The 56,033-nt window shown below is 62.0% G+C and carries 54 protein-coding genes and 3 pseudogenes (2 of these 57 only partly in view); 28 read left to right on the top strand and 29 right to left on the bottom strand.

Annotated elements, in window-relative coordinates; all coding sequences use genetic code 11:
• The 4 genes and pseudogenes from NKH67_RS22385 to NKH67_RS22370 all read left to right on the top strand — a co-directional run.
• Positions 1-753, top strand: a pseudogene (locus NKH67_RS22385) (NAD(P)-dependent oxidoreductase) (its annotated part extends 123 nt beyond the left edge of the window); the annotation flags it as partial.
• A gap of 9 nt (positions 754-762) precedes the next feature.
• Positions 763-1,467: a DNA alkylation repair protein gene (locus NKH67_RS22380; RefSeq protein WP_352502420.1), complete on the top strand. Its 705-nt coding sequence runs from the start codon at positions 763-765 to the stop codon at positions 1,465-1,467.
• Complete coding sequence (locus tag NKH67_RS22375; RefSeq protein ID WP_352502419.1) at positions 1,427-2,008, top strand: GNAT family N-acetyltransferase; 582 nt, start codon at positions 1,427-1,429, stop codon at positions 2,006-2,008. Before NKH67_RS22380 ends, NKH67_RS22375 begins: the two co-directional genes overlap by 41 nt.
• A gap of 62 nt (positions 2,009-2,070) precedes the next feature.
• Positions 2,071-2,643, top strand: coding sequence for a DUF3299 domain-containing protein (locus NKH67_RS22370; RefSeq protein WP_352471902.1), 573 nt, complete (start codon positions 2,071-2,073; stop codon positions 2,641-2,643).
• Between the two features lie 11 nt (positions 2,644-2,654).
• On the opposite strand, the gene NKH67_RS22365 is transcribed toward NKH67_RS22370, so the two are convergent.
• The 4 genes and pseudogenes from NKH67_RS22365 to NKH67_RS22350 all read right to left on the bottom strand — a co-directional run bounded on the left by NKH67_RS22365 (position 2,655) and on the right by NKH67_RS22350 (position 5,255).
• Positions 2,655-3,146 carry an Lrp/AsnC family transcriptional regulator gene (locus tag NKH67_RS22365; protein WP_023675006.1) on the bottom strand — a complete coding sequence of 164 codons (492 nt, stop codon included), beginning with the start codon at positions 3,144-3,146 and terminating at the stop codon, positions 2,655-2,657.
• A gap of 201 nt (positions 3,147-3,347) precedes the next feature.
• A pseudogene (locus NKH67_RS22360) lies at positions 3,348-3,965 on the bottom strand (uracil-DNA glycosylase family protein); the annotation flags it as partial.
• A gap of 13 nt (positions 3,966-3,978) precedes the next feature.
• Complete coding sequence (locus tag NKH67_RS22355; protein ID WP_352471903.1) at positions 3,979-4,590, bottom strand: glutathione S-transferase; 612 nt, start codon at positions 4,588-4,590, stop codon at positions 3,979-3,981.
• 41 nt (positions 4,591-4,631) lie between these two features.
• Positions 4,632-5,255 carry a thermonuclease family protein gene (locus NKH67_RS22350; protein WP_352471904.1) on the bottom strand — a complete coding sequence of 208 codons (624 nt, stop codon included), beginning with the start codon at positions 5,253-5,255 and terminating at the stop codon, positions 4,632-4,634.
• Positions 5,256-5,330: 75 nt separating this feature from the next.
• On the opposite strand from NKH67_RS22350, the gene NKH67_RS22345 reads away from it, so the two are divergent.
• Positions 5,331-6,845: a sensor histidine kinase gene (locus NKH67_RS22345; RefSeq protein WP_352471905.1), complete on the top strand. Its 1,515-nt coding sequence runs from the start codon at positions 5,331-5,333 to the stop codon at positions 6,843-6,845.
• Positions 6,846-6,849: 4 nt separating this feature from the next.
• Here the strand turns inward: NKH67_RS22345 and NKH67_RS22340 are convergent, their stop codons facing one another.
• Positions 6,850-7,848 carry a nicotinate-nucleotide--dimethylbenzimidazole phosphoribosyltransferase gene (locus NKH67_RS22340; protein WP_352471937.1) on the bottom strand — a complete coding sequence of 333 codons (999 nt, stop codon included), beginning with the start codon at positions 7,846-7,848 and terminating at the stop codon, positions 6,850-6,852.
• A 197-nt stretch (positions 7,849-8,045) separates the two neighbouring features.
• On the opposite strand from NKH67_RS22340, the gene NKH67_RS22335 reads away from it, so the two are divergent.
• Positions 8,046-8,279, top strand: coding sequence for a DUF1289 domain-containing protein (locus NKH67_RS22335; RefSeq protein ID WP_352471906.1), 234 nt, complete (start codon positions 8,046-8,048; stop codon positions 8,277-8,279).
• 13 nt (positions 8,280-8,292) lie between these two features.
• Complete coding sequence (locus NKH67_RS22330; RefSeq protein ID WP_352471907.1) at positions 8,293-8,997, top strand: TIGR02281 family clan AA aspartic protease; 705 nt, start codon at positions 8,293-8,295, stop codon at positions 8,995-8,997.
• A gap of 8 nt (positions 8,998-9,005) precedes the next feature.
• On the opposite strand, the gene dusA is transcribed toward NKH67_RS22330, so the two are convergent.
• Together dusA and NKH67_RS22320 are read right to left on the bottom strand one after the other, a co-directional pair.
• Positions 9,006-9,998: a tRNA dihydrouridine(20/20a) synthase DusA gene (gene dusA, locus NKH67_RS22325; RefSeq protein WP_352471908.1), complete on the bottom strand. Its 993-nt coding sequence runs from the start codon at positions 9,996-9,998 to the stop codon at positions 9,006-9,008.
• 183 nt (positions 9,999-10,181) lie between these two features.
• Entirely contained in the window at positions 10,182-10,853 is a 672-nt protein-coding gene (locus tag NKH67_RS22320) for a GntR family transcriptional regulator (RefSeq protein WP_023674997.1), read from the bottom strand.
• A 140-nt stretch (positions 10,854-10,993) separates the two neighbouring features.
• On the opposite strand from NKH67_RS22320, the gene NKH67_RS22315 reads away from it, so the two are divergent.
• From NKH67_RS22315 to NKH67_RS22280, 8 genes are all read left to right on the top strand, one after another.
• Positions 10,994-11,581, top strand: a complete 588-nt coding sequence (locus tag NKH67_RS22315) for an amino acid synthesis family protein (RefSeq protein ID WP_352471909.1) — start codon at positions 10,994-10,996, stop codon at positions 11,579-11,581.
• Positions 11,574-13,373, top strand: coding sequence for an alpha/beta fold hydrolase (locus NKH67_RS22310; RefSeq protein ID WP_352471910.1), 1,800 nt, complete (start codon positions 11,574-11,576; stop codon positions 13,371-13,373). The genes NKH67_RS22315 and NKH67_RS22310 overlap by 8 nt, the downstream gene beginning before the upstream one ends.
• Before the next feature lie 5 nt (positions 13,374-13,378).
• On the top strand, positions 13,379-14,437 hold the full coding sequence (locus NKH67_RS22305) for an LLM class flavin-dependent oxidoreductase (RefSeq protein WP_352471911.1): 1,059 nt from the start codon (positions 13,379-13,381) through the stop codon (positions 14,435-14,437).
• Positions 14,434-15,909, top strand: coding sequence for an aldehyde dehydrogenase (locus NKH67_RS22300; RefSeq protein WP_352471912.1), 1,476 nt, complete (start codon positions 14,434-14,436; stop codon positions 15,907-15,909). The genes NKH67_RS22305 and NKH67_RS22300 overlap by 4 nt, the downstream gene beginning before the upstream one ends.
• Before the next feature lie 83 nt (positions 15,910-15,992).
• Entirely contained in the window at positions 15,993-17,012 is a 1,020-nt protein-coding gene (locus NKH67_RS22295) for an ABC transporter substrate-binding protein (RefSeq protein ID WP_352471913.1), read from the top strand.
• 66 nt (positions 17,013-17,078) lie between these two features.
• On the top strand, positions 17,079-17,939 hold the full coding sequence (locus NKH67_RS22290; protein ID WP_502893793.1) for an ABC transporter permease: 861 nt from the start codon (positions 17,079-17,081) through the stop codon (positions 17,937-17,939).
• Position 17,940: 1 nt separating this feature from the next.
• On the top strand, positions 17,941-18,741 hold the full coding sequence (locus NKH67_RS22285; protein WP_352471915.1) for an ABC transporter permease: 801 nt from the start codon (positions 17,941-17,943) through the stop codon (positions 18,739-18,741).
• On the top strand, positions 18,738-19,814 hold the full coding sequence (locus NKH67_RS22280; RefSeq protein WP_352471916.1) for an ABC transporter ATP-binding protein: 1,077 nt from the start codon (positions 18,738-18,740) through the stop codon (positions 19,812-19,814). Before NKH67_RS22285 ends, NKH67_RS22280 begins: the two co-directional genes overlap by 4 nt.
• Before the next feature lie 506 nt (positions 19,815-20,320).
• Here NKH67_RS22280 and NKH67_RS22275 read toward each other — a convergent pair.
• The 4 genes from NKH67_RS22275 to NKH67_RS22260 form a co-directional block, all read right to left on the bottom strand.
• Positions 20,321-21,358 (bottom strand): phosphatidylglycerol lysyltransferase domain-containing protein, encoded by a 1,038-nt coding sequence (locus NKH67_RS22275; protein WP_352471917.1) that lies wholly within the window; start codon positions 21,356-21,358, stop codon positions 20,321-20,323.
• A 267-nt stretch (positions 21,359-21,625) separates the two neighbouring features.
• Entirely contained in the window at positions 21,626-22,348 is a 723-nt protein-coding gene (locus tag NKH67_RS22270) for a glycosyltransferase (protein ID WP_352448862.1), read from the bottom strand.
• 108 nt (positions 22,349-22,456) lie between these two features.
• Entirely contained in the window at positions 22,457-23,230 is a 774-nt protein-coding gene (locus tag NKH67_RS22265; protein WP_352502417.1) for a glycosyltransferase family 2 protein, read from the bottom strand.
• A gap of 113 nt (positions 23,231-23,343) precedes the next feature.
• Positions 23,344-24,507, bottom strand: coding sequence for a glycosyltransferase family 4 protein (locus tag NKH67_RS22260; RefSeq protein ID WP_353031833.1), 1,164 nt, complete (start codon positions 24,505-24,507; stop codon positions 23,344-23,346).
• 221 nt (positions 24,508-24,728) lie between these two features.
• On the opposite strand from NKH67_RS22260, the gene NKH67_RS22255 reads away from it, so the two are divergent.
• Positions 24,729-25,709: a glycosyltransferase family 2 protein gene (locus tag NKH67_RS22255; RefSeq protein WP_352471921.1), complete on the top strand. Its 981-nt coding sequence runs from the start codon at positions 24,729-24,731 to the stop codon at positions 25,707-25,709.
• 30 nt (positions 25,710-25,739) lie between these two features.
• Here NKH67_RS22255 and NKH67_RS22250 read toward each other — a convergent pair whose 3' ends face one another.
• The 11 genes from NKH67_RS22250 to NKH67_RS22200 form a co-directional block, all read right to left on the bottom strand.
• Complete coding sequence (locus tag NKH67_RS22250) at positions 25,740-26,435, bottom strand: sulfotransferase family protein (RefSeq protein WP_352502415.1); 696 nt, start codon at positions 26,433-26,435, stop codon at positions 25,740-25,742.
• A 14-nt stretch (positions 26,436-26,449) separates the two neighbouring features.
• A complete protein-coding gene (locus tag NKH67_RS22245; protein ID WP_352471923.1) occupies positions 26,450-27,229 on the bottom strand; it encodes a sulfotransferase domain-containing protein in 780 nt (259 codons plus the stop codon).
• 301 nt (positions 27,230-27,530) lie between these two features.
• Complete coding sequence (locus NKH67_RS22240; protein WP_352502414.1) at positions 27,531-28,709, bottom strand: glycosyltransferase family 9 protein; 1,179 nt, start codon at positions 28,707-28,709, stop codon at positions 27,531-27,533.
• Positions 28,699-29,883, bottom strand: coding sequence for a glycosyltransferase family 9 protein (locus tag NKH67_RS22235; RefSeq protein ID WP_352502413.1), 1,185 nt, complete (start codon positions 29,881-29,883; stop codon positions 28,699-28,701). The genes NKH67_RS22240 and NKH67_RS22235 overlap by 11 nt, the downstream gene beginning before the upstream one ends.
• A gap of 9 nt (positions 29,884-29,892) precedes the next feature.
• Positions 29,893-31,074, bottom strand: coding sequence for a glycosyltransferase family 9 protein (locus NKH67_RS22230; protein WP_352502412.1), 1,182 nt, complete (start codon positions 31,072-31,074; stop codon positions 29,893-29,895).
• 6 nt (positions 31,075-31,080) lie between these two features.
• Complete coding sequence (locus tag NKH67_RS22225; protein ID WP_352471929.1) at positions 31,081-32,868, bottom strand: ABC transporter ATP-binding protein; 1,788 nt, start codon at positions 32,866-32,868, stop codon at positions 31,081-31,083.
• A 237-nt stretch (positions 32,869-33,105) separates the two neighbouring features.
• Complete coding sequence (locus tag NKH67_RS22220; protein ID WP_352502411.1) at positions 33,106-33,648, bottom strand: class I SAM-dependent methyltransferase; 543 nt, start codon at positions 33,646-33,648, stop codon at positions 33,106-33,108.
• Positions 33,649-34,045: 397 nt separating this feature from the next.
• On the bottom strand, positions 34,046-34,300 hold the full coding sequence (locus NKH67_RS34215) for a DUF6894 family protein (RefSeq protein ID WP_502893791.1): 255 nt from the start codon (positions 34,298-34,300) through the stop codon (positions 34,046-34,048).
• Between the two features lie 215 nt (positions 34,301-34,515).
• Positions 34,516-34,740, bottom strand: coding sequence for a hypothetical protein (locus tag NKH67_RS22210; protein WP_352502409.1), 225 nt, complete (start codon positions 34,738-34,740; stop codon positions 34,516-34,518).
• A 261-nt stretch (positions 34,741-35,001) separates the two neighbouring features.
• A complete protein-coding gene (locus NKH67_RS22205; protein WP_352502408.1) occupies positions 35,002-35,313 on the bottom strand; it encodes a hypothetical protein in 312 nt (103 codons plus the stop codon).
• Positions 35,314-35,552: 239 nt separating this feature from the next.
• A complete protein-coding gene (locus NKH67_RS22200) occupies positions 35,553-35,918 on the bottom strand; it encodes a hypothetical protein (protein ID WP_353031830.1) in 366 nt (121 codons plus the stop codon).
• Positions 35,919-35,937: 19 nt separating this feature from the next.
• Here NKH67_RS22200 and NKH67_RS22195 point away from each other — a divergent pair, with 19 nt between their 5' ends.
• Positions 35,938-37,263: a methyltransferase family protein gene (locus NKH67_RS22195; protein WP_353031828.1), complete on the top strand. Its 1,326-nt coding sequence runs from the start codon at positions 35,938-35,940 to the stop codon at positions 37,261-37,263.
• A 33-nt stretch (positions 37,264-37,296) separates the two neighbouring features.
• On the opposite strand, the gene NKH67_RS34210 is transcribed toward NKH67_RS22195, so the two are convergent.
• Positions 37,297-37,869: a DUF982 domain-containing protein gene (locus NKH67_RS34210; protein ID WP_502893790.1), complete on the bottom strand. Its 573-nt coding sequence runs from the start codon at positions 37,867-37,869 to the stop codon at positions 37,297-37,299.
• Here NKH67_RS34210 and NKH67_RS22185 point away from each other — a divergent pair.
• The 4 genes from NKH67_RS22185 to otsB all read left to right on the top strand — a co-directional run bounded on the left by NKH67_RS22185 (position 37,855) and on the right by otsB (position 43,847).
• A complete protein-coding gene (locus tag NKH67_RS22185; protein WP_352502405.1) occupies positions 37,855-38,916 on the top strand; it encodes a glycosyltransferase family 4 protein in 1,062 nt (353 codons plus the stop codon). The genes NKH67_RS34210 and NKH67_RS22185 overlap by 15 nt on opposite strands.
• Before the next feature lie 48 nt (positions 38,917-38,964).
• Complete coding sequence (locus NKH67_RS22180) at positions 38,965-41,127, top strand: amylo-alpha-1,6-glucosidase (protein WP_352502404.1); 2,163 nt, start codon at positions 38,965-38,967, stop codon at positions 41,125-41,127.
• A 180-nt stretch (positions 41,128-41,307) separates the two neighbouring features.
• Positions 41,308-43,089 (top strand): alpha,alpha-trehalose-phosphate synthase (UDP-forming), encoded by a 1,782-nt coding sequence (locus NKH67_RS22175; protein ID WP_023674969.1) that lies wholly within the window; start codon positions 41,308-41,310, stop codon positions 43,087-43,089.
• A complete protein-coding gene (otsB, locus tag NKH67_RS22170) occupies positions 43,086-43,847 on the top strand; it encodes a trehalose-phosphatase (RefSeq protein WP_031211298.1) in 762 nt (253 codons plus the stop codon). The genes NKH67_RS22175 and otsB overlap by 4 nt, the downstream gene beginning before the upstream one ends.
• A gap of 17 nt (positions 43,848-43,864) precedes the next feature.
• Here otsB and NKH67_RS22165 read toward each other — a convergent pair.
• Positions 43,865-44,074 (bottom strand): annotated as a pseudogene (locus tag NKH67_RS22165) (ABC transporter ATP-binding protein); the annotation flags it as partial.
• On the opposite strand from NKH67_RS22165, the gene NKH67_RS22160 reads away from it, so the two are divergent.
• Positions 44,070-44,462 carry an MmcQ/YjbR family DNA-binding protein gene (locus NKH67_RS22160; RefSeq protein WP_352474256.1) on the top strand — a complete coding sequence of 131 codons (393 nt, stop codon included), beginning with the start codon at positions 44,070-44,072 and terminating at the stop codon, positions 44,460-44,462. The pseudogene NKH67_RS22165 and the gene NKH67_RS22160 sit on opposite strands and share 5 nt — an antisense overlap.
• A 193-nt stretch (positions 44,463-44,655) precedes the next feature.
• Positions 44,656-46,113 carry an NCS1 family nucleobase:cation symporter-1 gene (locus NKH67_RS22155; RefSeq protein WP_352502403.1) on the top strand — a complete coding sequence of 486 codons (1,458 nt, stop codon included), beginning with the start codon at positions 44,656-44,658 and terminating at the stop codon, positions 46,111-46,113.
• A gap of 29 nt (positions 46,114-46,142) precedes the next feature.
• On the opposite strand, the gene NKH67_RS22150 is transcribed toward NKH67_RS22155, so the two are convergent.
• The 5 genes from NKH67_RS22150 to tpiA form a co-directional block, all read right to left on the bottom strand.
• On the bottom strand, positions 46,143-46,682 hold the full coding sequence (locus NKH67_RS22150) for a DUF1697 domain-containing protein (RefSeq protein ID WP_352502402.1): 540 nt from the start codon (positions 46,680-46,682) through the stop codon (positions 46,143-46,145).
• Positions 46,683-46,693: 11 nt separating this feature from the next.
• A complete protein-coding gene (gene pyrG, locus NKH67_RS22145) occupies positions 46,694-48,322 on the bottom strand; it encodes a CTP synthase (RefSeq protein ID WP_352448839.1) in 1,629 nt (542 codons plus the stop codon).
• Between the two features lie 147 nt (positions 48,323-48,469).
• Positions 48,470-49,591, bottom strand: a complete 1,122-nt coding sequence (locus NKH67_RS22140; RefSeq protein WP_352502401.1) for a L,D-transpeptidase — start codon at positions 49,589-49,591, stop codon at positions 48,470-48,472.
• A 199-nt stretch (positions 49,592-49,790) separates the two neighbouring features.
• On the bottom strand, positions 49,791-50,243 hold the full coding sequence (secG, locus tag NKH67_RS22135; protein WP_352502400.1) for a preprotein translocase subunit SecG: 453 nt from the start codon (positions 50,241-50,243) through the stop codon (positions 49,791-49,793).
• A gap of 163 nt (positions 50,244-50,406) precedes the next feature.
• Positions 50,407-51,174, bottom strand: a complete 768-nt coding sequence (gene tpiA, locus NKH67_RS22130) for a triose-phosphate isomerase (RefSeq protein WP_352474263.1) — start codon at positions 51,172-51,174, stop codon at positions 50,407-50,409.
• A gap of 142 nt (positions 51,175-51,316) precedes the next feature.
• Between tpiA and NKH67_RS22125 the strand changes: the two genes are divergently transcribed.
• The 5 genes in view from NKH67_RS22125 to NKH67_RS22105 are tightly spaced (at most 5 nt apart) and all read left to right on the top strand, a layout consistent with a single transcriptional unit that may run on beyond the window.
• Entirely contained in the window at positions 51,317-53,209 is a 1,893-nt protein-coding gene (locus tag NKH67_RS22125; protein ID WP_352502399.1) for a SurA N-terminal domain-containing protein, read from the top strand.
• Complete coding sequence (gene trpD / locus NKH67_RS22120) at positions 53,206-54,216, top strand: anthranilate phosphoribosyltransferase (RefSeq protein ID WP_352474265.1); 1,011 nt, start codon at positions 53,206-53,208, stop codon at positions 54,214-54,216. Before NKH67_RS22125 ends, trpD begins: the two co-directional genes overlap by 4 nt.
• 5 nt (positions 54,217-54,221) lie before the next feature.
• Positions 54,222-55,034: an indole-3-glycerol phosphate synthase TrpC gene (gene trpC, locus NKH67_RS22115; protein ID WP_352474266.1), complete on the top strand. Its 813-nt coding sequence runs from the start codon at positions 54,222-54,224 to the stop codon at positions 55,032-55,034.
• A gap of 2 nt (positions 55,035-55,036) precedes the next feature.
• Entirely contained in the window at positions 55,037-55,543 is a 507-nt protein-coding gene (gene moaC / locus NKH67_RS22110) for a cyclic pyranopterin monophosphate synthase MoaC (protein ID WP_352474267.1), read from the top strand.
• A protein-coding gene (locus tag NKH67_RS22105; protein ID WP_352502398.1) for a molybdopterin molybdotransferase MoeA crosses the window boundary here: on the top strand, positions 55,543-56,033 show its start. Its footprint extends 715 nt past the window's final position; 491 of the gene's 1,206 nt are visible here — the first part of the coding sequence; the start codon lies at positions 55,543-55,545; its stop codon lies beyond the right edge, outside the window. Before moaC ends, NKH67_RS22105 begins: the two co-directional genes overlap by 1 nt.

Raw genomic sequence — 56,033 nt, 5'->3', positions numbered from 1 at the left:
CAGTGGGTTGCCCAGCACGGCGGCAGCTTCGCTGCGACGCCAGCGGAGGCGGCGGAGGGCAAGGACTTCGTCTTTTCCTGCGTCGGCAATGACGACGATCTGCGCTCGGTGACGACCGGCGCCGGAGGCGCCTTCAATTCCATGAAGAAAGGCGCCATCTTCATCGACAATACCACCGCATCGGCGGAGGTCGCGCGCGAACTGGCGCAGCAGTCGCAAGCGCTCGGGTTTGCGTTCCTCGACGCCCCGGTCTCCGGCGGCCAGGCAGGCGCCGAGAACGGCATGCTGACCGTGATGGTCGGCGGCGAGCCCGACGCCTTCGACAGGGCCAAGCCAGTCATAGATGCTTATGCCCGCATGGTCGGATTGATGGGACCGGCCGGGGCTGGCCAGCTCACCAAGATGATCAACCAGATCTGCATCGCCGGCCTCGTTCAGGGCCTGGCCGAGGGCATCCATTTCGGCAAGAAGGCAGGGCTCGACATCGAAAAGGTCATCGAGGTGATTTCCAAGGGTGCGGCCGGTTCCTGGCAGATGGAGAACCGGCACAAGACGATGAATGCCGGCAAATATGATTTCGGCTTCGCCGTCGACTGGATGCGCAAGGATCTTGGCATCTGCCTCGCCGAGGCCGACCGCAATGGCGCCAAACTGCCGGTGACGGCACTTGTCGACCAGTTCTACAAGGACGTGCAGGCGATGGGCGGCAAGCGCTGGGACACGTCCTCGCTGCTGGCGCGGCTGGAGAAATAGGACTTCACCGTGGCCGAGCTTTCGCCTCAATCCAGCGCCGATGAAATCGTTGCTCATCTGCGCTCGATCGCCTCGGAGGAAAATCGGCTTGGCATGCTGCGCTACGGCATCAAGATCGAACGTGCGCTCGGTATCTCGCATGGCGTGCAGCGGCATATTGCCAAGAAAATCAAGCGCAACCATGAGCGTGCCTTCGAGCTTTGGCAGACAGGCATCATGGAGGCGCAGTTCATCGCTTCCGTGACAGCCGATCCGGAGCGGTTCTCCGCCGCGGATGCAAGACGATGGGCGGCGACTTTCGATTCCTGGGATATTGTCGACGGGGTCTCCGATCTCTTTGTCGATACGGATTGCTGGAGGGAATTGATCGCCGAATTCGCGGTCGACGAACGGGAATTCGTTCGACGCACGGCTTTTGCGATGATGGCCTGGTCGGTGGTCCACCGGAAGAAGGAACCCGAGACGACCTTCCTCGAATTTCTGCCGATCATCGAAGCGCATGCGACCGACGCCCGCAATTTTGTGAAGAAGGCCGTGAACTGGGCGCTTCGTTCGATCGGCAAGCGATCGATGAATTTGCACGGCCCTGCCCTTGCCGTGGCGCTAAAACTGGCGGCCTCGACAGACAGGACCGCACGCTGGATCGGCAAGGACGCCGTGAAGGAACTTTCCGATGCCAAGACGCTCGAGCGGCTCGCCGCCAGAAAAGCTTGACCTGAGCGAAGTGCGCTTCACGGAGGTGAAGCAATCGACGCGCGCCGATTTCGAAAACCTGTTCGAGCAACCCGGCGGGCCGAAATACTGCTGGTGTATGGCTTGGCGCAATCTCGACCGCCGCGAGCATGTCGAGAACAACGAGAAGAAACGCGCGATGATGACGCTGATCGACGCCGGCACGCCGGTCGGCATTGTCGCCCAGATCGATGGCCGGACCGTCGGCTGGTGCTCGATTGCGCCGCGCGAGACCTACCGCAAGCTGTCACGGCAGCAGGACGATAGCGAGATGGGCATCTGGTCGATCGTCTGCTTCTTTGTGCCGAGAGCGTTGCGCGGCGGCGGGCTGGCAAGCGCATTGCTCGACGCGGTCATCGATCACGCCTTTGCCAAAGGCGCCAGGACGATCGAAGCCTATCCCGTCGACCAGGCTTCGCCGAGCTACAGCTTCATGGGTTTTCGCGACATGTTCGTCGCCCGCGGCTTTCGCGAGATCGGCATGACCGGCTCACGCCGGCATGTGATGCGGCTTGAGCGTTGACCTGTGAGGCAGCGGCAGCTTTACTTGATGTCCGCAGATCAAGGCTCAACGGCGGAGCAGCGATGAGCAACCGTTTTAAATCAGGCACGATCATGGCAACTGCCTTGTTGGCGTCCGCGATCGCGGCAAGCGCTTCCACTGGGACCACGCACATTTTCTGGAAGGATCTGCGCCCGGCTACCCAGGCAGCCGCCGAAAGCGTCGGACTGCCGATGATCGCGGCCAAAATGCCGGATCGTGGCGAGACGCTCTCACTCGACTTGCAGGACAAGACCGTGCAACTCGCAGGCTATGCGCTGCCGGTCGACCGCGATGGTGATCTCGTCTACCAATTCCTGCTGGTGCCGTGGACGGGAGCCTGTAGCCACATGCCGACGCCGCCGCCCAACCAGATCGTCCTCGTCACGCCTGCACAGCCTTACAGGATGTCCGAGGCCTACCAGCCGGTTTCGGTGACCGGCGCATTACGGCCGGGCATGGAGAAGAGCCAGCTTTTCATCCTCGACGGCGTCAGTGTCATCCAGTCGGGCTACACCGTGCGCAAGGCCGAGGTGGTTAACGTCGACGCCGTGCCGGACACGATCACGCTGCCGGTCAACTCGCCCTGGAGTTTCCTCAACAAAAAGAAGAACTAAACAGAAAAATCTCAGGCGGCGTTGGCGCCGGACTCCTTGTCGAGCATCATGTAATCCAGCGGCATCTCGGTCGTGTATTTGATCTGCTCCATGGCGAAGGAAGACGACACGTCGCGGATCTCGATCTTGGCGATCAGCCGCTTGTAGAAGGCGTCGTAGGCGGCGATATCGGGCACCACGACGCGCAAGAGATAGTCGACGTCGCCGCTCATGCGATAGAATTCGACCACTTCCGGGAATTCCTGGATGACCTCCGAAAAGCGCCGCAGCCATTCATGGCTGTGCGAATTGGTGCGGATCGAGACGAACACCGTTACCCGCACGTTGACCTTTTCATGATCGAGGATGGCGACGCGCCGCTTGATGACGCCCTCTTCCTCGAGCTTCTGGATGCGCCGCCAGCACGGCGTCGTCGACAGGCCGACCTTCTTGGCGACGTCGGCGACTGCAAGCGTCGCATCCTCCTGCAGGAGGCGGAGAATTTTTCTATCAAGGCGGTCCATTGGGTGCTCCCCTGATGCAAGTCGTCCAAGTGCGCAGCGGCCTTGGCACAACGACATGCATAAAAACAAGAATTTAACGCGCGTCCCCTCATGCGCGACGCGCTTCGAGGAATGGATTACCATAATCCCTCTTGCTCGAGCCTATTACAAGAAAGAAATTCTGCCGCATAGTGCGAAAGCGAGTGATTTCTTGCTGAATGCCTAGCCGAGGCGATAGCGGATTTCCGATCTCAGAAAGGGCAGCAAATCCATTTCAAACCATGGATTGCGCTTCAGCCAGCCGGTGTTGCGCCAGGACGGGTGCGGCAGCGGCAGGACTTTCGGGTCGGTTGCCGCCGCCCAGATGGCACGCCAATCCATGACCGTTTCCGTCAGCGAGGGACGGCGCGCCGCGCCCATATGCCAGCTTTGCGCGTAGATGCCGATCGTCAGCACCATATCGACTTGCGGCATCAGCGCCATCAGCGATGTGCGCCAGGCCGGCGCACATTCGCGGCGCGGCGGCAGGTCGGCGCCCCTGGCGTCCTGACCGGGAAAGCAAAAGCCCATCGGCACGATGGCGAATTTGTCCGTGTCGTAAAATTCCTCGCTGCCGACGCCCAGCCAGCTTCGCAGCCGGTCGCCGGAGGCGTCGGTGAACGGCATCCCTGTAATGTGAACCTTGGTACCCGGCGCCTGGCTGGCGATCAGGATACGCGCACTCGACGATGGCCTGAGCACCGGACGCGGCTGGTGCGGCAACGGCCTGCCGGCCGGGTTATCGACGCAGATGCGGCAGGCGCGTACCCTCGCCGCCAAGGCTTCCAGCTCTTCGCTCATTCGGAACTCGTTGTCAGGCGGCGGCACTCGGCCGGCTGGAGATGTCCCGATGCCAGCGCAGCACGTTCGTGCACTCTTCGGGTACCTTGATGCGAGCCGGCTTCATGAAGTCGATGGCGACCAGCCCGGTGATGTCGGCGATCGAATAGGCATCGCCGGCGACGAATTCCCTGCCGGCGAGCTCAGTGTCCAGAAATCTCAGGAATTCGATCGCCTTCGGCTTGTTGGCCTCGCCCCATTCGGGGATTTGCGGGATCTCCCATTCCCTCATTGCGGGGTGGATGTGCCGGAACGCCGCAGCGACGCAGCCGAACAGATTGAACTCCACACGTCTTTGCCACATCTCGACGATCGCCTTGCCGAGCGCGCCACGCCCGAACAAAGCCGGCTCGGGGTGCAGTTCCTCGAAGTAACGACAGATTGCGACGGATTCGGTGATGACTGTGCCGTCGTCGAGCTCGAGCACCGGCAGACGCTTCAGCGGATTGCGCGAGCTGACCGGCTGCTCTTTGTGCTCCAGCGCGCCCATGTCGACGGGCACCAGCGGAACCTGAAGTCCCTTTTCGGCCAGAAAAATCCGAACCCGGCGTGGATTGGGCGCGCGCCCGCCGTCGAACAGCTTCATCTCTATCCTCCTCGTCCGTCTCGACGAACTATAGGCACAGCTCACCAGAAGCGAAAAATTTCGCGCAAGGCGTCGCCGATCGACGCCAAGGTACCGTGCTTTCTTTCAACCAGCTCATGGCCGTGGCTCTCGCGCCAGTTCTTCGGCTCGTCGAAAGTTCCGGCCCAGATGCCGGCTTTGCCCGCGCGCGCAGCAGCTTCCTCGGTCTCGAAATCGCCAAAGGCGACCGCCCAGCCGGCCTCGACCTGCGCGCGGTTGAGATCCTTGCCGCCGGCCTTGCAGTCGCCGAGCAGCCTGCCGTAGCGGTCGCGCTGCCAGCCGCTGCAGGAGACGGCTTTGCCGGCGATCAACCGCACCAGGGACTGCCGCGCGAGCTTGCCGCAAGGATAGTCGGCACCGTCCTTGCGGCAGATTTGCGAATATTCCGGCGCGTCGATGCCACGCATGCGGATACGCTCGCCGCCGAGCGTGATGCTATCGCCGTCATTGACAGTGGCCGCGCCCTCCGTCTTGCGCGTCTCGATCCGGTCGAGTCGCGCCGCCAGGAGGATCGCCAGGCCGAGCACGATGAGTGTCAGCCCATAGTCCATCAGTCGGCGCCACAGGCTTCGCGGACGCGGCGCATAGTATCGCTGGCGCGGCCATCGCGACCACGAACGGCTCATATGGCAAACCGTTGGTTAATCATTCGAACGTAGCTTAACGATTTGAAATTGCTGCCCGCGTAAATTGAAGACTTCATGCCCCTGCAACGCTCGACCATGGCAGACAAGTTTATTGTGGACCGCAGAAAACGCCATCGCAACAGCGATGTCGCGCGCGCGGTGCGCAAGACGCGCGACCGTCTTTCGCAGCAAGCCGGAAATCCCGACTTCGATCGCGAGCTGTTGAAGCTCCACGCGCTTTCGATGACCGGCGGCGTGATCGTCATTCCGCTGCTCATCCTGGCAACGGCCGCGGCAGGCTTGTTCGCGGGCGTCGGCAAGGAGATCGGCGTCTGGGCGCTGTTCACATTCATCTGCTATACCATCGTTGCATTCATGGCCAGACGCGTCACTCAAGCGTCCGAGCTCAACCCGCTGGAAACGCATAGGGATTTCCTGATCGGCCATTTTCTGTGCGGGCTTGGCTGGGCCTGGTTCGCATGGCTCGGCTGCGAAGCTTGCCAAATGGATCAGTTCCAGGTCGCCAAGGCGGTGGTGCTGCTGCTCGCCATGTCGGCAACTGCGATCCTGGCCTCGTCCCTGCGCGGTGCGCTGTTGGCGACCTTCGCCCTCCCGGTCGCCATCTATGCTTATGCCAGTGCGAAATTATGGATGCCGGTCGAGGCGATCATGGCAGGCTTGCTGATCGCCTCGTTGCCTTTCTTCGCCTATGTAGCGCGCCAGCTCAACCGTTCCTCGCTGATGCTGCTGTCGTTCCGCTCCGAAAAGGATGCGCTGATTGCCGAACTGGAGACGGCGAAATCGATGTCGGACGAGGCACGGCGGCGGGCGGAAGACGCCAATCTGGCGAAATCGCGTTTCCTGGCCTCGATGAGCCACGAACTGCGCACACCGCTCAACGCCATTCTCGGCTTTTCTGAAGTGATGGCCAACGAGGTGCTCGGCCCGATGAGCAACCCGACCTATCGCGACTATGCCCGTGACGTGCACGACTCCGGACAGCATCTGCTCGACCTGATCAACGAAATCCTCGATTTGTCGCGCATCGAAGCGGGCCGCTACCAGCTCAACGAGGAGCCGATGATGCTGCTCTCAGTCGTCGAGGATTGCTGCCACATGATGGAGCTGAAGGCGCGCAACAAGGACATCCGCATCGTCCAGGATTTCGAAAACGCCTTGCCGCGCTTGTTCGCCGACGAACGCGCGGTGCGGCAGATTGCGCTCAACCTGTTGTCCAATGCCATAAAGTTCACCGCCACCGGCGGCGAAATCCGTGTGCGCGTCGGCTGGACGGCGGGCGGCGGGCAATATCTCTCCGTCAAGGACAATGGGCCGGGCATACCAGAAGACGAGATTCCGATCGTGCTTTCGGCCTTCGGCCAGGGCTCGATCGCCATCAAGAGCGCCGAACAGGGCACCGGGCTTGGCCTGCCGATCGTGCAAGGCTTGCTGGCCATGCATGGCGGCGAATTCCAGCTCCATTCCAGGCTGCGCGAAGGCACCGAGGCGATCGCCATCTTCCCGCTGAGCCGGGTGATGGAGGAACTGCCGGCGCTGCCGACCAAGGCGGTTGCCTCGCGCCGGCGCTGAATGCTTAACCGCGGACCGCCGCTGCCATGCCGGAGCTGGTCAGCGCGGCCGCCTTGACCAGGCCGGCGGCAAGAGCCGCCCCTACCGCCTCGCCTTGACTGACGCCCAGATCGAGCAGCGGGCGAAGGCCGAGGCGCTCGGCGGCCTTGGCGTGACCAGGCTCCGGCGACAGGCTTGCGAGGAGACAATGATCGAGCGCGGCGGGGTTGGCGGCATGTAGGACACCAGCGGCGGCAGTCACCGCAAACCCATCGAGCAGCACCGGAATCTTCTGCATCCGCGCCGCCAGAATGGCGCCGCAGATCGCGGCGAATTCCCGCCCGCCGACCCGGCGCAGCGCTTCCAGCGGGTCCTTGAGGCTCGCGCCGTGAAACGCGACCGCGGCATCGACCACCTCCGCCTTGCGCCTCTGCATCGCCGCGTCTGCCCCTGATCCAGGGCCGATCCAGTCGGCGCCGGTGCCGCCGAACAGTGCCGTGCAAAGGGCCGCGGCGACAGTCGAATTGCCGACGCCGAGGTCGCCAAGGCAAAGCAGGTCGGTGCCGCCGGCAATCGCTTCCATGCCGAAGGCCATGGTAGCGGCACAACCGCGCTCGTCCAGTGCCGCATCCTCGGTAATGTCGGTTGTCGGGATGTGCAGAGCCAGATCGAACACCTTCAAGCCGAGATCGTTGGCGATGCAGATCTGGTTGATTGCTGCACCGCCGGCGGCGCAGAGCTCGACTGCATTTGCCGTGGCGGCGGCGGGGCGCGGCGAAATGCCGTGGCGGGTGACGCCATGATTGCCGGCAAAGATCGCCACCAATGGCCGCGTCACCGCCGGCGGCGCGCGGCCGCTCCACCCGGCGAGCCAGGCGGCAATGTCCTCGATGCGGCCAAGCGAGCCTTCGGGCTTGTCTGCCTTGGCAAACAACTGGCGCACGCGGGCCTTGGCCGCCATATCTCCCGGCGGCAGGCTCACCAGGAGGTCGCGAAAATCGTCGAAAGGCAGCGTGCTGGTCATGTCGATGGCGATCGTCCGTGTGAATTGGTGAGCGGCATAGCCGCCTTGGCCAGCCGGCACAACCTCAAGCCGGCACAAGCTCCAGGCCTGGTACAACTTCGAGGTATTGACGCGAAAGCACCCGTTGGCGGCGCTTCCCGGAGGGCTTGTATTGACTTTGTCGTTGCACCATGTGGAGGCTAGCCAAGGAAATCCTTATGACGGCCATTGAATCCCCGTGCATCCTGGTCTGCTCGATCGATATGAAAACCGGCTTCTGTTTCGGTTGCGGGCGCACGCGCGCGGAAATCGCTGCCTGGATCGACATGACCCCGCAAACCCGCCGCAGCGTCATGGCCGAGCTGCCGGCAAGGCTGGAAACGGTCGAGCGACGCCCCCGCCGGGAAACCCGTCGCAGCCGCATGGCACGCGAACGCGACGCCCTCTCGTGAACCGGCCGCAGAGATGAACCGACTGCTGTGGATTCTGATCGTCGCGATCGGGGCAGGTGTACTCCTGCTCATGCTCAACGATTCCGCCGGCAGTACATTCGGCATTGAGAATTACGATTTCAGCCAGCTGATCTGGCTTAGCGCTTTAGCGGCGCTCGTCGGCGCCGGCCTGCTCAGATCGGGCAGGCCGTTAGGCACCATGGCCCGCAGCCTCGGCGCCTGGGGCGCAATCGTGCTGGCGCTGATCGCCGGCTATCAGTACCGCTATGAGTTGCAGGATTTCGCCAGCCGCGTCACCGCCGGCCTTGTTCCCGGCAGTCCGCTGGCGCTGGGCGTGGAAGAAGGCCATGCCACCGTCACCCTGGACAAGGCCGGCAGCGGCCATTTCGAAGCGCGCGTCACGATCAACGGCACGCCGATCCTGACGGTTGTCGATACCGGCGCGACCAGCACCGTTCTGACCGCCGAGGACGCGCTGGTGGTCGGGTTCAATTCGGCGGCTCTCCGCTTCACCATACCGATCTCTACCGCCAACGGCATGACACGCGCGGCGGCGGTGCGAACCGACGAACTGTCGATCGGCGGCATCGTGCGCAAGGACATGCCCATCATGATCGCCGCACCCGGCACGCTCGGCCAGAGCCTGCTCGGCATGAATTTCATCGGCTCGCTATCGGGCTTCGACGTACGTGGCGATCGCATGATTTTGCGGGATTGAGTTTTTCCTCAGGCCGCCTCTGCGGTCCGGCCGAAATCGACCTCTGCAAAAGCCGCCTTGAGCACCTGCGGTCCGGCACCCGGCCTTGTCGCATCGGTGGACAGGATCTGCCGATAGCGGCGTGCACCGGGCAGGCCGTGAAACAGCCCGACCATGTGCCGGGTGACATGCCCGAGGCGTCCGCCCTGCTCGATATGGCGTGACGCGTAATCCGCCATGGCATCGATCAGTGCGACAAAATCGAACGACTCAGCTGTGCTGCCGTAAAACGCGGCATCGATGCCGGTGAGTATCCCTGGCGTGTGATAGGCGGCGCGGCCGAGCATGGCGCCATCGACATGGTCGAGATGCGTCAGCGCCTCTGCGAGAGATTGAATACCGCCATTGATGCCGATGAATTTGTTTTGTTTTCTGGCTTTCAGCCGATAGACGCGGCCATAGTCGAGCGGCGGGATGTCGCGATTTTCCTTTGGGCTCAGTCCTTCCAGCCAGGCCTTGCGGGCGTGCACCCACAGCGCGTCGGCGCCGGCCGCGAAAACACCATCGGCCAACGCATCGAGTGCCGGTTCCGGATCCTGCTCATCGACGCCGATACGGCACTTGACGGTGACCGGTATTTTCACCGCCGCCTTCATTGCCGCGACGCAATCCGCGACGAGCACGGGCGTCTTCATCAGGCACGCGCCGAAGGTGCCCGACTGGACGCGGTCGGACGGGCAGCCGACATTGAGGTTGATTTCATCATAGCCGAAGGCTTCGCCGATGCGCGCCGCCTCGGCCAGCTTTCCCGGATCGGCGCCGCCGAGTTGCAGCGCCAACGGATGTTCGCTGTCGTCGAAGCCAAGCAGCCGCTCGCGTGCGCCGTGGATGACCGCATCGGCCACCACCATCTCGGTATAGAGCAGCGCCTCGCGCGTCAGCTGGCGATGGAAGAACCGGCAGTGCCGGTCCGTCCAATCCATCATCGGCGCCACCGCAACTTTGTGGCGTAACATGTTCATTTTACTACTTTTCTGTCTCAGTCCGTTCGAATGACAGAGCAATTTGGCAAAAGATGCACACCTAACTGACCCGATATACGATTTTGCCGCCGCAACTGAAAGCAAATTGGCATGTCACACATGTCACTGTACGCACCAGTTAGATGCCTGCCGTGGAACGATGGACCGCCGGCGGCATACCAGTCAGCCAAGGCGAAGCGTGTTGCGGGCGATCTGCCACGCGGATTCGACATGCCGCCGCGCCGCCTCCTCCGCCTCGTCCGGCTTGCGCGAGCGGATTGCATCCATGATTTCGGTCATTTCGGCGATCGCCGGCTCGCGGCGGTTCTCCGACGCGATCGTCATTGAGCGGAGCTGGTTGATGCGGACATTCAGCCCCGTCACGATTTCCCAGGCAATGCGCTTGTCCGCCGCCTCGAACAGCGTTTCGTAGAACTTGGTCGTTGCCCGCATCACCTCGACAGGCGCACCGGACGCCCACGCCTCAAGCAGGTTAGTCAAGGCGGCATCGAGCGAGGCGATCTGCGCGTCCGTGGCTGTCAGGGCGCAAGCCCGCGCCGCGATGCCCTCGAGCAGCGCCCGCAATTCATAGATTTCGTCGGTGCGGCCGAGATCCGGCTTGGCCACGGCGGGTCCGTGGCCCGGTATCATCTGCACCAGGCCTTCCGCCTCCAGCTGCCGCAGCACCTCGCGCACGACGGAACGGCTTACCCCGAGCTGATCGCATAGCGGCCGCTCGACTAGCCTTTCGCCAGGCTGGAAATGGAAGCCCATGATCGCCTCACGCATGCGCTCCAGCGCCAGCGTCCTCAGCGTCTTGGCAGAGCGGTCGATCCGCAGCGTATCGCCTGACATTTTCTCTCCCTACCCCGATCCGGCCACAAAACAGATTCCATAGCCGATTGACAAGGCTTCTGGTGCTCCATAGTATGGTATACCATAAGATAATGTAAAGATTTCGGCGTTGCACAGCGCCGCGGCGACCGAGGACTTTCATGAAACCAGCCATTCGAAAGATCGTCACCTGCATCGAGAACACGCTAATCGAGGGCGGCAAGGAAGCCCCAAAACCGCTGCGTCTGATCGGTGTCGCCGCTGTGCTGACAAATCCTTGGGCCGGCCGCGGTTTCACCGACGACCTGTCGCCGGAGATCCGCGCCATTGCTCCCGTCCTCGGTGAACTGCTGACCCGCGAGATTATCGCCGTTGCCGGTTCCGGCGAGGCGATAGAGGGCTACGGCAAGGCCGCGGTCTGCGGCACGGCGGGCGAGATCGAGCATGCATCGGCGCTGATCCATACGCTGCATTTCGGCAACCATTACCGTCGCGCGGTCGGCGCCAAGACCTATCTCGCCTTCACCAATCTGCGCGGAGGGCCGAACACCCCGATCGTGATCCCGCTGATGGACAAGAACGACGAAGGCCGCCGCTCCCACTATCTGACCGTACATTTCCAGATCGGCGACGCGCCCGCGCCCGACGAGCTGGTGGTGGCGCTTGGCGCTTCGATTGGCGGCCGCCCGCACCATCGTATCGGCGACCGCTATCAGGACCTCAAGGAGGTCGGAGACCTGCATGGCTGACGTCGCTGCCACCGCATGGGTCCGGGACACGGCTCCGGACGGCACCGGCTTCATCCGCGCCGGCTCCGGCGCGCCGGTTCTGCTCATTCACGGTGTCGGCATGAACGCCGCGATCTGGCACGATCAGATCGCGGCGATGAAACATCATCATGACCTGATCGCCATCGACATGCTCGGCCACGGCGTTTCACCGCTGCCGCCGGAAGAAGCCAGCCTGTCGGATTTCGCCGATCAGGCGGTTCGCCTTCTCGACCATCTCGGCGTGGCGTCGGTATCGATCGTTGGCCATTCGATGGGCGCGCTGGTCGCTCTGGAGATCGCCCTTCGCACCCCATCGCGCGTTCGCTCGATCGTCTGTCTCAATGCGGTATTCCGCCGCCCCGCGGCCTTGGCGCAGGCCGTACGCGAGCGTGCGGCCGCGCTCGGCACCCATGGCAACCCTTCCGCCATTGCGGCTACGCTTGCCCGCTGGTTCGGCGACCCGCTGCCGGCGAATCTTATCGGGGCGGCCTCTACCGCGCGCGCCGCCCTTGAAAGGGTCGACCCCGAAGGCTACGCGCGCACCTATCGCCTCTTTGCCCATGCCGACGCCGAGCATGCCGATGCCCTCCCCGGTCTTGCCGCGGCGGCCCTGTTCATGACCGGGTCGCAGGACAGCAATTCGACCCCGGCCATGTCGGCGGCGATGGCGAGGCTTGCGCCGCACGGTCAATGCCTCGTGCTCAATGGAGAAAGGCACATGATGGCAATGGCTTCACCTGAAAAAGTGACCAAACACATCATGGAATTTCTCGACACGGCAGGAGACGCTGGCGTGAAGCCGGAGACGGATGCAGTCTTTGACAGCGGCGAATTCCGGCGCGCGCTCGGCTCGTTCCTGACCGGTGTCACCATCGTCACAACGATCGGAGCGGAAGGCGAACCGCGCGGCTTCACCGCCAACTCCTTCACCTCGGTCTCGCTTGAGCCGCCGCTGGTGCTTGTCTGCATCGCCAAGAGGGCCCTGGGGCACAGTGCTTTTTCGACATCGAGAGGTTTCGCCATCAACATCCTGTCGGAGGACCAGAAGGCCCATTCCGGCATCTTCGCTTCCAAAGCAGCGGACAAGTTCGCGGCCGTGGCCTGGCAGCCGGGCCGAACCGGCAATCCGCTGATCGACGGCTCCGTTGCGGTGTTCGATTGCGGCATGGAGCAGCTGGTCGATGCTGGCGATCACTCGATCCTCATCGGCCGCGTCCGCGACTTCAGCCACAACGGAGCCCAGCCCCTCGGTTATTGCAGAGGCACCTACGTCACGCCCGGCCTCAGCCAGGAGGCGCTGGCGGCGGCGCCCCCCGATACGGAGGTCGGCGCCATTCTCGAGAACGAGGGCCGTGTGCTGTTCTTCGCAACGGCCGACGGGTTTCACGAATTGCCTGCGGGGCGCGGACTGGGCACGCCCAACGATGCGCGCAGCCTCAAGGGGCGCCTTGCCGCCAGGGCCATAGACGCGCAGCTCGGCTTCCTGTTCGCGGTGTGGGACGATGCCGCCGAACCCTGGCGCACGCATGTTTATTATCGCGGAACGGCCGAGGGGTCCTATTCCGACGATCGCCAGATGCGGCTTGTCGACATCGAGCAGATCGCCGATCTGGAGATCGCCGATCCCGCGGTGCGTTCGATGCTTGCCCGCTATGCGCGCGAACGCACGGAAGATGCATTCGGCGTCTATGTCGGCAACGAGGTCGAAGGCGAAGTCCGGCCGCTCGCCAAGTCCTCGCCTTCTCAAATTTCTCTTTCCGGCCGCGGATGAAGCCGATGAAATTTTCGCTTTTCGTCCACATGGAGCGATCGGATCCGGCCAAGCCGCATTCCGAGCTTGTCGGCGAGCTGGAGGACCTGGTTGTCCAGGCCGAAGAGGCAGGGTTCGAGACTGCCTGGATCGGCGAGCATCACGGGATGGAATTCACCATCTCGCCGAACCCGTTCATCAACATCGCCTGGCTCGCCGCCAAAACCAGGCGCATCCGGCTCGGAACAGGAACCATCGTCGCGCCGTTCTGGCACCCGATCAAGCTTGCCGGCGAAGCAGCGATGGCCGACGTCGTCACCGGCGGCCGTCTCGACATCGGCATTGCGCGCGGCGCCTACGCTTACGAATACCAGCGACTTTTCCCAGGCCTCGAGGCCTGGGGTGCCGGCCAGCGTATGCGCGAGATGGTGCCGGCGCTCCGCGGCCTGTGGGATGGAGATTTCGAACTCGCCGGCGAGTTCTGGTCGTTTCCTTCAACCACCTCGTCGCCCAAGCCGCTGCAAAAGCCTTATCCGCCGATCTGGGTGGCCGCACGCGATCCGAACTCGCACGACTTTGCGGTTTCCAGCAAATGCAACGTCCAGGTGACGCCGCTTGCCTCCGGCGATGGCGAAGTGGCCAGCCTGATGGAGCGTTTCAACGCGGCGTGCAATGCCCACCCCGACGTACCAAGGCCGGAGATTATGCTGCTGATGCATACTTTCGTCGCCGAGGATGCAGCGGAGGCTGACCGGCTCGCGCAGGATCTGTCGCAGTTCTACTGCCAGTTCGGCGCCTGGTTCCAGAACAAGAAGCCGGTGCACCAGGGCATAATGGAAGCGCTGACCGAAGACGAGATCGCGGCCATGCCGCAATATGCGCCTGACAAGATCAGGCAGAACCTGGTCATTGGCGAAGCCGACGAGGTGATCGCCAGGCTGAAGGCCTACGAAGCGCTCGGCTACGATCAGTATTCGATCTGGATCGACAGCGGCCTTTCCCATCGGCGCAAGAAGAAATCGCTGCAGCTCTTCATCGACAGGGTGATGCCGGCCTTTTCCGAACCGAAAGCCGGATTGCGATGAGCACCACTCAATTCAGGAACTATATTGACGGCAGCTTCGTCGAAGTGGCGGCGACCTTCGACAGCATCGATCCCTCGACGGGCGCGCCATGGGCGAAGATGCCCGCTGCATCGTCTGATGACGTCGACCGCGCCGTCGAAGCTGCTCACCGGGCGCTTGGCTCCGGCACGTGGCCGGCAATGACGGCAACGGCACGCGGCAAGCTTCTGGTGCGGCTCGGCGATCTGGTGGTCGCCAATGCCGACCGGCTGGCGGAACTCGAGACGCGCGATACCGGCAAGATCATCCGCGAGACCCGCGCCCAGATCGCCTATGTCGGCGACTATTACCGCTATTATGGCGGGCTGGCCGACAAGAACGAGGGCTCGTTTGTTGCCATCGACAAGGCCGACATGGAAGTGACCATCCGGCCGGAGCCAATCGGCGTCGTAGCCGCCATTGTGCCGTGGAACTCGCAGCTCTTCCTGTCCGCCGTCAAGCTCGGGCCGGCGCTGGCGGCCGGCTGCACCATCGTTCTGAAAGCATCGGAAGACGGCCCTGCCCCGTTGCTGGCCTTCGCTGAACTCGTCCATGAGGCGGGATTTCCCGCCGGGACCGTGAACATCCTGACCGGCTTCGGCCACGATTGCGGTCACCGGCTGACCAGTCATCCGCTCGTCGCCCGCGTCGCCTTCACCGGCGGTCCCTCGACCGCTCGGCAGATCGTCAGGAATACGGCGGAAAACCTCGCCTTCACGACGCTCGAGCTCGGCGGCAAAAGCCCGGTCGTGGTGTTTGCCGATGCCGATCTGGACAGCGCCGCCAACGCGGTCGTTGCCGGCATCTTCGCTGCCACCGGCCAGAGCTGCGTCGCCGGCTCGCGGCTGCTGGTCCAGCGCTCCGTGAAGGACGAATTCCTCGACCGGCTCAAGCGCAAGGCCGAGGCGATCAGGATTGGCGATCCGCAGGATCCCGCGATCGAAATGGGACCGCTCGCCACCTCGCGCCAGCGCGAATGGATAGAGAAGATCATTGCTGAAAGCCTGGCCGCGGGCGGGCAACTGGTCACCGGCGGCATCCGCCCCGCGGGCATGGCGGACGGCTTCTATTACGCGCCGACGATTATCGACGCGCCTGATCAGACGCTTGCCTGCGTGCGCGAAGAGCTCTTCGGCCCGGTGCTCTGTGTGCTAGCCTTCGACAGCGAAGCTGAAGCGCTTTCGCTCGCCAACGACACGAAGTTCGGCCTGGCGTCCGGCGTGTTCACCACCAATCTGGCAAAAGCCCACCGCATGGCGCGCGGCATCCATGCCGGCGTTGTCTGGATCAACACCTATCGGGCGGTCTCGCCGCTGGTTCCGTTTGGCGGCTACGGCCAATCCGGGCTCGGCCGCGAGGGCGGCCTCGATGCGATCCGCGACTACACGCGTTCGAAATCGGTGTGGATACGCACCTCCGACGACCCGATTCCCGATCCTTTTGTCATGCGGTAGCCGCCGCTGGCCGGAGATGCGCGATCAAGGCGAAAACGACCGATCGCGAACAGACACCAACGAAAACAACAGAGGAGAACGACATGAAACTGATCATCACCGGCTTCCTTGCCGGATTTATTGCAACGACAGTTCTGGCAACGACAGCCGCAAAGGCCGAGGACATGGTCTTCACCAGCTGGGGCGGGACGACCCAGGAAGCGCAGACCAAATCCTGGGCCGAGCCGTTCACCGCTGCATCCGGCATCAAGGTCATGCAGGACGGCCCGACCGACTACGGCAAGCTGAAGGCGATGGTCGACAGCGGCAGTGTCAACTGGGACGTCGTCGACGTCGAGATGGATTTCGCCATCAAGGCGGCCAAGGACGGTCTGCTCGAGCCGATCGACTTCAAGGCCGTGCCGAAGGCCGACCTCGATCCGCGCTTCACCACCGATCATGCCGTCGGCAGTTTCTACTATTCCTTCGTGCTCGCCTGGAACAAGGGCGCCGTTTCGGGTGAACCGGCCGGCTGGGCCGACATGTTCGACCTGACGAAGTTCCCGGGCAAGCGGACCTTCTACAAATGGTCGGCGCCCGGTGTCATCGAGATCGCGCTGCTGGCCGATGGTGTTCCGGCGGACAAGCTCTATCCGCTGGATCTCGATCGCGCCTTCAAGAAACTCGACACCATCAAGTCGGACATCGTCTGGTGGGGCGGCGGGGCGGAGTCGCAGCAATTGATCGCATCCGGCGAAGCAACGTTCGGCCAGCTGTGGAACGGCCGCGTCTTCGCACTGGACAAGGAAGGCGCCGATGTCGGCGTCTCCTGGAACCAGAACCTGACCGCAGCCGACGTTCTGGTGGTACCGAAGGGTGCCAAGAACAAGGATACGGCGATGAAATTCCTCGCCGCGGCGAGCAGCCCCGCCGGCCAGGCCAAATTTGCCGAAGCCAGCGGCTATGCGCCGATCAACACCAAGGCCAAGGCAGAGATGCCGGCCGATGCCGTGAAATCGCTGCCGGACGCTCATGTCGACGGACAGATCAATCTCGACATGAACTACTGGGCCGCCAATCGCGACACCATCGCCGCGCGCTGGTATGCCTGGCAGGCGAAATAAGCCCGCCCCTGAACCGCAATGGACGAGACGGTTCGCGCCGTCTCGTCCCGTAGCCGGGTCGCTGTCATGTCGGTCGAAACACGCCGGAACTTTGGAACGGTGCGGGTGCCGGCAGGTCTCAATGGCCTGCTGCCGGCCCTGATTCTGATTATGCTGTTCTTCGTCGTCCCCGTGCTGGCGCTGCTTTTGCGCAGTGTCACGGAGCCCGAGCCAGGCTTGCAGAACTATGCTGCCCTGCTCGGTGACGGCACCTATGCGCGGGTGTTCTTCAACACATTCTTGGTCGCGGCGTTGGTCACCATCGTCACGGTCCTTGTCGCCTTTCCGGTCGCCTGGATGCTGGCGATCATGCCTTCGGGACCGGCCTCGATCATCTTCGGCATCATCATTCTGTCGATGTGGACGAACCTGCTCACCCGCACCTATGCCTGGATGGTGCTCCTGCAGCGTACCGGGGTCATCAACCGGACGCTGATGACCATCGGCGTCATCGACCAGCCGCTGCCGCTCATCAACAATCTCACCGGCGTCACCATCGGCATGGTCTATATCATGCTGCCCTTCATGATCCTGCCGCTGGTCGGCACGTTACGGGCGATCGATCCGATGACGCTGCGTGCGGCGTCGCTGTGCGGCGCAAGCCCTTTCCAGGCGTTCCGCCGCATCCTCGTGCCGCTGTCGTTGCCCGGCGTCGCCGCCGGTGGCCTGATGGTCTTCGTCATGTCGCTCGGCTACTTCGTAACGCCGGCACTGCTCGGCGGCACGTCGAACATGATGCTTGCCGAAATGATCGCGCAGATGGTCCAGTCGCTGCTCAACTGGGGGCTCGGCAGCGCCGCTGCCTTCATCCTGCTTGTCGTCACCATGGCTCTCTACGCGCTGCAACTGCGCCTTGCCGGTGCCAGGCGCATGAGCGGAGGCATCTGAGATGCTGCTCGACTATGACCGCATGGGTGGACTGCGGGTTGCCCTGCTCGGCTTCACCGCGCTGGTCGCCGGCTTTCTTCTGTTGCCGGTGGTCTTCATTGTCCTGCTCTCTTTCGGCTCGTCGCGCTGGCTGGCCTTTCCGCCGCCCGGCTGGACGCTCAAATGGTACCAGGAGCTTTTTGCCGATCCGGCCTGGCTCGGCGCCGCACTGACCAGCGCCCGGATCGCCACCATGACGGCGATCCTGGCAGTGGCGATCGGCCTGCTCGCCTCCTTTGCCCTGGTTCGCGGACGGTTTGCCGGACGTGAGATCGTGCGTGGCCTGCTGCTGACGCCGATGGTGCTGCCCGTCGTTGTCTTCGCCATCGCCATCTACGCGTTCTTCCTTCGCCTTGGCCTCGGCGGCACCACCATCGGCTTCGTCATCGCCCACACCGTGCTGGCGCTGCCCTTCGCCATCATTCCGATCGCCACCGCGCTCGAAGGGTTCGACAAGTCGATCGAGGACGCGGCAATCGTCTGCGGGGCAAGCCCGCTCGAGGCCAGGCTCAGGATCACCTTGCCGTCAATCCGGATCGGCATCTTCTCCGCCGCGATCTTTTCCTTCCTCGCGTCGTGGGACGAAGTCGTGGTGGCGATCTTCATGGCCAGCCCGAGCTTGCAAACCTTGCCCGTCAAGATCTGGGGCAGTCTGCGGTCGGACCTCAGTCCGGTGATCGCCGCTGCCTCCAGCCTGCTGGTCGGGCTGACGCTTGCCCTGATGGTGATGACGGCGCTGCTGCAGCGAAAGTTCCGGACATGACCCACCCTTTCCTCTCCATCCGCAATCTGCGCAAGGCGTTCGGGGCGATCGTCGCCGTGCACGACGTCACGCTGGACATTCCCAGGGGCGAGTTCCTGACCTTCCTCGGGCCCTCCGGTTCGGGAAAATCGACGACGCTCTACGCGATCGCCGGCTTTCAGGACCCGACTTCCGGCGATGTCTTGCTGGAAGGAAAGTCGCTGCTTGCGGTGCCCCCGCACAAGCGCAACATCGGCATGGTCTTCCAGCGCTACACGCTGTTTCCGCATCTGACGGTGGCCGAAAACGTCGCTTTTCCGCTGCGGGTTCGCCGCCGGCCGGACGCCGAGGTGAAGAAAAAGGTCGCCGACATGCTGGCCCTGGTGCGGCTCGAAAGCTTTGCCGGACGCTTACCCGGTGCGCTGTCGGGCGGCCAGCAACAGCGCGTCGCGCTGGCCCGGGCGCTGGCCTACGATCCTCCGATCCTTTTGATGGACGAGCCATTGTCGGCGCTCGACAAGAAGCTGCGCGAGGAAATCCAGGGCGAAATCCGCCGCATCCATCGCCAGACCGGCGTCACCATTCTCTACGTTACCCACGATCAGGAAGAGGCGCTGCATCTGTCGGACCGAATCGCCCTGTTCAAGGATGGCCGCATCGAGCAGACCGGCACCGGCGAGGATCTCTATCTCAGGCCGGCGACCGATTTCGTCGCCGGCTTCATCGGCAATTCGAATTTCCTCGCCGCCGAACATCTCGGCACCACCAACGGCACGACAACGATCCGCATGACAGACGGTTCGGTCATATCCGGAGTCAGGGCCAACGGCACGTTCGGCAAAGGCCAGAAGACCAGGCTGATGATCCGGCCCGAAGCCTTTAGCATGGAGCGGAGCCCGGCGAGCGCGGAACTGAATGTCGAGATCGTCGACATCGCATTTTACGGCGAGCGCCGGCGGATCGTCGCGCGCATCGCCGCTGGACAGGAGGTTGACATCAGGCCGACCTCCGCCGCCATGCAATCGCAGGATGTGTGGCCCTGCAGCCGGCAGGTCTTTTTCGATCCCGCTGCTGCATTCCTGTTTCCGGCCTGACTAAGCCGCGGTGGATCGCCGCCCTTCAACGGTTCGCAGCTGATTGGATGGCGGGCGCAACTCCTGTACCCATTGACAGTCGTCATGCTCGGTTGGAAGATGAAGAAGGTCCGCGGCGATAGCCATACGGGAAGGCAATGGTCCAACCGCCAGATACCGGACACCATCCTGGCAGCGTCGTCGCGGTCATCGTCATTTGTTTGATCATCGTTGCTTTGTTCTTCATAGGCTTCAGATACTCAAGGCCAGGCCAGGGTACCCTCGTTATTCCCGGCGGTACGCTGCAGCAACCGTGAATCCGACCCCTTGGCGCTGACGCGAAGCCGTTCTCAGGCTGCCAAACGTGCCCCGGCGGGACTGGGGGACGCCGCAGAATGGGCCGACGGTTCGCAGCCGGTCTTTTGCCTCTCGCCGCGGCATTCCTTTCCCGCCTAAACTAAACAACCAAGCCTGACCGGTGTGAGGTCGACCATACCAGGAGACGACGAGCGCTCAGCCACCAGGCACTAGACGGCCCTGATCAGCCGGAGCAGAGAAAGCGCTTCGAAAAAGGTCCCCTTGCGAAAGGCAAGATAGGTCGGCTCTTCGACACCATGGAACCGGCGCTTGAAGGCCGCCTGCCCCTGCAGATTGAAGCGGGTGCGATTGACCCAGGGGGAGTCATAGGCACGCTGGAAGGCGTGCCGCCAGAAATCGCTTTCGGCAAACCCGCTAGGTCCGATTTCGACAAGCGGCGACAGGCCTAGGGTGACGACGGAAACACCTTCATCGCGAAAGCGGTCGACCGCGAATTTGGTCAGGCCGATCTCGGCATGCGCCGAGGCATCGATGTGCTTGCGCTTGAACGAGGTGGTGTAGCCGATGACCTTGCCGTCGCTGAACAGCGGATCGAAATCCAGCAAGGCCACGAGTTCCCCATCCGGACCGTGCAGGACGAAACGGCGCATATCGACGCCAAGGTGATCGGCAAAGGGCCTGTTGAGAAATCTCATCTCCCAGCGCTTGACAATGCGGTCGGCCCGCCAATTCTGGGAGAGCCTGGCAATCTCGTCGAGGAAGACAGTCCCGTTGTCCTCTGCGAAGGAAAAACCCTTCTTCAAGAGCCAGCGTTCGGAATAGCGCACTGTCTCATTGCGCTTTCCGGAAAAGTCGTGTCCGGGCAGGACAAGCCTGGTATCGACGCCGAGGCGGTTGACCTGATAGCCAAGCCCGGCAAGCACGCGCGCCGTCTGGTCGCCGATCTGCACGAACCACGGGCTGCCGGCAACCTCGATGAAACGTCTGATATAGTCGCGCCGATCGGCCGGGGCAGCCACTGGATCACCGAGCGCGAAATGATGTCGCGTTTTGCTGCCGTAAGCGATGTAGCCCTGGGCATCGCCGAAGTAGTGAAGCCCCCTCTGCACGGCGGTCGAATAGGCAAGGGAAAAATCACCATGGCGACGGACCAGCGCCAGGCGCTCGACATGGTTCAGCTGCAGCCGCGGTATTTTAGGCCCGCGGTTCTCCAGGAAACGATCGAGGCGTCTTCGCAGTGACGGCATGGTCGACTTTCGCGTGCCGGCTAGGCCGATGAAAGAGCTGACGGACTCCAAACCGATCATATTGGCGCGAGCTGAACCTTATCTCAGCGCGGCATGGTTACCCGGCCGGAGCCGCCAGATTCGTAGGTGCAATCTGCCCGGTCCCGCCCCCCGGCGGCAACACGTTGTCGACGCCCCGCGTCTAACGGCTGGTTGCTGCGCCCTTGGCGACATGAAAATCAATGCCACTTTCGGAAGCGCCCAGGTCACCTGCCAAACACGATGTTCTTATCGAACGGCGCTCTGAGAAGATTCCGCTTGATCGGAAGCCAGGAACTCGTCGCGTTCTGCTATCCACAAATCGGCGTAGTCGACATTCTGCCATTCGGCAAACCACGGGCCGCCGCTGGTATAGTGGACCGCCTTAGGTGTGCCGACCGCAGGCTTTTCATTCCAACCTTCGAGCCAATTCCACTCTACCGGCAATGAGCCCAAATCTTTGTCGGCAACCCACTGCATTCGGTGAAGATAGGCGCCACTTTCCTGATTCACGACCTCTGGCGTGAGCGATCTGACCGAAGGATGCGCGCAATTGAACAGCATCAGCGACGACCAGTTTTTCCGAGGATAGGACGTCTGGACCACACCATCCATCTTGGTTGTGGCCTTCGGCGTATAGTCATGCTGGACGCAATAGACCGCCTTGTCCGAGTCCGTATATTTCAGCAGGCCTGCGACGTCACCAAGCCACAGGAAATCGCAATCGCAAAACAGGGCCCAACCCGTGTAGTCGGCGAGAAAGGGCGTGAGGAAGCGCGTGTAGGTGAACTCCGTTGAGGCGAGCGGATCTTTTTCCCGCCAATATAGCCCGCGGGCACGCATCTCGTCCTGTTTGATCGGAATGACGGAGACAGGCGCCGACGCATGTTTGAGCAGCGAGTGTCGCGCGACGTCGTACGCGATCGGCTCACGGCTGTCCCATCCGATAAATACCCTAAACGCATCAGTCATATTCACTACCCTGGCTTTCGATTTTTACGGTCGTACACTAACTAGTTGGCGATGGCTCGGCAACAATTGCGGTCAACCAAGCCGGTTTCTCACAGATTTGTCCTGGCCTCAGCCTTGCGTTTTTGGGTGGACCTGGCCTCGCATTCCCAATGCGACACGAGCCCATTTCTGATAGGTGTAGCTGGCCGAATACGCGGCCACCATCGCACCAATGGAACCGTCCAGAAATCCCAGCCGGAAAATATAGCTGCGCACATAGGCCCAGACCGAGCGCAAGACCGCCTTGCCTATCGAGCTTTTTTTGCCCTCGGCAAGCAGTTGCGCGGCGGACGCTTCTGCGTACCGGCCGATCTTGTCGTGGGCATCTGCCAAGTCGGTAATGGAATCGTGCTCGATCGGCTGGGACAATCGGCTGACCTTCCCGTTCACCAATACCTTCTCGTGCACGGTGTCGTCGCTGAACCGCCCGGAGCGGCGACGGAAGAGCCTGAGCACCAGATCGGGCGACCAGCCGCTATGGCGGACAATGTGCCCGCAAAAGCGCGATCTTCTCGGTATTTCGAAGCCGTCATTGGCTTTTGGGTCGGCGATTGCGGCCCTTATTTCCGCGCCGAGCGGCGCCTCCACCCACTCATCGGCATCCAGCGAGAGGATCCAATCCCCCGTTGCCGCGGCCAGCGCACGGTTTTTTTGCGCGCCAAAACCGGGCCAATCGACGGTCATCAGAACCTTTGCCCCCAGAGCACCGGCAATCTCCCTGGTCCTGTCGCTGCTGTTGTTGTCGAGAACGACGATCTCATCGGCAAAATGGACCGACTGAAGGCATTGCGCGATGGACGCCTCCTCGTTGCGGGTGATGATAATGACCGAGAGCGCCGGCACGGTCAGAATGCTCCGGCATCAAGGCTGCCACCGTCATTCGAATGCATCTGCAGCATCGGTTCCCGGCCCGTTAGCAAACTGAGGGTACTAACCTAATTCAACAAAGTCGAAAATCATTTCAGATCAAGGCTTTCATAAAGCGCCATCATTCGCTTGATCATGACATTGAAATCATAGTGTTCGGCCGCCGCTCTCACCCGGGCTGCGGTGTCAGGTCGTGACGACAACTGCAGCGCGTGCGCGAGCGCTGCAGCGAGGTCGCTTTCGCTGGCCGCATCGCAAACGAGCGTCGGCTCGAACCGCTCGACAAGCTCGCGCGCTCCACAGCCGGTGCTTACCACGGCGGGCAAGCCGCTGGCCATCGCTTCAATGACCACTGTGCCGAAAGGATCATAGATGGAAGGCAGCACGGCAATATCGGCCGCGCCGTACCACGGCAGCATGTCTTTCTGCGGCCCCAGCATCTTGAGCCGTGTGCCGAGACCGAGCCTGTCACCGGCCTGCCTGAAGGCGTTGGCGCGCGAATCATGGCCGATGACCCACAATTCAGGCTCGCCATCGAGCCTGGCGGCCGCCTTCATCAGTGCAAGCAGTCCTTTTCGCGCAAAGCCCGAGCCGACAAACAGGACGACCGGCCTGTTTTCGTCGACGTCGAGCCGCGCGCGGATTGTCGCCCGATGCTGCTGGCGCAGCTGCAGGTTGAAGCGGTCGAGATCCACCCCGTTGGGAATATGGTGCACATTTTCCGCCGGATAATCGTAGTGACGGACAATGTCCTCGGCGACCATCTTCGAAATCGCTATGACAGCTTTGAGCCGTGGGCTGGCATAGGTTGCGCGCTCGAGGCGCAGCGTCTGGCGGTGAAAGGGGCTCAGCGCCATTGCCGCCCTGCCAAGCCGCGTCTCGAAACGCCGCCGCTCGGCAAGATAGGCGGCATGAACGCCCTCCCCGGCCCGGAAGACATCGCAGCACGGGAGGCGATCGTTGCTCTGCACCAGCGCCGGCGGCATCTCGGCGATCTTGCGGCAGGCAGCTTGAGCAAAGGACGTCGCCCGCAGCGAACGCGGAAACCGGCGGCCGGCACAATGGATGAACTCGATGCCTTCATAACGCGGCCAGTCGCCGGACAGCACGGCCACCCGCCGCTGACGCGCGGCGAATGCGGCCATGATGTTTTCCAACATGATCTCGCCGCCACCGAAGGGCGCATAACGCTGGCGCACGAACAGGATCGGCCTGTCGAATTGAATTTCGCTGCCACGAATGCCGGCGTACATAGGGTCTGGGCTCCGGCCTTGTTGCCATCTGACGATGTCTATAGAGGCCAGCTCGCATCGGCAACACTTGGAAAGCTCCCCCGCCGGAACTCAGAACAGGCCTGTGTCGATTGTCCGCAACTGCTTGCGATTTGCCTAACGGTGCTGCATGTAGAAATTAACTGCAAACAGCGGATCAGCGCCAGCTCCAGCCGGTGACCGCCATGAGGGGAATCGATGGCTTGAGCAAAGCAACCTGGCCCGCTATTGTCCGCCGGACGATTACCGACACCGCCATATATCGGCTGAGACACACCTTCGGAAGACGGGCAGAAGTGTCATCGCTGCGGCCGATAACGCCCCTTAAAGCGAATGACCTGCCTTTGATCCTCGTCATCCGCAACGAGGCGGACAGGCTACCCCCGTTCCTGAAGCACTATCGCGAACTCGGCGTCACCAGATTCGCCGTCCTCGATGATCGCTCGACCGACGGCACAGCTGAGCTTCTGGCCGAGCAGCCAGATGTCGATCTATTCAGCTCGCCGATCACCTATTCGCAGTCGGACCTGGGAAACCTTTGGCGACAGCGGATTGTGCAGATCTATGGTCAGCCTCGCTGGTATCTGACCGTGGATGCGGACGAATATCTTGTCTATGACGGCATGGATCAGCATCCGCTCGGTGCGATGGCCGACTGGCTGAAGCGGCGCGGAATGACACGCCTGCTGGCGCCGATGATCGACATGTATCCGAGCGGAAGCATCTGGGACGTACCCTTCGATCCCATCGTGCCGCCATGGCAAGTTGCAGACCATTTCGACGGCAGCGGCTATGAGGTGACGAGGAGCCCCCGGCATCTCAAGATCACAGGCGGCCCGAGAACCCGGCTTTTCGCCAGGCAGCACAAGTTGACCAAGTTTCCTCTGATATATGTTGATCGCCAGACGATTTTTACGTCGATTCACTCACCGCTGCCCTACTGGCGAAACTATATAAAGGGATTGGCTGGCCTGCTTCATTTCAAGTTCTTCGCCGATTTCAACGACAAGGCGCAGGTCGCGGTGGCGGAAGGTCAGTATTGGAACGGCGCTTCCAAATATCGCCAGTATCATGAGGTATCGAGCGGTAAAGCCGCTCTCAGCGCGATGAGCGAACAGTCAATGCTGTACGAAGGCGCTCACAGCCTGTTCAAAACGGGTTTGATCGACAAAATTGATTGGTAGACGGCATTTCAAGCAGATGCCGAGCCGAGATCATGCATAACCGAATGCTTTCATAAGCTGGGCACCTCGTCCCTGTACCAGGTCCTGTAGCTCGGCGTTTCCAAGTTCGGAGCGCCATCTTCCGCTCCCGTCATAGATCGGCTGATTGACCTGTTGGTTCCGGAGCACCGCATGTGGCGTCTCGCCACTGGCGTCGGTCGGCTTGAACCACTGCTGCGGGTTCTTGTGATAGTCGAGGAGATCCGGGCTGAAGGTTACATCGAGAAAGCCGCATATCTGCTCGACGACTTTGGCCGGATTCTCGACCAGGTCCTCATAGCGATAGATCAGCACATCCGGCTTTCCCCGTTCCGCAAGAACCAGCGCATTGTCGTTGATCCAGCGGTCGAGAGCCTCCGTTGGGTCGCCAAGTCGTTTGATCAGGGACGCTACGACGTCGCGCCCATCTCGCACCGGCATGACGAAACGCGCACCGGGGACGAGCCGGCGAATGCGGGCGACACGGCGGATATGCCGCGGTGTCTTTTCAAGCAGCACGTTCTTTCCAGCATCGAGCGCCGCCCGCTTCAGTTTCCAGAAGCGGAACATGGCCAGTGGCGTCCACTTGAAGAAAATGTTGGTTTCCTGGAGCGGCAGGTAGACGTCGGGATGCGACGCAAGGATCGTCGCAATCAACGTCGTCCCGCTATGGCCGCAGCCGCAAATGAAACCGGTCCGCATCACCATGTCGGCAATGCTCCCTAACCCAAGGCGACCCGGGCGCGGTTATCGACGCGAGCGTAGCACAAGCCGTTCGTGCTAAAAACCTTGTCCAGCTTCTCCCAATATTCGAACTTAGCCAACTGCTCGTCACAATAGGCCACATCGTCCTCGGAAAGATATTCGCCGTAACCGCCTATCTTGCCCTTGCGCACCTTGAAGCTTTCGGGATCGTTCGCATCGCGCGGCTGTAATATCTTGCCGTATCGATCGGACAGATCACCGGTCGATTCACTCACTTTCATCTTGTCGAACGTTCGGTTGTTCGCCACCTCGACAAGCGTCCGATCGTCAGCCTGCTGGTTCAGGAATCCAAGGATCGCGCGAAGGACACCAGCGGTATCCCGATGCATATCTTCATATTGAAGATACCGGATTTCGCGCATCCGGGGCATGGCCGCGAACCAATGCAGATTGAATCTGATGATCTTTTCAATCCCATGATTGTCGCTTCTGATAAAATCACTGAACGATCCCGCTGGAAGCATGTGGCGCTTCTGAACCTGAAAGTACCCTGAGACCACCGTATCTCTTGGATCGCGAACAAGCATTATTGTTCTTCTCTTCTTGTATCGAGATTTATTCTCCTTGAGGCTCGATTTCGGTCGAAGTAACTTGTGGTCGGTTCCGTCGTGAATGTATTGAACTTCAACTCCGAGATCGTCCAGCATGACACGTAGCCACGTGCGCCCCGATTTTGGAAAGGATACGATAAGAGGAAGAGGCGGCGCTTTGGCCTGGAAAAATTTTAGAAAGGACATGGGAGAGACCTCCTTTAGATTATCAGAGCTGGCGCCCGAACCGCTGCCGGCCAGACCAACCCCATTACTGGGCGCCTAAGCCTACGGCTAATTCGAACACAAGGCAGAAATGCCAGCAAGAATTGCGATCCTCTGCGGGGCGAATTGGCCTTTACTATATCCCGGTTCGGAATGCCTTATGTTTTTTGGCCTGTTGCGACGACTGTTCGACGCGGGCGCTCCATTCCACGATCCGTCGGCCGAACCCTTAATGCGGATCGCGTCGAAGCGTCTTCAGTGACGCCCTTTCGGACGACATGCATTAGCCACTCACTTTTGTGAGCCATGGCGCCAGGATGGCCTCGGCCTCGCCCATCACCACGGACCAGGGGCGTTCCCGTTTCGAGACCAGCACGGCCGATGGATAGTAGGGCGTGCGGTCGCCCTCGACCGGCCAGGAGCGCTTGAAGCCGTCGCCCAGAATGAAAATCGAGGGGATGCCGAGCGCGCCCGCCAGATGCGCTCCGGTATTGCTGATGGTCACCACGGCGTCCATCGCGGCAACCTGCGCGGCGAAAAGGTCCATGTCGACGAGCTGATCGACCGATCTGTCATGAAGAATGCGCTCCGGCTCACCGTCGGTCAGGAACTTCAGATCGGTCTCGATCTGGCCGTACTGCAGCGAGACGAACCGGAGGTCCGATCGGCCTATCAGGTTTCGCCAGGCGGCAAGCGGCGGCAGGTCTTTGCCAGGATTCGAGCTGCCCCATGCGATACCGACCAACGGCCGTCGTTCATGCCGGTAGCGGGCGCGAAGTTCAGCGACCCGGGCCGGATCCGGCTTAAGGGGCACGAAATGCTCGCGGATCGTCGCCTCGTCGGTCTCGAAAACGGCAGTCAGATGCTGGACGCCGGCGAAGGCCTGCGCCTCGCCATAGGCAGCCTTGCCGTCAGCGCCGACCGGCCGCACATCGGCGGTCGGAAAAGTGCGCTGAAAGAGCGGTACCAGGCGGCGCTCGACCAGGACGATCGAACGGGCGGCGCGCCCCAACGCACAGCCGACGGAACTCGCATGATGGATCGCGGTGGCCAGACCCTGCTTTTCGGTTTCCATCAGATCGACAAGCAGTGTCTGGCCCGAAATATCCTGGCCCAGCCACTCGCCATCGACGCGGCCGTTGACGATGTGGCGTCGGGCGATCCTGAGTTCGGCGGCTGCGCCATAGGCGCCCATCCGCATCAGCGCCTTGCTGAGCTCGTCGATCAGGTGGACCTCGCCCCTCGACTTCGCAATGGATCCAAGAGCCAGGGCTTTCGGCAGTGCCGCCGGCCAATCGCGGGACTCGACGCTTCGCCGATAATCCGCCATCTGATCGGCAATGTCGCCGTCGCGCCAGCGAAGGAAGAGCTGCCGCCGGTGACGTCGGAACCAGACCTTGTATCGGTAGCCTGCAAGCGCGACAGCGCGGCGCAACCGGCCGAGAAGTTGGCTACCCTCCATCGCCAGCTCCGCCGAAGATTTGCATGACCCGTCCGCCTGCTTCCTGGACTGCCGACGCCCAGGCTCGGCCGCCTTTTCGGACCAGTCGAACGCTCGGATATGCGGCGACGGTCTCACCGAAAGCAGGCCAGGACAGCCGAAATCCATCGTCGAGCATGACAATCGTCGGCACGCCGAGCGCTCCGGCGAGGTTGGCGCCGGTATTGCTGATCGTGACCACCGCGTCGAGCGCCGCAATTTGGGCGGCAAAGCGGTCCATGTCCGTCAACTGGTCGACTGAAGCGTCATGGATGATGCGACCGGGCGCGTGGCGCTCGAACTCGGAGAGGGCCGGCCCGACATCGCCATATTGCAAGCTGACGAGGCGCCCCGGCAGGCTGCTGAACAGCGTCCGCCAATCGTCCAGGGCCGGCAGATCCTTGCTCTTGTTGAGGCTTCCCCAGGCAAATCCGATCAGGGGACCTGGGCCGCCATCGAGATAGGTGCCGCGCAGCTCGGCAACCAGTCGGCGGTCCGGCTCCAGCGGAACGAAGGGCGCGCGTGCCGCCGGGTCGTCCGGCCAGAAATGCTTTGCGAGTGTCTCGAAACCGGCAACGACATCGGCGTCCACTGCCGCCATGTCCTCTTCCCCTTCAATCCTGACATCAAGCGCAGGATATGTTCTGCGATAAAGCGGTGCCAGTCGCGGCTCGACGAAGACGATGCATCGACCGGCAGCCGCGACAACTGGACCAAGCAGCGACGCGAACTGGAAAAAGATCGCCAGGTCGCCTTCGCGACGATCGACGAGAAGCGTGCGACCCGCAAGATCACTGCCATCCCAATCGGGTCTGCCGCGCTGCTTGCTCGCCGCCATCAACTGCCAGATGCGATTTCCTCCGTCGAGACGCCTCAGTCCGCGCCCCGCTTTCTTGATCAGGCCGAGATCGCCAAGCTGCTCACCAAGCGCGCCAAGCGCCAGTGCATGGTCGCGAGCAGTTTGCCAGTCACGACGCTGCACGCTTTCCTCCATCAGCCTCATATGCCTTTCGGCGCTTTCGTCGGCGTGGCGCGAGGGACGTCTAAGAAGTTCCTTTGCCCGCTCGAGAACCTTCTGCAGCCGCTTGCCGACGGCGCCTTGCGGGCGCAGATCGGCGGTTTTTGCCTTCTGAAGGATGGTTCGTCTGTTCTGCACGGCGATGTTCTATCGTCCTCGGGGAGCGTCGGAAAGCGTCGTCAGGATCGACGAGAGCCGCCGGCCGGCCTCGTCGAGCACCAGCGACCAAGGGCGTCCCTCCTTGCGAATGACAATGCCCTTCGGATACCAGGGTGTCCGGTCGCCGGTCACCGGCCATGCGGTCTGAAAATTATCGTCGATGAGGAAAACACTCGGCACGCCAATGGCTCCGGCAAGATGGGCAGCTGTATTGCTGATCGTCACGACAGCATCGAGTGCGGCGACCTGTGCGGCGAAACGGTCCATGTCGACCATCTGGTCGACGCTGTCGTCAAAGATCAGACGCGCGTCGTTGCCGTTGCGAAGGCGCCGCAACGCCGGCTTGACCTGCCCGTACTGGAGCGAAACGAATGTCGCTGGCGTCTGGGCGATGAACCGTGCCCATTCAGGAAAATCAGGCACGTCCTTGGTATGGGACTTGCTGCCCCAGGAGAGACCGACCAGCGGCAGATCCGTCATCGCCCGATAGCGCTTGCGGAATGTCTCGACGAGTTCAGGATCTGCCCGCAGCGGCACGAAGTCGGCAGCAAGTTTTTCGGCATCGCGTCCGAACACCCAGGCGAGATCTTCGAAAGTCGCGTGTTTGTCGCCGACCACATCCCGCTGCGCCGGGACCACGGTCGCCTTCGGGAACGTTCGCTGCAGAATTGATACCAGGCGCGGCTCGACCCGGATTGTTGCGCTTTGCGCATAGGCAGCGGCAGCGCCGGCCAGTCGCGCGTGGCGGATAACCCGGCCAAGGCTGCGCGGGTCATCCTCCACAAGATCGATCAGCAGTGTATCCGATCCGAGATTCTCGCCGGTCCACTCGTTGGCGCCTTTCCCTTTCCGCAGCCGGCGAGCGGAAAGCCGAAGCTCAGCTGCCCGCGCAAAGTTGCCAAGGCGTTCGAACGCCTGGCCCGCCTTCTGCATCAGCTCGGGGTCGCGATTATGATCGGCCGTGACAGCCATCTCATTGGTACCGGCTTCAAGGCCTTTCCAGTCCCTGCGCACAATCAGGGCCGCAACCTTGGCCTGCAGCTCAAGAATGGAGCGAGGCTGCTTGCGACCGGAAAACAACCCGCGCACCGCCTTTTTGTACCGGCGCACCTGAAGGCCCAGTCCACCAATCACATACCGGACATAGGAACCGTGATAAAAGCTGGTCATCGGCCTTCAGCGCAATACGCTCTGCCGCAGCTTTTTGCCGCTTTCGACCATCGGATCGGCCGTCTCCAGGTGGAATATCGAACGATATATCTCGCTGTGCTTGGAAAGCTGGTCATGCGTTCCAGCATCGACAAGCTGTCCGGCGTCAAACACGAGAATACGATCGGCCGCCTTGATTGTAGACAGCCTGTGCGCAATGCAGATCACTGTGCGCTGAAATGTGTTGTCGAAGGCTGCCTCCATGACTGCCCGTTCGTTTTCACCGTCAAGCGCCGATGTCGCTTCATCATAGACGATTACCGCAGCATTCTTGAGCAGGGCGCGTGCGATGGCAACGCGTTGTTTCTGCCCGCCGGACAGGTTGGTGCCGCTTGGCCCGACAAGCGTGTCGAGCCCGTTTTCGAGCGCCGAAGCAAAGCTGGTGACCCGGGCGAGGTTCGCAGCGGACTCGATTTCCTGATCCGTGGCATTCGGGCGGCCGTCGCGAATGTTGTCGCGGATCGAGCCTTCAAACAGGAAGACGTCCTGTGACACAAGTGCGATGTTATCGCGGACGTCGGCCAGGCTGATCTTCGAAATGTCCTTTCCGTCGATCAGGATCCTGCCCTTGTCCGGCTCCATCAGACGCAGGATCAGATTGACGATGGTGGTCTTGCCGGCGCCGGAGCGGCCGACGATCGCCAGCTTCTCACGAGGTCGCACATCGAAGGAAACACCCTCGAGCGCGGGGCTGTTGCCGTCATAGGAAAAGGCCACATCTTCAAAGCGGATACCACCATCGACGTCGGTCAGACGCTCGCCCGCGATCGCGAGTCGCCGCTGCTCGGGCGTGTCGATCAAATCATACATCTGCTCGACGGCGACCATTTGCTTCTGGATGTCGACATTGACCCGGGCCAACCGCTTGGCAGGCTCATAGGCAAGCAGGAACGCGGTAATGAAGGCCATGAATTCGCCGGGCGTCTTGCCGTTGCCGAGGGTCTGCCAGCTGGCGTACATAACGAAAAGCCCGATGATCACGCCGCCGCCGGTCTCCATCAATGGGCTCATCAATGCTGACGTCCGGTTGATCTGGATGCCACGTCTTTCCATCTTGCGGACGGCCTTTGCAAAGCTGGCGACGGCCTTGTCCTCGAGCTGGAAGGACTTGATGGTGCGGATGCCTTCGACGGCTTCCGTGCCGATCGACTGGACCTGCGCGGCCAATTCCGTCTCGCCCCTCGCCAGCGCCTTGAGCTTCCTGGTTATCGCGCCGACTGACAGGAACAGCATCGGCAGAACCGCCACGGATATCAGCGACATCACCGGGTCCTGCTTGACCATGACGCTGGCCAAGGCAATCAGGGTCAGCAGATCAGAGACGGCGCTGCTCGTGAGGGTGAGAATAACGGTCGCCCCGGCGCGCGCGTTGAACATGATTTTGGAGATGAATTTTGCCGGATGCTGGTTCGCGAAACGGCTGATGTCGAAACGCACCATTCGAGAAAATTGCCGGTTTTGCAGGTCCGAAACGATAGCCCGGCGAATCTTTCCCGTTGTGACGGTCTGGCAGTAGGCAGCTATGCCCTTGACCAGGAAAATGCCGATGATGACGACGCTGATACCCGATACAGCGGCAGCATCTCGCTCGACATAGATGGTGTTGATCATGACTTTCATGATCCAGGCCGTCGCGCCGACCGCGGCAGCAGCAGCGATCGAGCACAGCAAACCTGTCACATACAGCATCTTGTGCGGCGGCAGATTTTCGCCAATCAGACGCTTGATCAGCGGATATGCCGGGACCGTTGACACTCGTTTCTTTGCAATCATCTTGTCGCCGCCCGTTGCGATCCCGTCCGGTCTTCGTGTTGTCTTGAAGCACGAGACGGTTTCGATCACCTGTCTGTGGCTTCGTTCCCGACCGCAGTCAATGCCGAACCGGATCCTTGCACGTCATCGGCTTATGACTGTCGGTTCCTCGCGTCCGAGCATAGCGGATCCCAGCCACGCGGCTCTTGCGCCATTCGCCGTCGGCCGCGCTATGCCCGGTCAGTGTTTCGCGAGGACCATGAGATGGCTTCCAAGAGGCGATGTGTGATTGCTTTTGATTGAAAAGCCCACATCCGAAAGCACGGCGATCATCTCCTTATCCTTGCCAGGAGGGACGCGGGCAACGATCGTTTGAGCACGCCCGGCGATATCGCACAGCACGCGTCGCGCCTTGTCCGCGCCGAGGCTCCACTGCATGTGATGGTAGACCGCCAGCAGCATGACGATGTCGTACTGCGGTTTGAGAACATTTTGCAGCTTCCGGCTGCCAAGATCGAGACAATCGAACTGGCTTTGGACCGGACAACCCAGGAAGATCATCCTGGCCGTCTCGATATGCGGCTTGAGAATGTCGATCCCATGGATCGAACTCGGTCCTAGCTTGGATATCTCATAGGCGACAATACCCATGTTGCAGCCAACATCGAGAATGGATTTCCCGGCGTAGTCGACCTCTGCTGAGAATAGGCCGTCCAGTCGGTCGTCCCACGTTCCCTTGAATCTCTTTTGCTTATTTGACCACCACAAATCATTGTTCTCCAAAAACGGCGCCGGACTGGTTTCCTTGACGGAGGGGACTGTGCGCCCGGCCCAACTCGGTCTAGTAGCTGGCGCGCAAACGACACTGTCCTGAGCGTCCTGTAAACGCAACCGCGGGAGAAAGGAACTCCTGATCACAGCATCCTGCGAAGACGTTTCGGTAAGTTTCGGTAAGTTGACGAACACCCGGCCCGACAAATCGACATACTGGTTGGAAATGGCAACGTCGCTTGGCGCCCCCGTAGGCAAGGCAAGCCGTATTTGTTCTTGCTTTGTGCCGGCAGCTATGCTAGTAATTTGCCTATGGTGCTGATTTGCACCAACGACCGTCTTGCCGCGACATGCGGTTTTTCAGCCAGGCTCGATCAAAGCTCGCCCGCATCGCGGGGCTTTTGGCCAATCACGGTCGAGCGCCGGCCTTTTCGGCAGCTTCCGAGAATGGAAATCGGAAAAGCAGCTTCCGGTTCTCGTCGCAGATTTCGAAGGAAAGACCTGTCAGGACCGGGCCGCCGCTGAGCAGGCCCTCGGCCAGGATTTCCTTGGCCGAGGCCATTGCGTTATCCTGAGCCGCGGACAAACCGTCCAACTCCTGACCCTCGAAATCTTCCGTCAAGCGGCCCTCATTGTTTCGGAAATGGAAAAAATATCTCGGCATGGCTGCTCCGGTCGGTCGGTTTCTCTAATGCATGTCGCGCAAAACTGTGCAGCGGTTTTGCGGCAACGACATGCACAAAAACAGGCACTTACAGCGCATCGCATGAGGCCGATCGACGCGATGCGCATTAGTCGCGAGCGCCTCAGGAACAGCGTCGGATTTGTGCACGACAGCAACGTGCGATTTTGGCGTTGGGATTCATGGCATTTAGGCCTTCATGCGTCAGGTCGATCGAACAGCACCCCCAGCCCGTGTTCGAACGCACATGCCGCAATCATGTCGTCCAGGACTTTTCCGGAGGCCGGGCAATTCGGCATGACAGCCCTGATCGCGATCTCAGCCGCTGCGGTGGAAACCGCATCGTGGCGCCTCTTCCTGGTCTCCATGTATTGCTCGAGCAGAATTTTCAGGCGCCGCGCGGCAATCTCGTCAACGACCATCGTTCTCCCTCGATTCGGCACAATCCGTCTTCCGGGTCTGTCCTCCGGATGAAGGTCCGCTGCCATTGGGTAGCAGCGGACCACTCGGCTGGGTGAGCCAATGACCCGAGGCGGGGGTGTCTCGGACCGACACCACAATAGCTTCGGCAGGCCACTCGTTCCACAGACCGCTGTCGTTGGTAATTTTCGTACACTGAGCATTGCCGCAGACAGTCTGCGACGGTGGGATTTTTGCGTTATGCCCGTAGCCTGATAACCGGATCAGCTTCGGCTTCGATCGACATAGCTGTAGATGCCCGCGCCGATCGCGACCGCTCCTACAGTGATCAGAATCGATGGCACACCCAACAACGTGGCGATGATCCCCCAGACAATGGCGACGGCAATTGCGCCGGCCGTTCCCAGCACCAGTCTAAGCCGTTTCGACATTTTCCGTTTCCCCCAAAGTGCATCTTCCTTTTTCTGGTCGAAATACCGCAATGCGGCAGCATTGTCTGCGCTTTGTTCAACTTTTTTCGCCGCCCTGAGCCCGACTGCTGAGGCGTAAGCGATCCGTATGCGGCCTTGTTGCAAATACCCACTCGACAATCAGGAAGCTTGGGCGCGAGCCCGAGAAGCGAGGCGTCAGAAAGCGAGGTATCTATGCAAAATTTTCGGAATTTACTCCGGTTCTCGATCGTGGCCATGGCGGCCACGACAACCGCAATAGTGATCACCGGCCTTACCCCCGAGACAACCGAAGCGAATTTGATTTGCCATAGGTTGGTCTGCAAGAAGGCGAGCAATGAACACAGTGCTTTCGGCACCAAATATCAGCGCAAATGCACCTGCGAAAATATACACGAGGGCGCGAACAACCATCGCTCCCCACACAACCTCAACAACAGGCCCATCGGCGGCTCAAGCAGCAGCAGTGGTTCGAGCGGCACCAGCAGTTCGAGCGGCAGCAGCGGATCCAGCGGCAGCAGCGGCTCGAGCGGCAGCAGCGGTTCCAGCGGCACCAGCGGTTCGAGCGGTAGCAGCGGTTCGAGTGGCACCAGCAGTTCAAGCGGCGGCAATGACGGAACAAGCAGCGGCGGCTCAAGCGGATCGAGCAGTAGCAGCGGATCCAGCGGCGGCAACGACGGGACAAGCAGCAGCGGATCCAACGGCAGCGGTGGAGTGTAGCAGCTGCTCAAGTGGCACCAGCGGCGGCGGGTGGGCACACTACGTGACCCGTGGCGGCCGCCGACGACGATCAACCCTCATGACAACGGGAGTAGCAGCTTGACGCTCCAACCGAAATCCGCGACCGCGCCCCTAACCGGCCTTGCAGGACTGTTTGGTCTTGCGCTGGCCGTCGGAGTGCTCGTCAACAGAAGCTGGCCTGTGCATTTGCAGGCCATGACTGCCATTGCAGCTACCGCGGCAGCGATGATCGCGGTCGACACGGCCTATTTCCAGACGTTCCGGAGGCGTTCGACGGGATTGCAGGCGAAGCCGATGCGAGCGCTTGAAGTCGAGCGCGTCGTGCGCAAGCTCATCGGCTTCATCGTCACGCTCACGACCATTGCCGCAGTCTACTGGATAGTGCCGGAATACCGGCGTGGGTTTTACGCCCCCTACTGGGCAGCGCTTTACGACACCTTGCCGGCGCTGCTCGTCGCCGCGCCGTTTTATGTTGCCTATGTCGACCGCCGGCAGACCGATCCGGAAGATTCATATGCCGAAATCGGTGCATTCGTCCTCAGCGGCGCCGTGCCGCAAAGGACCGAGCAGATACGCCAGCACGTGCGGGGCTGGATTGTCAAAGGCTTCTTCCTGCCGCTGATGTTCGTCTATCTGTGCTCCACACTGGGTTCGATCCTTGCCGGGCTGGAACAACCGTATCGATTCGACATCATGCGCTGGCACGCTTTTGCAATCGATCTCCTGTTCATGGTGGATGTTCTTGTCGCGGTCGTCGGCTACGTCTTCACGCTGCGCGTCCTCGACAATCATATCCGCACCGTCGAGCCCACCGTATTCGGCTGGCTGGTCTGTCTTGCCTGTTATGAACCCATCAACGCCGCCACCCGTGCCTACCTGAACTACGAAACGGGCGCCAACTGGACGGCGGTGATGCCCTCACCGGCGCTCCAGGTTTTCTGGGGATCGGCGATCCTCTTCTGCATCTTGATTTTTGTCTGGTCCACCGTGAGCTTTGGCCTGAGATTTTCCAATCTCACCAATCGCGGAATCATCACCTGCGGACCGTATCGCTGGATCAAGCATCCGGCCTATGTTTCGAAAAACCTGTCGTGGTGGCTGGTCTCCCTACCTTTCCTCACCGCCGCAGGACCCGCTGAAGCGCTGCGGCACTCCGCCATCCTGCTCGCGCTCAATGCCATCTACGCACTCCGCGCCATCACCGAGGAATGCCATCTGTCACGCGACCCCGATTACGTCGCCTATCGCGATTACATCAGCGAAAACGGCGCCGTTGCTCAGCTCAAACGACTGTTCGCGAAAGCGAGTCGGTCGCCGATCAGGCGCTCAGGCTGAATGCCCTTGCTCGGACCATCTGCGGCAGCTGGCCTATCGCCTCAAGGCGTGATCGCGATGCCGATCCTCGCCGCTCATCGGCAACGGCCGATCGCCCTCGAGCAGGCGGGTGATCCGGGCGAAGCCGGCAAAAGCCTTTCTCGCTTCCTCGGCCGACATCCGGCCGGCCATGGCCGCAGCGCAGCAATTCACGGCGCACTGGTAAACCGGCCCGCGCCGCCCGGCCGGCCATTTTCGCAAGAATGCCATCGCTTCGGCAACGCTGTCGATCTCCTCCACGGGCTGTCCCTGTCCGCGCAAAATCCGCACGGGCGAAAAGAATTGCAAGCGGTCCATCATTTCCTCCCCGTCGACCGGATGCGTGCGATCGAACCCCACTAAACTCGCGAACCCGACTTTGGTTCCCGGCAAAACATGGCTTGGCCTGAAAAATGTTTGCTGGACGAGACGAGCAACGGTCGACGCGCCCGGCAGCTCCAATTGGGTGACATCTTGCCCCAATTGGGTGGCATCTTGCCATTGTACGGGAACGTTAGCGCGGCTGATGCATTTCGATGCCACGAGCAGTCTTTTTGAGGGAAATGCCAAAACATGAGAATAGCCCATGTGGCGCCGCTCCATGAATCCGTGCCACCCCGGTTCTATGGAGGGACGGAGCGCATCGTCTCCTATCTGACCGAAGGATTGGTCGAGCTTGGCCATGACGTGACCCTGTTCGCCAGCGGCGATACCAAGACGTCGGCGAAATTGGTGGCGTGTCGCGAGCGCGCGCTCCGTCTCGATCCGCGCCCGCACAAATCCGAAACCGCGGCGCATCTCTCGATGCTCGCCGAGGTGAGGAGCCGTGCGCAACAGTTCGACATCATCCATTTCCATCTCAGCCACTTCCTGCATTTTCCTTTCTTCGAACACATGCCCGACCGGACGGTGACGACACCGCATGGCAGGCTCGACTATGTCGACCTGGCCCCGGCCTACGAACATTTTCCGCGCTTTCCGATGATCTCGATTTCGCGTAGCCAGAGAACCGGGCTACCCAGGGCAAATTGGCTGGCGACCATCCATCACGGGCTACCGATCAATACGTATGAGCCGACTTTCGAGACGGAGGTGGACGAGCCGTATCTGGCCTTTCTGGGCCGGCTGTCGCGCGACAAGCGCCCGGACCGTGCCATTGAGATCGCCTTGCGCTCCGGGCTGAAACTGAAGCTTGCGGCAAAGATCGGCGACGACGACCGCCCTTTTTTCCACGACACGGTCGAGCCGCTGATCGACGGCGACCGTGTCGACTATATCGGCGAGATCGAAGAGGACAGAAAAGCGGAATTCCTCGGCAAGGCGGCCGGCCTGCTGTTTCCGATCGATTGGCCGGAGCCGTTCGGTCTTGCCGCGATAGAGGCTATGGCCTGTGGCACGCCGGTGATCGCCTGGAAATGCGGTGCCCTGCCGGAGATCATCGACCACGGCGTGACCGGTTTCCTTGTCGATACGGTCGATGCTGCGGTCGCCTCGATACCGGAATTGCTGCGCCTCGACAGGCGACAGGTGAGAGCCGTGTTCGAAAACCGTTTTTCTGCCACGAGAATGGCCCACGACTATGTGGCTGCCTATGCGCGCCTGATCGGTACTCCCGGTGAAGCGAGAGCGTCCTGATCGGCGTCATTGTGGACGTTGGAAACGAAACGACAGAGCTTGTGACGTATGAATCAACTCGACGAGCGTAAGCTTGATCCCGCCGTAGCCCTTGCCTCCCTCGACGAGGTTGCGCCCCGGGAGCCGCACCGGCTGTTCGCCCTCAAGCAAGCCGACTGCTTCGCGGTGGCCGACGCCTATGGCGACATCCGCGGCGCCGGCGATGGCTTTTTCCGAGACGACACGCGTGTGCTTTCGGAATTCCGGCTGACGGTCGGTGGCCGGCAAATGTCGTTGCTCGGCGCCTCGCTCAGCCAGGACAATGTGCTTTTCACCTCGAACCTGACCAATCTGCCGATCCAGAGTGTCGGTGGTCGCGACATTCCGCAGGGCGCGATCCACATAGAACGCGTCAGGCTGCTTTGGCAGGACCGGCTGTTCGAGCGCATCACCCTTTCCAACTACAGCCAGGAATCGTCGGCCATTCGGGTTTCCTTGCATTTCGCAGCAGATTTCCGCGACATGTTCGAGGTGCGCGGTTCGACCCGGCTCAAGCGCGGAATAGCCCACGCCGCCGAGACCAGTCCGACATCCGTGGTGCTTCGATATGACGGGCTGGACCAACTCGTGCGCCTGTCGGCGATCTCGTTCTCGCAGGCGCCGGACAATTTGACCGCCAGCCGCGCGGATTTCCTGGTTGCGGTGACGAAGCGCAGCAGCGAGGTCCTCTATATCGAGGTCGGCCCGGAAGTGGCGGAGACACCCGACCGCGACCGTTTTCGGGCTGCAGCCGCCCGCGCTCGCTTCGGCATGCGCGCCAAACGCCGCCACGGCGCGACGGTGCACAGTTCTGGCCGCGTCTTCAACGACTGGATCGAACGCGCGCGCGCGGACGTGGCGCTGCTGACCACCGAGCTTGCAACCGGACCTTACCCCTATGCCGGCATACCCTGGTTCTCGACGGCATTTGGCCGTGACGGGGTGATTTCCGCATTGCAGATGCTGTGGTTGAATCCTGGGCTGGCGCGCGGCGTACTCGCCTTTCTCGCCCAGCATCAGGCGACCGAAACGTCGCCGTTCAGCGATTCGCAGCCCGGCAAGATCATGCACGAGACCCGCAAGGGCGAGATGGCGGCACTGCGGGAGCTCCCGTTCGGCCGCTATTACGGCGGCGTCGATACCACGCCGCTCTATATTCATCTCGCTTGCGCCTATGCGGATCGTACCGGCGACATGGCGTTCGTCGACAGCCTGTGGCCATCGCTCTGTGCAGCGGCCGAATGGACGGAGGAGACAAGCCGCGCGACCGGCTTCGTTACCTACCAGCGCGGCGCCGAGACCGGCCTTGCCAACCAGGGCTGGAAGGACAGTTTCGATTCCGTCTTCCATGCCGATGGCCGCATGCCCAAGGGGCCGATCGCCCTGGTCGAGGTGCAAGGCTACGTCTTTGCCGCGTTCCGTGGGCTGGCGGCGCTCGCCCGCCGCCGCGGCGAGGACGACAAGGCCGATCATTGGGAGGAACGCGCCGAAACCATGCGCGCCGCGGTGGAACGCCATTTCTGGATGGACGATCTCAATTTCTATGCACTGGCGATCGATGGTGCAGGCGAGCTCTGCAAGGTACGGACGTCGAATGCCGGCCATCTTCTCTTTGTCGGGCTGCCCGAGCCGGAACGGGCGCAGATGGTCGCCGATCAGCTGCTCTCCGCGTCGTTCCACTCTGGTTGGGGCGTGAGGACGCTGGCCGACGATGCGATATTCTTCAATCCGATGTCCTACCACAATGGTTCGATCTGGCCGCACGACACCGCCATGTGCGGTGCAGGCCTGGCACGTTATGGCGTGCGCGACAGCGTGGTTCGGCTGATGAGCGGCACGTTCGAATCGGCTGTCCATTTCAACATGCGGCTGCCGGAACTGTTCTGCGGCTTTACCCGGTCGCCGGGCGAAGCGCCCATCGCCTATCCCGTCGCGTGCCTGCCGCAAGCCTGGTCAGCGGGATCGGCCTTCATGCTGATGCAGGCCTGCCTTGGGCTCGAAATCGACGGCTGGAACAGCGAAATCCGGGTCACCCGCCCAAGGCTGCCGATCGGCATCGACACGCTGACATTGCGGCATCTGGGTGTCGGCTCGAAAGTGGTCGACCTCACATTCCAGCGTGTCGGCGACCGGGTCGTCGCCTTTCTTGCCGACCGGTATGAGGGGATGGTGCCGCTCATCGTGCGCACTTGATGCCGCCGCGCTGCGGCGCATCGAAAATGACGCGCGGCATTGCAATCGTCCGGAACCGATAGCCTCTTTGTGCGTTGCAAAAATGGACGGGGTGGGGACGCTGTCGTTGTCATACGGCGGCGAACCAGAAAACAAATAAAAAAAACGGCTATCGGCCGGCCGGAGGCGAGATCACATTCCATGTCAGATTATACTGTAAACCTGCTCTGGGTTTTGCTGATTGCAAGTTTTGGCTTTTCCGCTTTTGCCATTCTCCTGTCGATATCCCGCCAGCGCCGCGGTCGCGCAACGGCCGCCGCATACACGCCGAGCGAGGATGTCGCCTCGGAAGCGGCACGCAAGGTGCTGCGCGAGTTCGAAAAGAACGGCCAGTCCGCCGATGCGGCACTGGTCACGTGGTCGCCCGACACGTTGCGCAAGATCCTGGCCGACGACCTGCCGGACGCACAGGTCATCGTGGTGTCCAACCGCGAACCCTACATCCACAACATCAAGGACGACGGGGTCCAACTTTTGGTGCCGGCCAGCGGCCTGGTTTCGGCACTCGAGCCCATCACCCGCGCCTGTGCCGGCACCTGGATCGCCTATGGCGGCGGCACGGCAGACCGTCTCACCGTCGACAAGGACGACCGGGTGCAGGTGCCGCCAGGCAATCCGTCCTACACGCTGCGCAGGGTCTGGCTGACGGAGGAGGAATATCAGGGCTACTATCTGGGCTTCGCTAATGAGGGCCTATGGCCGCTTTGCCATATCGCCTTCACCCGCCCCGTGTTTCGCGCCTCGGACTGGGACGCCTACGAGGCCGTCAACCGCAAATTCGCCGATACGGTGGTTGCCGAAGCCCGCAACGAACGGCCGATCGTGCTGGTGCAGGACTATCATTTCGCGCTGCTGCCGCGCATGATCCGCCAGCGCCTGCCGGACGCGATAGTCATCACCTTCTGGCATATCCCGTGGCCTAATTCGGAAGTATTCAGCATCTGTCCGTGGCGTGAGCGGATCCTGGAAGGACTGCTCGGCAGTTCGATCATCGGCTTTCATACCCAATTCCATGCCAACAACTTCACCGAAAGTGTCGACCGCTTTCTGGAGAGCCGGATCGAACGGGCAGACGCGGCAATCTCCTATGGTGGGCAGACCACATTGGTCCACGCCTATCCCATTTCCATAGAATGGCCGGCCCAATTGCTGGCAAAACTGCCGTCTGTGGAGGAGTGCCGCGCCAGCGTGCGCGACAGATTCGGCCTGTCTGCGGATACCAAACTATGCGTTGGCGTCGAGCGCCTCGACTACACGAAAGGCATTCTCGATCGCTTCCATGCCTTGGACGAATTGTTCACGAGATATCCCGAATGGATAGGCAAGGTGGTTTTCCTGCAGATCGCCGCGCCGAGCCGGGGGACATTGCCCGCCTACCAGCAACTCCACGACGAATGCCGCCGCTGTGCCGAGGAGCTCAACCGGCGCTATGGCAGCGAGACATACAGCCCTATCCTGATGGTCGCCGAACATCATCGGCAGGAGCAGGTCTACGAGGTCTACCGTGCCGCCGACATCTGTATGGTCACCAGTCTGCATGACGGCATGAACCTTGTCGCCAAGGAATTCGTCGCAGCGCGCGACGACGAACAGGGCGTGCTTTTGCTCAGCACCTTCGCCGGTGCCTCGCGCGAATTGCTGGAAGCACTGATCGTCAACCCCTACGATGCGGCCATGATGAGCGAGGCGCTGTTGCAGGCGCTGACGATGACGCCGGAAGAGCAGCGCGAACGTTTGCGGCCGATGCGCGAGATGGTCCGCGACAACAATGTCTACCGCTGGGCCGGCAGCATGCTGCTGGACGCCGCGCGCCTGCGCAAACGCGGCGATCTCGACAGGGTGACCGGAACCGGCGAGCGCCCGCCATCGAACACCAACAACGTCATCTCGATGTTCGAGCGGGCTCGGAAGGCAGCGTCGTGAAAAGCTTTGAACAACCACCGGCGTTGAACCTGTCGGAAGGGCAATGGGCGCTCTTTCTCGACATCGACGGAACCCTGCTGGAACACGCTGCCCATCCCGACGCGGTGTTCGTCGGCGAGGAATTGCGCAATCTGCTCGAACGCATCGAGCGGCGGCTGGATGGTGCGGTCGCCTTCATCACCGGCCGATCGATTCCCGCCGTGGACAAGCTGTTCCACCCGCTGAAGCTGCGGATTGCCGGACTGTATGGGCTGGAGCACCGGCTGACGCCGAGCGGTCCGATCGATGCCGCCGACGCGCCGGCCGACATCGCCGCCCTTGCGGACGAGATCGAGGCCGAACTGGGCAGCGGCAAGGTCTATGTCGAGCGCAAGGGGCCGGTCCTTGCCGTTCATACAAGAGCAGCACCGCAACTGCTTGCACCCGCAATCCAGCTCGTCGAACAGGCATTGGCCCGGCTTCCGAAGGGTTATCGGGTGCTTCCGGGAAACGCCGGCGTCGAGCTCATGCCTTTGGAAGCCGTCAAAGGTGCTGCCATCCGGCGTTTCATGGACATTCCGCCCTTTGTTGGCCGGCGGCCGATATTCCTCGGAGACGATACATCGGACGAACACGGTTTCGAGGCGATCAATGAAATTGGCGGCATCTCCATCCGCGTGAAGCCGAACGGACCGACGGCCGCAACCTATGTCCTCGACGACGTGACGGGCGCAATAGCTTGGCTTGAGGCCAGTTTCGAGACGTCGGCGGTGGCCTGATCGCGCCGTGGCCCGGTTCAGCTGATCTTCCCGTCCACCATGTGAATGCGGCGATCCATGCGTGCGGCCATGTCGAGGTCATGCGTGACTGCCACGACCGTCTTGCCGCGTTCGCGCACCAGATTCTGCAGGATTGTGAACACCTGCTCCGAGCTCTTGCTGTCGAGGCTCCCCGTCGGCTCGTCTGCCAGGATAGCCACCGACAGCGATGGAGGAGAGTTGATGAGTAGGAAATCGCGTGCTTCGACCGATGCTGTTCTCAAGGAACTGCGCGCCTTCGGCCTCACCTATCCAGGCGCCGAGACAAAGAGTCCGTGGCCTGGTCACGACGATCTCGCGGTGAAAGGCAAGACCTTTGCTTATTTGAGCCTTGAAGGCGAACCGTTCAGCATCTCCCTCAAACTCCCCTACAGCGGCGACGAGGCGAGAAAGCTCCACTATGCGTCGCCGACGGAGTACGGCCTTGGCAAGAGCGGATGGGTGACGTTCGAACCAGCACCGGACGAACTGCCACCGATGGGACAACTGAAGTCATGGCTCGATGAGAGTTATCGCGCACAAGCGCCCAAAAAGCTTGCCGCCCTGATCACGCACAAGGTGGACTCTGGAGCTTAGGTCGAGCGATCGGTGTCACCCCACGAATCGCCGGCGCTAGAAGCTCAACGACGCCACGCCGATAAGCGCGTTTCTCATTGAATGACTTTAAGCCCAAAGCCGGCAAATCGTCTGCTTGCCGGTTCCCCTGCGTCAGGCTTAACCTGCGTGCCATGCGTGGAGGCGCGTGCGGTTGCAAGGGGAGGACATAGCAATGACAATACAAGGCGCATCACCGGACCTGTACAATGAGGATCTCGCTCCGGCGAAGGTTCGAAACTGGGGACCGTTCTCGATCTTCAACGTCTGGACGTCGGACGTCCACAGCCTGTGGGGCTACTATCTCGCTGCCAGCCTGTTCCTGTTCTGCGGCGGCTTCGTCAACTTCATCATCGCCATCGGTATCGGTTCGCTGATCATCTATGCGTTGATGAACATGGTCGGCTATGCCGGCGTGAAGACCGGGGTGCCCTACCCGGTCCTGGCGCGTGCCTCCTTCGGCATCTGGGGCGCCAACATACCGGCGCTGGTGCGCGCCATCGTCGCCTGCTTCTGGTACGGCGCGCAGACGGCGGCCGCCTCCGGGGCGATCGTAGCCCTGCTGATCCGCTCGCAATGGTTCGCCGACTTCAACCAGAGCACCCATTTCCTCGGCCACTCCGGGCTCGAGGTGATCTGCTTCGCCGTCATCTGGGCGCTGCAACTCCTGATCATCCAGAAAGGCATGGAAACGGTGCGCCGCTTCCAGGATTGGGCCGGACCGGCGGTGTGGGTGATGATGCTGATCCTGGCGATCTATCTTTGCATCAAGGCAGGCACCTTCGCGTTCACCAGCGACATCCCGATGGATGTGCTGCTGGAAAAGACAAAGGACGCGGGCGTGCCGGGCACGCCGGGCTCCTGGACCTCGCTGTTTGCGGTGGCCGCGATCTGGGTGACCTATTTCTCCGCGCTCTATCTCAACTTCTGCGATTTCGCGCGCTACGCCCCCGACAAGGCATCGCTGCGCAAGGGCAACATCTGGGGCCTGCCGGTCAATCTTATCCTGTTCTCGCTGGTCGCCGGCGTCACCACGATCGCCGCCTTCGATGTTTATGGCGAGGTGCTGCTGCATCCCGACCAGATTTCGGCGAAATTCGACAGCTGGTTCCTGGCGGCGCTCGCAGCCCTGACCTTTGCGGTGGCGACGCTCGGCATCAATGTGGTGGCGAACTTCGTGTCGCCGGCCTTCGACTTCTCCAATGTCTTTCCACGCCAGATCGACTTCAAGAAGGGCGGCTACATCGCGGCGCTGATCGCGCTGGTGCTCTATCCATTCGCGCCCTGGGAAGGCAGTGCCGCCTCCTTCGTCAACATCATTGGCGCGACGATGGGGCCTATCTTCGGCGTGATGATGGTCGACTATTACCTGATCCGGAAGGGCGGGGTCGACGTCGAGGCGCTCTACAGGGAGAATGGCGAATTCCGCTTTCAGGGCGGCTGGCATGTCAACGCCTTCATCGCCGCCGGTATCGGCGCGGTCTTCTCCTCGATCCTGCCCAACTTCACCAGCCTGCTGCCGTCATGGTGGGGCGTCTATGGCTGGTTCTTCGGCGTGGCAATTGCCGGCGTTATCTACTACGTGCTGCGCACGATGGCACTCGGTGCCGGAGCCAGGATAGCCAAAGCTTGAGCGATTCGGGGCGGCGCGAGCCGCCCCGTTCATTCTGCGACCATCTCGGCCAGGCGGCGCACTGTATTCCAGTTGCGCGAGGTGCCGATGCCCAGGCGTTTGTGACTGACCGCCGCAAGCAGCCGCGAACTCGGCGTCTCGCGCGAAAAGGCGATCCAGATGTCGCCGCCCACCGCCTGCAGCTTTTCATTCCTGCCGATATAGGCCCGCAGCGCAGCGACCGCATCAGGGGGAACAGGCGACCGCATCACGCGCACCGCCACCTGGTCCGCGGCCTCAGCCGATTCGGCTGGGAACGGATTGCCGGCCGCCAGCTTCAGCCAGCCGTCGGCGCGGCGCACGATGATGTCGACGTGGCGGCCAAAAGTCTTTGCGAACGCCGCCTCCAGCCGCTGCTCCAACGCCGCAAGTTCTGTTTCTTGCGCCTCGAAGACCAGATTGCCGGTCGCTACCAGTGTGCGCGGGTTATTCAGACCCAGGCCTTCGGCCATCGCCTTCAGATCGGACATGACGACCCGCCGCCCCTCGCCCAGGACAATGCTGTAGAGCAGCGCGACGTAAGTTTGCATGGGCGGCTAGTTTAGACCAGCCGCGACTGCTCTACCGCCGCCTCGATGAAGCTGGCAAACAGCGGGTGCGGATCGAGCGGCCGGCTTTTCAACTCGGGATGGTACTGCACGCCGATGAACCAGGGGTGGTCGGGATATTCGACCGTTTCCGGCAGCACGCCGTCCGGCGACATGCCGGCAAACACCAGGCCGCAATCCTCGAGCCGCTCCTTATAGTCGACATTGACCTCGTAGCGGTGGCGATGGCGTTCGGAAATCTGGGTATCGCCATAGATCTCGGCGATCTTCGATCCCTTGGCGAGGTCGGCCTGGTAGGCACCGAGCCGCATGGTACCACCAAGGTCGCCGGTTTCCCTGCGCTTTTCCAGCATGTTGCCCTTCAGCCATTCGGTCATCAAGCCGACAACCGGCTCCTCGGTTGGACCAAACTCGGTCGATGATGCGTGCTCGACGCCGGCCAGCGAACGCGCCGCCTCGATGCAGGCCATCTGCATGCCGAAGCAGATGCCGAAATACGGCACCTTGCGTTCGCGCGCGAACTTCGCCGCCAGGATCTTGCCCTCCGAGCCGCGCTCGCCAAAACCGCCGGGGACGAGAATGCCATGGACCTTCTCCAGCCACGGCGCCGGGTCTTCCTTCTCGAATATCTCGCTTTCGATCCAGTCGAGCTTGACCTTGACCCGGTTGGCGAGGCCGCCATGCGACAGCGCCTCGATCAGCGATTTGTAGGCGTCCTTGAGGCCGGTATATTTGCCGACGACGGCAATGGTCACTTCGCCTTCTGGATTGTGGATGCGGTTGGACACCGCTTGCCACCGTTCCATGCGCGGCTTCGGCGCCGGATCGATGCCGAAGGCCGCCAGCACTTCCGAATCCAGCCCTTCATTGTGATAGGCCATCGGCACGTCGTAGATATGCGGGACGTCGAGCGCCTGGATGACGGCGCTTTCGCGGACATTGCAGAACAGCGACAGCTTTCTGCGCTCTTCCTTGGGGATCGGCCGGTCGGCGCGGACCAGCAGTATGTCGGGTGCAATGCCGATGCCGCGCAACTCCTTGACCGAATGCTGCGTCGGCTTGGTCTTCAGTTCGCCTGCCGTCGGAATGTAAGGCATCAAGGTCAGGTGGACGTAGACGGCGTTGTTGCGCGGCAGGTCGTTGCCGAGCTGGCGGATCGCCTCCAGGAACGGCATCGCTTCGATGTCGCCGACGGTGCCGCCGATCTCGCACAGCACGAAATCGTAGTCGTCATTGCCGTTGAGGACGAAATTCTTGATCTCGTCGGTGACGTGCGGAATGACCTGCACGGTGGCGCCGAGATAGTCGCCGCGCCGCTCGCGCTCGATGATGTTCTTATAGATGCGGCCGGTGGTGATGTTGTCCTGCTGGTTGGCCGAGCGGCCGGTGAAGCGCTCATAATGGCCAAGATCGAGATCGGTCTCGGCCCCGTCATCGGTCACGAAGACTTCGCCGTGCTGATAGGGCGACATCGTGCCGGGATCGACATTGAGATAGGGATCGAGCTTTTTGATGCGTGCGCGATAGCCCCGCGCCTGCAAGAGAGCCCCAAGGGCCGCTGCAGCAATGCCTTTTCCAAGTGAGGAAACCACGCCGCCTGTGATGAATACATATCGCGCCATGGGAGTCATCGCTTAACGCGGCCGAATTGATTCCGCCAGAGAAAAAACCGCCGCGAAGGCTTTTTCCCAAGAAGGCGCTCTGGTCGTTGGCGTATCAAAACAAAAGGGCCGGCGAGGCCGGCCCTTTTGGCACGATCTGTCAAAGCGTCAGATGATGACGACTTTGGTGCCTACTTTCACCCGGCGGTAAAGGTCCATGACGTGCTCGTTGATCATACGGAAGCAGCCATTGGAGGCGCTGGTTCCGATTGACTGCGGCGCGATGGTGCCGTGAATGCGCAGGTGGGTATCTTTCTTGCCGTCGTAAAGATAGATGGCGCGCGCACCGAGCGGATTGTCGCCGCCGCCGGGCATGCCGTCCTTGTACTGGCCATAGTGCTTGGGTTCGCGCTTTTGCATATCCAGCGTCGGAATCCAGCGCGGCCATTCCTGCTTGTCGCCGACGGCAACCGTACCCTTGAACTGCAGGCCTTCCCGGCCGACCGCGATGGCATAACGGCGGGCGGTTGACGATGATTCGACGAGGTAGAGACGACGGGCGCTGGTATCGATGACGATGGTGCCGGGGTTGTAGCCGGTGAATTCGACCTCCTGCGGCACGAATTCCGGCTTGACCTTGAACTGCCGCTTGGCCTGCTTCCTTTCGAGCGCGGCGTCGAGCGCGCGTGTTTCCGGAAGCAGCGACATCGACGAAGAGGATGTGCCGCCGAACAGTCCCGCGAACAGCCCGACGCTCTGCGGCTTCTGCCCGACCGGTTCGCTGCGCAACTCGCCATTGTTGCCGGTCAGCGCAACGTTCATGGCCTCGGCCGGGATCGGCTCGGCCGACTGGATCGGCGCAATGGGCGTAATCGGTTCGATGATGTTGACGGTCTTCTTCTTGGCCGGCGTGGCGTCAGCCACCTTGGCCGTTGCGAGCGGCTGGCTCTTCTTGGCAAGGAACGCCTGGCGTTCCGCATCGGCTTTGCCTTTCGCCGCCTCGCGCATCGCCAGCTTCCTGGCTTCGAGTGCCTTGGCGCGAGCGGCGTCCTTGTCGGCTGCGATCTTGGCTTCGATCTTGCGGATCTGCGCAAGGTCGTCCGGCGTCGGATCTTTCTTCTTCTTGAGAAGCTTCAATTGCGCTGCATCGCTTTTGGCTGCGACCTTGACGACGTCGGTTGTTGTTGCGGCTTTGTGGGCCGAGTTTGCCGTCGGCATGGCCGCGAAAGCGGGCGCACCTAGGCTGAGCACGGCACAAAGGCCGGCAAAAATGAAGCTGCGAAGCTGCATGGGGAAGATCCGATCGTTCAATGCTTGTTGCCCACGGCGTCGCCCGGCGCCCCCCAAGGACGCCGAGAATGCCGCGTGCAACGTATAATCGATTAGCCGGAAGCGCCTCAAGCGTGAGGCGCAGTCGAATCTTCGTGATCGTGCGGCATTTGCCGCGACTGTGTTCAAACGACAACAGATCGCGGCATAAGTTGCCCTATTACTGGTTGGGGACCTGCGGCGTAGCCGGCGCGGTGGCGCCGTTTGTCGCTGGCGGCGTCGCCGGAGCGGTTGCCGGCGGCGTCGTTGCCGCGCCGTTGCCGGACGGCGGGGTCGGCGCCGTGGTGCCCGACGGCGGCGTCGGCGTCGTGGTTCCAGGCAATTGGTTGAGTACGCCCTTGCCTGCTCCGTCCGAGGCCGCCGGCACGCGATCGAGAATGTCGATCGGCTTCTCGCCATAGCGCGCAACGATCGACAGTGTCAGCGAGGTGACGAAGAAAGCGGCAGCCAGGATCGCCGTCGCCCGCGTCAGCGCATTGGCGGCGCCACGCGCGGTCATGAAGCCCGATCCGCCGCCGATGCCGAGGCCGCCGCCTTCGGAGCGCTGCAGCAGCACCACGCCGACAAGCGCGAGCACGACCATGAGGTGGACGACGATCAGTACGGTTTCCATAATTTACCCTGGCAAGGCCTTGTGCGGCCGCTGATTTGGAGGCGGCTCAATACAATGCTTTGACGGCATTTCCAAGCCCGTGGCCGGAATATGGGAAGCAATGCGTCCTTTGCAACGATTTCGACGCCGGCCGTCCGCTCAAATGCAGCAACCAGCCCTTGTATCAAGCGATGTTTCGATAGGCTTCCGCGATGCCGAGGAAGTCCGCCGCCTTTAGGCTGGCGCCGCCGACCAGCGCGCCATCGACATTCCTGACGCCGAGCAACTCGATGGCGTTGGACGGCTTGACCGAGCCGCCGTAGAGAATGCGCATCTTGGCCGCCGTATTGCCGAGCTTCCGTGCCAGTTCTTCGCGGATATGCGCATGTGCCTCGGCGACGTCGGCGGCGGTCGGGGTCAAGCCGGTCCCAATCGCCCATATTGGCTCATAGGCAATGACGGTGTTGGAAGCCGTGGCGTTTGGCGGGACCGAGCCAGCGACCTGGCGCGACAGCACGTCGAGCGTGGCTCCTGCTTCTCGTTCGGCTCTTGTCTCACCAATGCAGATGATGGCCACCAGCCCGGCGCGCCATGCGGCGGAGGCCTTGGCCTGGACCAAGGCATCGTCCTCCTTGCGATCGGCGCGGCATTCGGAATGGCCGACGATGACATGGCTGGCACCTGCATCCTTCAGCATCTCGGCCGAAATGCAGCCGGTATAGGCGCCGCTCTCCTCGGTGTGGCAATCCTCTCCGCCGGCCCGCACCGGCGTGCGCGACAGAATCTCGGCGGCGTGCGCAAGCAAGGTCGCCGGCACGCAGACCACCGCTTCGGTCTCGGCGTCGAGCCCACTCATGAAACCGTTGCCGATCATCCTGATCTCGTTGAGCGAGGCGCTGGTGCCGTTCATTTTCCAGTTGCCGGCGACGAGCGGGCGGATTCCAGTGGTCATGGGATTTGTTTCTCCGGGCAATTTCCAGCTGGCCCTCACTATCAAAATCAGGCCACAAAGCAATCGACAGTGGGCAGGAAGGGCGCTATTGCGCTTGTTTCAGACTCGGCGCATGCGAAATGCGCAAAAATCGGAAGTACTCATGCTTGGTATGTTGAGAAGCGCGGCGGGGACCTGGGTCGCGAAACTGCTGCTGTCATTGTTGGTGTTGAGCTTCGCCATCTGGGGCATCTCGGGGCGGCTGATGGGCGGTCTTGCCGGCCATGACGCCGTGATTACGGCCGGAGGCACCAAGGTCTCGATCAACGAATACCGCCTCGCCTACGATCGCCAGCTCAGCGTCATGTCGCAGCAATTCGGCCAGCGCATCAGCCGTGAGCAAGCGACGGCGCTCGGCATCGACAACCAGGTGCTGGCGCAACTCGTGTCGGGTGCCGTCCTCGACGAGCAGGCCCGCAAGCTCGGCCTCGGCCTGTCCAAGGACCGGCTCGCCGAACTGACGCGTGAAGACCCGGCGTTCAAAGGGCCTGCCGGAACCTTCGACAGGAGAACCTTCGAGTACCTGCTTCGGCAGGTCGGCATGCGGCCGGAAGACTATTTGAAGAACCGCGCCCAGGTCGCGGTCCGCCAGCAGATCGTCGAGGCGGTTTCGGACGGCCTCAAGGCCCCGGATACATTCTTCAAGGCGGTCGCGCTCTATCGCGGCGAAGATCGCACCATCGACTACCTGACCTTGCCGAAATCGCTGGTCGAACCGATAGAAGCGCCGTCCGACAGCGCGCTTTCGGCCTATTTCGAGGAAAACAAGAAAACCTACGCCGCTCCCGAATACCGTAAGTTCTCCTATGTCAGGCTCGAACCGGAAGACATCATGGATTTGAGCGCGGTGACCGACCAACAGGTCAGCGACGACTACAATAAGAACAAGGCGCGCTACACCACGCCGGAGATGCGCACCATCGAGCAGCTTGTGTTCAAGACACCTGATGCCGCAAAGGCGGCGCTCGATTCGCTCAGGACCGGCGCGACCTTCGACAAGATCGTCGCTGCCGAAGGCAAGACGCCGGCAGACACGCTGCTCGGCACGCTGGCCAAGGACAAGATCGCCGACAAGGCGGTCGCCGATGCTGCCTTCAAACTGAACGTCAATGAGGTCAGCCCGGTCGTACAGGGCGCCTTTGGTCCCGTTCTGCTGCGCGTCACCGACATCAAGCCCGAAGTGGTGAAGCCGCTGGCCGAAGTGTCCGAGCAGATCCGCAAGGACCTGGCACTGGGCGAGGCAAGCCGCATCTTGCTGGACGTGCACGACAATTACGAGGATACGCGCGCCTCGGGCAGTTCGCTCGCCGAGGCTGCCGCCAAATTGAAGCTGAAGGTCGTCACCATCGATGCCATCGACCGCACCGGCCAACGGCCGGATGGAAGCATCGTCAAAGACCTGCCGGAATCGCCGGCACTCATCAAGGCGGTGTTCGAATCCGAACCCGGAACCGACAATGAAGGCCTCACCACCGCCGATAACGGCTTCGTCTTCTACGACGTGAGCGCGATCACGCCTGCCCGCGACCGCACATTGGACGAAGTCCGCCAGAAGGTCGTGGCCGACTGGACCGCGGCGGAGACCACCAAACGGCTCACCGCAAAAGCACAGGAGCTCGAGAAGCGTCTCAAGGCTGGCGTCACGCTCGAGGTGATCGCCGGTGAGCTCAAGCTCGAAAAGCAGACCAAGCGCGGCGTCAAGCGCGATGCGGACGACGTCGATTTCGGCAAGGAAGGCGCCGCCGCGATGTTCGGCGTCGGCGAAGGCGGCACCGGGTTGATCCCCTCACCTACGGGCGACGGACAGATCCTGTTCAAGGTTGCCGAGGTGTTCGAGCCTGCCGGGGCCGATGCCAGCTCAGTGCCCCAGGACGCACAGAAGTCCTTCACCTCCGGCATGTCCGACGACCTGCTCGACCAGTTGGTGGCGCAGTTGCAGACGCAATATGACGTCCGCATCGATCAGGCGGCCGTAACCCAAGCCCTGGCCAGATGAGCGCGCTGAAGATCCACATCGCCAAGGTCGCCGCCGGCAGCGCTCTTTCCTTCGAGGAGGCGCGCGAGGCCTTCGACATCATCATGTCCGGCGATGCCACCCCCGGCCAGATCGGCGGCTTCTTGATGGCATTGCGCGTGCGCGGTGAGACCGTCAGCGAGATCGCCGGCGCCGTCGCCACCATGCGCGCCAAGATGCTGCGTGTCGAAGCTCCCGAGGGTGCCATCGACATTGTCGGCACCGGCGGCGACAATTCGCACAGCGTCAACATTTCGACCGCATCCGCTTTCGTCATCGCCGGCAGCGGCGTGCCCGTCGCCAAGCACGGCAATCGCGGACTGTCCTCGCTGACCGGCGCCGCCGATGTGCTGATCGCATTGGGCGTCAAGATCGACATCCCTCCGGAGACGATCGGCCGCTGCATCCACGAGGCCGGCGTTGGCTTCATGTTCGCGCCGGCGCATCACCCGGCGATGAAGCATGTCGGCCCGACCCGGGTCGAGCTCGGAACCCGCACCATCTTCAACCTGCTGGGCCCGCTTTCCAATCCGGCGAGTGTCAGACGGCAGATGGTCGGCGTGTTCCTGCCCGAATGGATCATGCCGGTGGCAGAAACGTTGAAGGAACTTGGTGCCGACCATGCCTGGATCGTCCATGGCGACGGCTATGACGAGATCACCACCACCGGCGAGACACTTGTCGCCGAATTGGCCGGCGGCGAGATCCGCAGCTTTACGCTGACCCCGGAAGCCGTCGGACTGAAGCGGCACACCAAGGACGAGTTGCGCGGCGGCGACGCCGCCCACAACGCCCAGGCACTGCGCGACATGCTGGGCGGCGCCGCCGGCGCCTTTCGCGATACGGTGCTGATGAATGCCGGCGCCGGGCTGGTGGTGGCCGGCACAGCGACGACCCTCGCCGACGGCATGGTAACGGCGGCGCAGGCCATCGACAGCGGCCGCGCGCTGAAAGTGCTCGACAGGCTGATCGAGATTTCGAACGGTTAAAAACCATGTCCGACATCCTGCGCAAGATCGAGGCTTACAAGCGCGACGAGATCACGGCGGCCAAGGCGCGCGTGCCGCTGGCTGAGATCAAGGCACGGGCGACGGATGCCGACGCGCCGCGCGGCTTTCTTTCCGCCCTTGAAGCAAAGCGCAAATCCGGCAGGTTCGCGCTGATTGCCGAAATCAAGAAGGCTAGCCCATCCAAAGGCCTGATCCGCGCCGATTTCGATCCGCCGGCGCTGGCCAGGGCCTATGCGAAGGGCGGTGCCGCCTGCCTTTCGGTGCTGACCGACGCACCCTCCTTCCAAGGCGCGCCCGAATTCCTCACCACTGCGCGCGCTGCCGTCGAGCTGCCTGCCCTGCGCAAGGATTTCCTGTTCGACCCCTATCAGGTCTACGAGGCCAGGGCATGGGGCGCCGATGCCATCCTGATCATCATGGCCAGCGTCGACGACGCGTTGGCAAGAGAACTCGAAGCGACAGCGTTCGGGCTCGGCATGGACGCGCTGGTCGAAGTGCATGACGAGGCTGAAATGGAACGCGCCCTGCAGCTGTCGTCGCGACTGATCGGTATCAACAACCGCAATCTCCGGACCTTCGAAACCAGCCTGCAGACCTCGGAGCGGCTGGCAGCGATGGTGCCGGCCGACCGCCATCTGGTCAGCGAGAGCGGTATCTTTTCGCACGACGATTGCCGCCGGCTGGAGCAGAGCGGAATTGCGACTTTCCTGGTCGGCGAGAGCCTGATGCGTCAGCAGGACGTGGCCGCGGCAACGCGCCTGCTGTTGACGGGCAAGGCGCCGGCAGAGGCCGTTTGAGGATGGCGGCCACCCTCACCCATCTTGGCGCGCAGGGCGAAGCCAACATGGTCGATGTCGGCGACAAGGCTGTGACGGTGCGCACGGCAGTCGCAGAAGGCTTTGTCGCGATGCGGCCCGAGACGCTGGACATGATCCTCGCCGGCGACGCCAAGAAGGGCGACGTGCTGGGCACCGCGCGCATTGCCGGCATCATGGCGGCCAAGAAGACGCATGAACTGATCCCGCTTTGCCATCCGCTGCTGCTGACCAGGATATCTGTCGATATCGAGGCGGACGCCGCGCTGCCCGGCCTGAAGGTGACAGCATTGACCCGCGTCACCGGTAAGACCGGCGTTGAGATGGAGGCTCTGAGTGCCGTCTCGGTCGCTTGCCTGACCATCTACGACATGGCCAAGGCGGTCGACCGCGCCATGGTCATCTCCGGCATAAGGCTGGTTGAAAAGACCGGCGGCAAATCCGGCGACTACAAGATCACCGGAGACGGGGCCACCGAGGCAGGCCGATAATGGTGCTGGTCCCAGTTGCCGAGGCGCTCGAGCGCCTGCTGGACGGCGCAGCAGCGCTGCCGGGCGAACGCGTCGCACTGCTGGATGCCGCCGACCGCGTGCTGGCGGAGCCGGTTGTGGCGCTCCGCACCCAGCCGCCGTTCAACGCCTCCGCCATGGACGGCTATGCCGTGCGGGCGGCCGATATCGCGTCCGTACCGGCAAGGCTTTCGGTGGTCGGCATGGCGCCGGCCGGACGCGGCTTTGCCGGAACGGTGCAGCAGCGGCAGGCCGTGCGCATCTTTACCGGCGCGCCGCTTCCCGAAGGCGCCGACACTATCGTCATCCAGGAGAACGTCCGCGATCTCGGTGGCGGCAGCGTCGAAGTGACGGAACGGACGGTGCAGGGGCGCAACATCCGCCGCCTCGGGCTCGATTTCGCCAAGGGCGATGTCCTGCTGCCCAAAGGCCGCCTGCTCGACCCGGCGGCCTTGTCGCTGGCGGCATCGGC

The sequence above is a fragment of the Mesorhizobium sp. M0968 genome (assembly GCF_040319065.1).
Taxonomy (GTDB): Bacteria; Pseudomonadota; Alphaproteobacteria; order Rhizobiales; family Rhizobiaceae; genus Mesorhizobium.
Note: the sequence above shows the minus strand (reverse complement) of the source record. Positions and strands in the feature narration are given on the sequence as shown.

What these genes read in the sequence shown, in the direction of transcription:
- NKH67_RS22375 (WP_352502419.1), top strand. Translation starts at nt 1,427, where the DNA reads ATGCCAAGACGCTCGAGCGGCTCGCCGCCAGAAAAGCTTGACCTGAGC.
- NKH67_RS22370 (WP_352471902.1), top strand. Translation starts at nt 2,071, where the DNA reads ATGAGCAACCGTTTTAAATCAGGCACGATCATGGCAACTGCCTTGTTG.
- NKH67_RS22365 (WP_023675006.1), bottom strand. Translation starts at nt 3,146, where the DNA reads ATGGACCGCCTTGATAGAAAAATTCTCCGCCTCCTGCAGGAGGATGCG.
- NKH67_RS22355 (WP_352471903.1), bottom strand. Translation starts at nt 4,590, where the DNA reads ATGAAGCTGTTCGACGGCGGGCGCGCGCCCAATCCACGCCGGGTTCGG.
- NKH67_RS22350 (WP_352471904.1), bottom strand. Translation starts at nt 5,255, where the DNA reads ATGAGCCGTTCGTGGTCGCGATGGCCGCGCCAGCGATACTATGCGCCG.
- NKH67_RS22345 (WP_352471905.1), top strand. Translation starts at nt 5,331, where the DNA reads ATGCCCCTGCAACGCTCGACCATGGCAGACAAGTTTATTGTGGACCGC.
- NKH67_RS22340 (WP_352471937.1), bottom strand. Translation starts at nt 7,848, where the DNA reads ATGACCAGCACGCTGCCTTTCGACGATTTTCGCGACCTCCTGGTGAGC.
- NKH67_RS22335 (WP_352471906.1), top strand. Translation starts at nt 8,046, where the DNA reads ATGACGGCCATTGAATCCCCGTGCATCCTGGTCTGCTCGATCGATATG.
- NKH67_RS22330 (WP_352471907.1), top strand. Translation starts at nt 8,293, where the DNA reads ATGAACCGACTGCTGTGGATTCTGATCGTCGCGATCGGGGCAGGTGTA.
- dusA (WP_352471908.1), bottom strand. Translation starts at nt 9,998, where the DNA reads ATGAACATGTTACGCCACAAAGTTGCGGTGGCGCCGATGATGGATTGG.
- NKH67_RS22320 (WP_023674997.1), bottom strand. Translation starts at nt 10,853, where the DNA reads ATGTCAGGCGATACGCTGCGGATCGACCGCTCTGCCAAGACGCTGAGG.
- NKH67_RS22315 (WP_352471909.1), top strand. Translation starts at nt 10,994, where the DNA reads ATGAAACCAGCCATTCGAAAGATCGTCACCTGCATCGAGAACACGCTA.
- NKH67_RS22310 (WP_352471910.1), top strand. Translation starts at nt 11,574, where the DNA reads ATGGCTGACGTCGCTGCCACCGCATGGGTCCGGGACACGGCTCCGGAC.
- NKH67_RS22305 (WP_352471911.1), top strand. Translation starts at nt 13,379, where the DNA reads ATGAAATTTTCGCTTTTCGTCCACATGGAGCGATCGGATCCGGCCAAG.
- NKH67_RS22300 (WP_352471912.1), top strand. Translation starts at nt 14,434, where the DNA reads ATGAGCACCACTCAATTCAGGAACTATATTGACGGCAGCTTCGTCGAA.
- NKH67_RS22295 (WP_352471913.1), top strand. Translation starts at nt 15,993, where the DNA reads ATGAAACTGATCATCACCGGCTTCCTTGCCGGATTTATTGCAACGACA.
- NKH67_RS22290 (WP_502893793.1), top strand. Translation starts at nt 17,079, where the DNA reads ATGTCGGTCGAAACACGCCGGAACTTTGGAACGGTGCGGGTGCCGGCA.
- NKH67_RS22285 (WP_352471915.1), top strand. Translation starts at nt 17,941, where the DNA reads ATGCTGCTCGACTATGACCGCATGGGTGGACTGCGGGTTGCCCTGCTC.
- NKH67_RS22280 (WP_352471916.1), top strand. Translation starts at nt 18,738, where the DNA reads ATGACCCACCCTTTCCTCTCCATCCGCAATCTGCGCAAGGCGTTCGGG.
- NKH67_RS22275 (WP_352471917.1), bottom strand. Translation starts at nt 21,358, where the DNA reads ATGCCGTCACTGCGAAGACGCCTCGATCGTTTCCTGGAGAACCGCGGG.
- NKH67_RS22270 (WP_352448862.1), bottom strand. Translation starts at nt 22,348, where the DNA reads ATGACTGATGCGTTTAGGGTATTTATCGGATGGGACAGCCGTGAGCCG.
- NKH67_RS22260 (WP_353031833.1), bottom strand. Translation starts at nt 24,507, where the DNA reads ATGTACGCCGGCATTCGTGGCAGCGAAATTCAATTCGACAGGCCGATC.
- NKH67_RS22250 (WP_352502415.1), bottom strand. Translation starts at nt 26,435, where the DNA reads ATGGTGATGCGGACCGGTTTCATTTGCGGCTGCGGCCATAGCGGGACG.
- NKH67_RS22245 (WP_352471923.1), bottom strand. Translation starts at nt 27,229, where the DNA reads ATGTCCTTTCTAAAATTTTTCCAGGCCAAAGCGCCGCCTCTTCCTCTT.
- NKH67_RS22240 (WP_352502414.1), bottom strand. Translation starts at nt 28,709, where the DNA reads ATGGAGGGTAGCCAACTTCTCGGCCGGTTGCGCCGCGCTGTCGCGCTT.
- NKH67_RS22230 (WP_352502412.1), bottom strand. Translation starts at nt 31,074, where the DNA reads ATGACCAGCTTTTATCACGGTTCCTATGTCCGGTATGTGATTGGTGGA.
- NKH67_RS34215 (WP_502893791.1), bottom strand. Translation starts at nt 34,300, where the DNA reads ATGCCGAGATATTTTTTCCATTTCCGAAACAATGAGGGCCGCTTGACG.
- NKH67_RS22210 (WP_352502409.1), bottom strand. Translation starts at nt 34,740, where the DNA reads ATGGTCGTTGACGAGATTGCCGCGCGGCGCCTGAAAATTCTGCTCGAG.
- NKH67_RS22185 (WP_352502405.1), top strand. Translation starts at nt 37,855, where the DNA reads ATGAGAATAGCCCATGTGGCGCCGCTCCATGAATCCGTGCCACCCCGG.
- NKH67_RS34210 (WP_502893790.1), bottom strand. Translation starts at nt 37,869, where the DNA reads ATGGGCTATTCTCATGTTTTGGCATTTCCCTCAAAAAGACTGCTCGTG.
- NKH67_RS22180 (WP_352502404.1), top strand. Translation starts at nt 38,965, where the DNA reads ATGAATCAACTCGACGAGCGTAAGCTTGATCCCGCCGTAGCCCTTGCC.
- NKH67_RS22175 (WP_023674969.1), top strand. Translation starts at nt 41,308, where the DNA reads ATGTCAGATTATACTGTAAACCTGCTCTGGGTTTTGCTGATTGCAAGT.
- NKH67_RS22160 (WP_352474256.1), top strand. Translation starts at nt 44,070, where the DNA reads ATGAGTAGGAAATCGCGTGCTTCGACCGATGCTGTTCTCAAGGAACTG.
- NKH67_RS22155 (WP_352502403.1), top strand. Translation starts at nt 44,656, where the DNA reads ATGACAATACAAGGCGCATCACCGGACCTGTACAATGAGGATCTCGCT.
- NKH67_RS22150 (WP_352502402.1), bottom strand. Translation starts at nt 46,682, where the DNA reads ATGCAAACTTACGTCGCGCTGCTCTACAGCATTGTCCTGGGCGAGGGG.
- pyrG (WP_352448839.1), bottom strand. Translation starts at nt 48,322, where the DNA reads ATGGCGCGATATGTATTCATCACAGGCGGCGTGGTTTCCTCACTTGGA.
- NKH67_RS22140 (WP_352502401.1), bottom strand. Translation starts at nt 49,591, where the DNA reads ATGCAGCTTCGCAGCTTCATTTTTGCCGGCCTTTGTGCCGTGCTCAGC.
- secG (WP_352502400.1), bottom strand. Translation starts at nt 50,243, where the DNA reads ATGGAAACCGTACTGATCGTCGTCCACCTCATGGTCGTGCTCGCGCTT.
- tpiA (WP_352474263.1), bottom strand. Translation starts at nt 51,174, where the DNA reads ATGACCACTGGAATCCGCCCGCTCGTCGCCGGCAACTGGAAAATGAAC.
- NKH67_RS22125 (WP_352502399.1), top strand. Translation starts at nt 51,317, where the DNA reads ATGCTTGGTATGTTGAGAAGCGCGGCGGGGACCTGGGTCGCGAAACTG.
- trpD (WP_352474265.1), top strand. Translation starts at nt 53,206, where the DNA reads ATGAGCGCGCTGAAGATCCACATCGCCAAGGTCGCCGCCGGCAGCGCT.
- trpC (WP_352474266.1), top strand. Translation starts at nt 54,222, where the DNA reads ATGTCCGACATCCTGCGCAAGATCGAGGCTTACAAGCGCGACGAGATC.
- moaC (WP_352474267.1), top strand. Translation starts at nt 55,037, where the DNA reads ATGGCGGCCACCCTCACCCATCTTGGCGCGCAGGGCGAAGCCAACATG.